Source organism: Acinetobacter sp. SAAs474 (genome assembly GCF_032823475.1).
Classification (GTDB): Bacteria; Pseudomonadota; Gammaproteobacteria; order Pseudomonadales; family Moraxellaceae; genus Acinetobacter.
On sequence record NZ_CP127915.1, the window covers coordinates 288,358 to 346,028 of the forward strand.

At 38.3% G+C, this 57,671-nt stretch carries 44 protein-coding genes and 2 pseudogenes (2 of these 46 only partly in view); 17 read left to right on the plus strand and 29 right to left on the minus strand.

Features of this window, described 5'->3' with window-relative positions; translation table 11 throughout:
* Positions 1-1,118, minus strand: partial view of a sensor histidine kinase efflux regulator BaeS gene (gene baeS, locus QSG86_RS02385; RefSeq protein ID WP_410487508.1) — the 5' portion only. The gene continues 487 nt to the left of window position 1, outside the view; the window shows 1,118 of its 1,605 coding nt (coding positions 1-1,118); its start codon is at positions 1,116-1,118; its stop codon lies beyond the left edge, outside the window.
* Positions 1,119-1,312: 194 nt separating this feature from the next.
* Between baeS and QSG86_RS02390 the strand changes: the two genes are divergently transcribed.
* Positions 1,313-1,915 carry a hypothetical protein gene (locus tag QSG86_RS02390; RefSeq protein ID WP_317030041.1) on the plus strand — a complete coding sequence of 201 codons (603 nt, stop codon included), beginning with the start codon at positions 1,313-1,315 and terminating at the stop codon, positions 1,913-1,915.
* Positions 1,916-2,323: 408 nt separating this feature from the next.
* Here QSG86_RS02390 and QSG86_RS02395 read toward each other — a convergent pair whose 3' ends face one another.
* From QSG86_RS02395 to QSG86_RS02405, 3 genes and pseudogenes are all read right to left on the minus strand, one after another.
* Positions 2,324-2,962, minus strand: coding sequence for an IS6 family transposase (locus QSG86_RS02395; protein ID WP_317030042.1), 639 nt, complete (start codon positions 2,960-2,962; stop codon positions 2,324-2,326).
* Between the two features lie 82 nt (positions 2,963-3,044).
* Positions 3,045-3,260: a DDE-type integrase/transposase/recombinase gene (locus QSG86_RS02400; protein ID WP_317032641.1), complete on the minus strand. Its 216-nt coding sequence runs from the start codon at positions 3,258-3,260 to the stop codon at positions 3,045-3,047.
* A pseudogene (locus tag QSG86_RS02405) lies at positions 3,252-3,734 on the minus strand (integrase); the annotation flags it as partial. The pseudogene QSG86_RS02405 and the gene QSG86_RS02400, both read right to left, overlap by 9 nt.
* A gap of 231 nt (positions 3,735-3,965) precedes the next feature.
* On the opposite strand from QSG86_RS02405, the gene dusA reads away from it, so the two are divergent.
* On the plus strand, positions 3,966-4,991 hold the full coding sequence (gene dusA / locus QSG86_RS02410; protein WP_410487438.1) for a tRNA dihydrouridine(20/20a) synthase DusA: 1,026 nt from the start codon (positions 3,966-3,968) through the stop codon (positions 4,989-4,991).
* 79 nt (positions 4,992-5,070) lie between these two features.
* On the opposite strand, the gene QSG86_RS02415 is transcribed toward dusA, so the two are convergent.
* From QSG86_RS02415 to QSG86_RS02460, 10 genes are all read right to left on the minus strand, one after another.
* Positions 5,071-5,844 (minus strand): tRNA threonylcarbamoyladenosine dehydratase, encoded by a 774-nt coding sequence (locus tag QSG86_RS02415; RefSeq protein WP_317030043.1) that lies wholly within the window; start codon positions 5,842-5,844, stop codon positions 5,071-5,073.
* Positions 5,845-5,985: 141 nt separating this feature from the next.
* Positions 5,986-6,810 (minus strand): TatD family hydrolase, encoded by an 825-nt coding sequence (locus QSG86_RS02420; RefSeq protein WP_317030044.1) that lies wholly within the window; start codon positions 6,808-6,810, stop codon positions 5,986-5,988.
* A 2-nt stretch (positions 6,811-6,812) separates the two neighbouring features.
* Positions 6,813-7,757 (minus strand): RsiV family protein, encoded by a 945-nt coding sequence (locus QSG86_RS02425; RefSeq protein ID WP_317030045.1) that lies wholly within the window; start codon positions 7,755-7,757, stop codon positions 6,813-6,815.
* Between the two features lie 174 nt (positions 7,758-7,931).
* Positions 7,932-9,524, minus strand: a complete 1,593-nt coding sequence (locus tag QSG86_RS02430; protein ID WP_317032643.1) for a peptide chain release factor 3 — start codon at positions 9,522-9,524, stop codon at positions 7,932-7,934.
* Positions 9,525-10,110: 586 nt separating this feature from the next.
* The gene (gene prpC / locus QSG86_RS02435) at positions 10,111-11,244 is read right to left on the minus strand and encodes a 2-methylcitrate synthase (protein ID WP_317030046.1); all 1,134 of its coding nucleotides are present in this window, start codon (positions 11,242-11,244) and stop codon (positions 10,111-10,113) included.
* A 4-nt stretch (positions 11,245-11,248) separates the two neighbouring features.
* On the minus strand, positions 11,249-12,133 hold the full coding sequence (prpB, locus tag QSG86_RS02440; protein ID WP_317030047.1) for a methylisocitrate lyase: 885 nt from the start codon (positions 12,131-12,133) through the stop codon (positions 11,249-11,251).
* 42 nt (positions 12,134-12,175) lie between these two features.
* Entirely contained in the window at positions 12,176-13,816 is a 1,641-nt protein-coding gene (locus tag QSG86_RS02445) for a long-chain fatty acid--CoA ligase (RefSeq protein ID WP_317030048.1), read from the minus strand.
* Between the two features lie 148 nt (positions 13,817-13,964).
* Positions 13,965-14,990 carry an AraC family transcriptional regulator gene (locus tag QSG86_RS02450; protein ID WP_317032644.1) on the minus strand — a complete coding sequence of 342 codons (1,026 nt, stop codon included), beginning with the start codon at positions 14,988-14,990 and terminating at the stop codon, positions 13,965-13,967.
* Between the two features lie 245 nt (positions 14,991-15,235).
* Entirely contained in the window at positions 15,236-17,071 is a 1,836-nt protein-coding gene (locus tag QSG86_RS02455; protein ID WP_317030049.1) for a DUF1302 domain-containing protein, read from the minus strand.
* 113 nt (positions 17,072-17,184) lie between these two features.
* Positions 17,185-17,778 (minus strand): RBBP9/YdeN family alpha/beta hydrolase, encoded by a 594-nt coding sequence (locus QSG86_RS02460; RefSeq protein ID WP_317032645.1) that lies wholly within the window; start codon positions 17,776-17,778, stop codon positions 17,185-17,187.
* A gap of 305 nt (positions 17,779-18,083) precedes the next feature.
* On the opposite strand from QSG86_RS02460, the gene QSG86_RS02465 reads away from it, so the two are divergent.
* A complete protein-coding gene (locus QSG86_RS02465; protein ID WP_317030050.1) occupies positions 18,084-19,106 on the plus strand; it encodes an AraC family transcriptional regulator in 1,023 nt (340 codons plus the stop codon).
* Between the two features lie 178 nt (positions 19,107-19,284).
* On the opposite strand, the gene QSG86_RS02470 is transcribed toward QSG86_RS02465, so the two are convergent.
* From QSG86_RS02470 to QSG86_RS02505, 8 genes are all read right to left on the minus strand, one after another.
* Entirely contained in the window at positions 19,285-20,301 is a 1,017-nt protein-coding gene (locus QSG86_RS02470; protein ID WP_317032646.1) for a YeiH family protein, read from the minus strand.
* Between the two features lie 14 nt (positions 20,302-20,315).
* Positions 20,316-20,639: a Rieske (2Fe-2S) protein gene (locus QSG86_RS02475; RefSeq protein WP_317030051.1), complete on the minus strand. Its 324-nt coding sequence runs from the start codon at positions 20,637-20,639 to the stop codon at positions 20,316-20,318.
* Positions 20,636-21,292, minus strand: coding sequence for a DsbA family protein (locus tag QSG86_RS02480; protein WP_317030052.1), 657 nt, complete (start codon positions 21,290-21,292; stop codon positions 20,636-20,638). The genes QSG86_RS02475 and QSG86_RS02480 overlap by 4 nt, the downstream gene beginning before the upstream one ends.
* Entirely contained in the window at positions 21,289-22,623 is a 1,335-nt protein-coding gene (locus QSG86_RS02485) for an MFS transporter (protein ID WP_317030053.1), read from the minus strand. The genes QSG86_RS02480 and QSG86_RS02485 overlap by 4 nt, the downstream gene beginning before the upstream one ends.
* Before the next feature lie 250 nt (positions 22,624-22,873).
* Positions 22,874-23,923, minus strand: a complete 1,050-nt coding sequence (locus QSG86_RS02490; protein ID WP_317030054.1) for a 3-keto-5-aminohexanoate cleavage protein — start codon at positions 23,921-23,923, stop codon at positions 22,874-22,876.
* 119 nt (positions 23,924-24,042) lie between these two features.
* Positions 24,043-24,891, minus strand: coding sequence for a TauD/TfdA dioxygenase family protein (locus QSG86_RS02495; RefSeq protein WP_317030055.1), 849 nt, complete (start codon positions 24,889-24,891; stop codon positions 24,043-24,045).
* A gap of 30 nt (positions 24,892-24,921) precedes the next feature.
* Complete coding sequence (locus tag QSG86_RS02500; RefSeq protein ID WP_317030056.1) at positions 24,922-25,908, minus strand: quinone oxidoreductase; 987 nt, start codon at positions 25,906-25,908, stop codon at positions 24,922-24,924.
* Between the two features lie 343 nt (positions 25,909-26,251).
* The gene (locus tag QSG86_RS02505) at positions 26,252-28,462 is read right to left on the minus strand and encodes a carboxy terminal-processing peptidase (RefSeq protein WP_317030057.1); all 2,211 of its coding nucleotides are present in this window, start codon (positions 28,460-28,462) and stop codon (positions 26,252-26,254) included.
* A gap of 194 nt (positions 28,463-28,656) precedes the next feature.
* Here QSG86_RS02505 and nagZ point away from each other — a divergent pair, with 194 nt between their 5' ends.
* The 4 genes from nagZ to pta all read left to right on the plus strand — a co-directional run bounded on the left by nagZ (position 28,657) and on the right by pta (position 35,230).
* Positions 28,657-29,679 (plus strand): beta-N-acetylhexosaminidase, encoded by a 1,023-nt coding sequence (gene nagZ, locus QSG86_RS02510; protein ID WP_317030058.1) that lies wholly within the window; start codon positions 28,657-28,659, stop codon positions 29,677-29,679.
* 232 nt (positions 29,680-29,911) lie between these two features.
* The gene (locus QSG86_RS02515; RefSeq protein ID WP_317030059.1) at positions 29,912-31,180 is read left to right on the plus strand and encodes a glutamate-5-semialdehyde dehydrogenase; all 1,269 of its coding nucleotides are present in this window, start codon (positions 29,912-29,914) and stop codon (positions 31,178-31,180) included.
* 636 nt (positions 31,181-31,816) lie between these two features.
* Complete coding sequence (locus QSG86_RS02520; RefSeq protein ID WP_317030060.1) at positions 31,817-33,034, plus strand: acetate kinase; 1,218 nt, start codon at positions 31,817-31,819, stop codon at positions 33,032-33,034.
* Positions 33,035-33,094: 60 nt separating this feature from the next.
* Positions 33,095-35,230, plus strand: coding sequence for a phosphate acetyltransferase (gene pta / locus QSG86_RS02525; RefSeq protein ID WP_317030061.1), 2,136 nt, complete (start codon positions 33,095-33,097; stop codon positions 35,228-35,230).
* Between the two features lie 209 nt (positions 35,231-35,439).
* Here pta and QSG86_RS02530 read toward each other — a convergent pair whose 3' ends face one another.
* Positions 35,440-36,381 (minus strand): bifunctional helix-turn-helix transcriptional regulator/GNAT family N-acetyltransferase, encoded by a 942-nt coding sequence (locus QSG86_RS02530; RefSeq protein ID WP_317030062.1) that lies wholly within the window; start codon positions 36,379-36,381, stop codon positions 35,440-35,442.
* 255 nt (positions 36,382-36,636) lie between these two features.
* On the opposite strand from QSG86_RS02530, the gene QSG86_RS02535 reads away from it, so the two are divergent.
* Both QSG86_RS02535 and QSG86_RS02540 read left to right on the plus strand, forming a co-directional pair.
* A complete protein-coding gene (locus QSG86_RS02535) occupies positions 36,637-38,160 on the plus strand; it encodes a fumarate hydratase (RefSeq protein ID WP_317030063.1) in 1,524 nt (507 codons plus the stop codon).
* 70 nt (positions 38,161-38,230) lie between these two features.
* On the plus strand, positions 38,231-38,761 hold the full coding sequence (locus QSG86_RS02540) for a DUF2059 domain-containing protein (protein WP_317030064.1): 531 nt from the start codon (positions 38,231-38,233) through the stop codon (positions 38,759-38,761).
* A gap of 101 nt (positions 38,762-38,862) precedes the next feature.
* On the opposite strand, the gene clpX is transcribed toward QSG86_RS02540, so the two are convergent.
* The 3 genes from clpX to tig all read right to left on the minus strand — a co-directional run bounded on the left by clpX (position 38,863) and on the right by tig (position 42,335).
* The gene (clpX, locus tag QSG86_RS02545) at positions 38,863-40,173 is read right to left on the minus strand and encodes an ATP-dependent protease ATP-binding subunit ClpX (RefSeq protein WP_317030065.1); all 1,311 of its coding nucleotides are present in this window, start codon (positions 40,171-40,173) and stop codon (positions 38,863-38,865) included.
* Positions 40,174-40,195: 22 nt separating this feature from the next.
* On the minus strand, positions 40,196-40,807 hold the full coding sequence (clpP, locus tag QSG86_RS02550) for an ATP-dependent Clp endopeptidase proteolytic subunit ClpP (RefSeq protein WP_317030066.1): 612 nt from the start codon (positions 40,805-40,807) through the stop codon (positions 40,196-40,198).
* Positions 40,808-41,003: 196 nt separating this feature from the next.
* Entirely contained in the window at positions 41,004-42,335 is a 1,332-nt protein-coding gene (tig, locus tag QSG86_RS02555) for a trigger factor (RefSeq protein ID WP_317030067.1), read from the minus strand.
* 241 nt (positions 42,336-42,576) lie between these two features.
* Here tig and QSG86_RS02560 point away from each other — a divergent pair, with 241 nt between their 5' ends.
* The 8 genes from QSG86_RS02560 to QSG86_RS02595 all read left to right on the plus strand — a co-directional run bounded on the left by QSG86_RS02560 (position 42,577) and on the right by QSG86_RS02595 (position 53,990).
* Positions 42,577-44,775 (plus strand): TonB-dependent receptor domain-containing protein, encoded by a 2,199-nt coding sequence (locus tag QSG86_RS02560; protein WP_317030068.1) that lies wholly within the window; start codon positions 42,577-42,579, stop codon positions 44,773-44,775.
* Positions 44,776-45,251: 476 nt separating this feature from the next.
* The gene (locus tag QSG86_RS02565; protein ID WP_317030069.1) at positions 45,252-47,528 is read left to right on the plus strand and encodes a TonB-dependent receptor; all 2,277 of its coding nucleotides are present in this window, start codon (positions 45,252-45,254) and stop codon (positions 47,526-47,528) included.
* Positions 47,529-47,677: 149 nt separating this feature from the next.
* A complete protein-coding gene (locus tag QSG86_RS02570) occupies positions 47,678-48,361 on the plus strand; it encodes a Fe2+-dependent dioxygenase (protein ID WP_317030070.1) in 684 nt (227 codons plus the stop codon).
* The gene (locus tag QSG86_RS02575) at positions 48,358-49,482 is read left to right on the plus strand and encodes an alpha-hydroxy acid oxidase (protein WP_317030071.1); all 1,125 of its coding nucleotides are present in this window, start codon (positions 48,358-48,360) and stop codon (positions 49,480-49,482) included. The genes QSG86_RS02570 and QSG86_RS02575 overlap by 4 nt, the downstream gene beginning before the upstream one ends.
* Positions 49,483-49,856: 374 nt before the next feature.
* Positions 49,857-51,554: a 2-isopropylmalate synthase gene (gene leuA / locus QSG86_RS02580; RefSeq protein ID WP_317030072.1), complete on the plus strand. Its 1,698-nt coding sequence runs from the start codon at positions 49,857-49,859 to the stop codon at positions 51,552-51,554.
* 98 nt (positions 51,555-51,652) lie between these two features.
* Positions 51,653-52,813, plus strand: coding sequence for a homoserine O-succinyltransferase MetX (locus QSG86_RS02585; protein ID WP_317030073.1), 1,161 nt, complete (start codon positions 51,653-51,655; stop codon positions 52,811-52,813).
* Positions 52,813-53,406 (plus strand): methionine biosynthesis protein MetW, encoded by a 594-nt coding sequence (gene metW / locus QSG86_RS02590; protein WP_317030074.1) that lies wholly within the window; start codon positions 52,813-52,815, stop codon positions 53,404-53,406. Before QSG86_RS02585 ends, metW begins: the two co-directional genes overlap by 1 nt.
* Entirely contained in the window at positions 53,403-53,990 is a 588-nt protein-coding gene (locus QSG86_RS02595) for a tetratricopeptide repeat protein (RefSeq protein WP_317030075.1), read from the plus strand. Before metW ends, QSG86_RS02595 begins: the two co-directional genes overlap by 4 nt.
* Positions 53,991-54,085: 95 nt before the next feature.
* Here QSG86_RS02595 and pgaD read toward each other — a convergent pair whose 3' ends face one another.
* The 3 genes and pseudogenes from pgaD to pgaB form a co-directional block, all read right to left on the minus strand.
* Positions 54,086-54,514 (minus strand): poly-beta-1,6-N-acetyl-D-glucosamine biosynthesis protein PgaD, encoded by a 429-nt coding sequence (gene pgaD, locus QSG86_RS02600; RefSeq protein WP_317030076.1) that lies wholly within the window; start codon positions 54,512-54,514, stop codon positions 54,086-54,088.
* Complete coding sequence (gene pgaC / locus QSG86_RS02605; protein ID WP_317030077.1) at positions 54,504-55,796, minus strand: poly-beta-1,6-N-acetyl-D-glucosamine synthase; 1,293 nt, start codon at positions 55,794-55,796, stop codon at positions 54,504-54,506. Before pgaC ends, pgaD begins: the two co-directional genes overlap by 11 nt.
* 13 nt (positions 55,797-55,809) lie before the next feature.
* Positions 55,810-57,671: pseudogene (gene pgaB, locus QSG86_RS02610) on the minus strand (poly-beta-1,6-N-acetyl-D-glucosamine N-deacetylase PgaB); it runs 130 nt beyond the window's last position.

Genomic DNA, 57,671 nt, shown 5'->3' on the forward strand with positions numbered 1-57,671 from the left:
TTCAATTGCATTGCTTCAGCTTGTGCCAAATCAGCTAGATCTTGGGTTAATTTTTTTAAACTGGTCACTTGACGCAACATCGCATCAAAATGCTCTGGAACAGGTTTACGTATACCATCCTGCATAGCCTCAATTTGGGCTTGTAATACGGCAAGTGGTGTTTTTAACTCGTGTGATGTATCCGCGACCCATTGACGACGAGAGGCTTCATGCTGATCTAAAATCACCGCCAATTGATTAAGTTCATTTGATAAATCACCTAATTCATCATTACGATTCACTTTAACCTGATAACTATAATTACCTTTAGTTAACTCACGAGTACCATTTAATAAACGTTGAATAGGTTGTTTAAAGTAAGTGGCTAATAATAAAGCCACAATTAAACTGGCTAAAATAGTCAGCCCATAAACCAAAATCAAATAACGCTTCTGATTACTAAAAAAATTAATACTCAATGCATCATCTTGATTTAAAACTGGTTTTAATCCTAAATACCCCACAACTTCGCCATTCACCTTAATCGGTCGATAAGACATTTGTTGTTGAGAAGGCTCTCCCACAATAAATTGATGATTGACATCATACAATGATAAACGTGAACTCAAACCCAAACGATCTGGAATGGCAAAATTCTGCTTTTTATTCAGTTCCTCTGCTGTGGGCTGGCCATTTTTTTTCTCTGTTCTAAATAAATTTTTATTGGAGCTTAAAGGAAATTTTAAACCTTCAAAAGGTTGATATTCAGAAGGTAAATTGCGACGAATCAGTTCTAATTCAACTTCATCAAGTACAGAACCATCATTGGCTTTCGTTAAATTTTGGACTCTTAAACCAGAATGTTCTTCAAAATAGCGCTGTTGCAAAGCAATATCATATTGTCGTCTAAGCCACCAATGTGACAATCGATCATAGTCATCAGGTGCTGCATCTCCCTCAATTTGCAAAATTTGAGCTTGAATTGCATTTCCCCAATCGTCATACACTGCATACACATCTGCTAAATTATTAATCAAATGATTTAGCTTTTGCATTTCAACATCAGCAACATACTGTGAAAAGTTTTTTTGCATCGCCCAATGTAAAACGCCCAAACTCATGGTGGTAATCATCAACATGGTCAGCAATACAGTCAAAAATAAGCGTAATGCAATGGGAATTCTAAAATTGCTCAAATCAACGCTCTACAGTTGTTCAACGATGGGGTCTATATTGTAACGAACATAGCCTTAAAAAACTCTCCATTGTTTCTTCATCATTATTATCTATTCTTTAAGCATAACAAATACATTTATTTATAGAGGCATATCTCATGCGTTTAACTCAAATTGCAGTGATCGGTGCAAGTCTTATCACGTTAACTGCACTTACAGCATGCCAGTCGACCAATACAACAGCAAATAGCCAACATCATAAGCGAATGCATCAAGATCAATATGGTGATAAGTTTGATAAAGAATCACGTGATCCTATGAAAAAAATGCATGGTATGCAACGCGAAGCCATGAAGCAAATGCGTACAGCATGTGATGCTAAAGCGCCAGGAACTGCATTACAAATCAAAATCAATGATCAAACCATTGAAGGTACATGTCAGATGAGATTCACAGCAGATCGTCAAGAAATGAAGAAAATGCTCGATCAATCTGGCCCTCGCCCTGCTTATATGATGAGAGGACATAATGCTGAACCACTCACTGATGCACAGCGCGCAGAATTAACCAAACAATTTGATCAACGCCTTGCACTACGCCAAGCAAAACAAAATGCCATTGCACAAGCATGCCAAGGTAAAGCCAATGGTACTGCAACACAAATCATCTTAGGTGAGCAAACCATTCAAGGTAAATGTGAAGTCCGTTTCCAACCTAAACCACCGACAATCAATCCACAAATGCCAGTTAAAGGCGCATAATTTTGAATATTTAAGCATGCGTTTTTAAGCAATTTAAAATGCCCTATTTGATCTGATCGCGATCAATCGATTGGCTATCATAGGGCATTCATAATGATCAATACCTATTTTAATGCTTTAAATAAATATTGATCGATATCTATAGCTTCTGTCACATTAAAGAATTGACATCGAAATAATGAAAGAAGCCCTGCCGTTATCTAAATTTTGGATGCAATATCCCTAGAGTATTTTGAAATTCTTTTGATCTGTTGAATTGCTTTTTTCGGATCATATGTATTCACTCAATCCCTAATCAAATAATCTGAGCAGATCTAAATGATTTAAATCCTAACATCAGTCGGACTCTTTTTTTGGTTTTGTCGCATTAAGGAATTCAAGTCAATTAGATGTAGCTAGCTGCTAGTTTTAGCTAACCAATTGATACAATGATCCTCTGGAATCGTTTGATCCCATAAAATTAAATTGTCCTTTTCTTATCATATGCATTAGCTCTATCCCAGATAAAATAATCTGAGCAGATCTGAATGATTTGAAACCCAGCATTGCCCTGACTCTTTTTTTTATAAATCGATGATCTTGTTCAATCCGATTATTCATATATTTATTTTGTCGAATTGTAATAGTCTTATACCGAGTAAACCCAGAATTAAAGCTTTCGATCGCTTTCTTATTTGCACTACTTTTATCGATCATCACTTTAATTGGACAGGCATGGTTGCTAATCGCATTTTTAAAAAACCTACGTGCAGCCTGCATATCCCGATATTTTGTCAGTAAGAAGTCTACGGTTTTTCCTGTTGAATCAATGGCTCGGTACAAGTAATACCACTTCCCTTTAATTTTGATATAGGTTTCATCAATATGCCAAAATTGATGTACTGGTTTTTTGTATTTAAGGGAAATTTTATTGAAAATGGGTGTAATTTTGAGAATCCAACGATGTACCGTTGAATGATCTACCTGAACTCCACGTTCTGCCATCATTTCTTCTAAATTACCTAAGCTGAGTGAATAAGCCAAATACCATCTTACACATTGAGCCATTACATCGGTTGGATAATGTAATCATTTAAATGCGTTGGCAATCGACATATTCAGCTCCTATAAAATTCAAATAATAGCTGATCTAACCCTTAATGCGACAAAACCAAATAATCTGAGCAGATCTGAATGATTTGAAACCCAGCATTGCCCTGATTCTTTTTTTTATAAATCGATGATCTTGTTCAATCCGATTATTCATATATTTATTTTGTCGAACTGTAATAGTCTTATACCGAGTAAACCCAGAATTAAAGCTTTCGATCGCTTTCTTATTGGCACTACTTTTAAATGCAATCAATTCATCCGTTGAAAGAAGTCGATCTCTTTTTTGACTAGAGGATATTTGGCGTGTTTTTCTTAACTGAGCCGTAGCCTTATCAAAACCATTTAAATCAATATCTATTTCCCACATAACAGCTGCATGTGAAAGCACACCACGGATATGTAAAAGCTCATGTTGTTGTGTGCTAGTCGCAATAGGCTCAAGTTTCAGATGAGGCACCCCCACCTTCCTTAAAGCAACATGTTCAGCCAAATGTACTGATTTTATTTTTGTGATAATATTGCGCGCAATTGGTAGCTTCTTAATTAAGAGCAGAGAATAGCGTTTCGTTCTTTCGTACTCGCTCCCTACTTCATCCAAATATTTATCTATGGCATCTGCTAAGATCAGATCAATCAGCTTTTTTATGCCAAGCAAAATATTCGGATTTTCTTGAATTTCGACTTCTCATTTCTAAATCCAGTTTTCAGCTAACCTCTTTAAGTAAAATATTTCTACTTTCTAAAGAAAATCGAAAAAACCTTTCTCATCATCCGAATCCTCATATCATGCTTTACTGAATTAAGGCGACCTCGCCTTGCTGAAATCTACACGCCAATAGATATCCCCCTATACAGGCTTAATGATGTAAAATTGGCCGTCAATATACATCCATACATCTATTTGGATAGACACAGATTTATGCAGATTGCGAAATATAGATTAAAGGTATGATTTTTAATGACGCTTAACACAACCATTGAAACCCCTCAATCTCCACGAATCAGTGTGGCCCCGATGATGGACTGGACCACCAAAGATTATCGTTTTTTTGCCCGTTTATTTAATCCCAATATTATTCTATATACGGAAATGGTCACCACTGGTGCAATTCTATTTGGCGATCAAAAACGTCATCTTGATTATAATCATGAAGAGCACCCCATCGTACTACAGCTCGGTGGCTCAAATCCAAAAGATCTGGCTATGTGTAGTAAAATGGCACAAGACTGGGGCTATAACGAAGTCAACCTTAATGTTGGCTGCCCAAGTGATCGGGTTCAAAATAATAAAATTGGTGCATGCCTGATGGCAGAGCCAGATCTGGTTGCCGAATGTATTGCAGCAATGCAAAATGCAGTAGATATTCCTGTGAGCATCAAGCATCGTATTGGTATTGATCAGATGGATTCCTATCAAGAGATGCTGGATTTTGTCGATACTGTAGCGAAAACAGGCTGTAAAAACTTTATTGTTCATGCACGTATTGCCTTGCTACAAGGATTATCTCCTAAAGAAAACCGTGAAGTCCCACCGCTACGCTATGCAGATGTGTATCGTTTAAAACAAGATCGCCCACATTTATGTATTGAAATCAATGGTGGTATTAAAAGTTTGGCTGAAACGCAAACACATTTAGCACATGTGGATGGTGTTATGATTGGCCGTGAAGCTTATCATAATCCCTATCTACTGGCTGAACTCGGACAGTTATGGCACATAGAAGCTCCCAATCGCTTTGAGATTATGGAGCAAATGTTGCCGTATATCGCCAAACGTATGCAAGAAGGTGCACCACTGTCTATTTTGACACGACATATTCTCGGGTTATTCCAGAATCTTCCGGGAGCGCGTAAATGGCGTCAAGCACTTAGTGGCGGTAATGCAAAAACTTTTGCCGATGTTGAAGCGGCCATACACAATATTAAAGAGGCGATGCAGCGTACTGAAGATTATCTTCGAGATCATCAAACACTCCATCCATAACCTATGGTATGGGTATCGATCATGATTCAAAATCAATGATGGATACCCAAACCATTATTAAAACCAGACAAAAATAAAGTTATGCTGGCCTGATACGGATTTGGTCTAGTTTTTTTAATACTTCAGCAACAGCAACCATGGCAAAACTAGAGGTCACGACTACGGCTGAACCATAACCACCACAACGTAAGCCAGCACTTGGACAAACATCCTGATGAGAAAATGGATTATCTATCGAATAAATACACGTGATGCCAAATTTTTCTTTTGGTTTTTTACAAATGCCCTTACTACGTAGCTGAGCACGTAATTTGGCCAACATAGGATCCTGTTCTGTTTTTGATAAATCTGCAACACGGATCTTGAGTGGATCCAGTTTTCCTCCTGCACCACCAGAAACAATTAACGGAATTTTATTAAAACGGCAATGCAGCATGAGTGCCAGTTTGGCTTTTACATCATCAATACAGTCAAGGACTAAATCTGGTGCAGATGCCAACAATAATTTAACGTTCTCAGCAGTCAGATAATCATCGATCAGATTAATCTTTAATCGTGGATTAATTAAACGGCAACGTTCTGCCATAACGGTGATTTTCTCATGTCCTAGCGTTGATGTCATAGCAGGTAATTGCCGGTTAATATTTGAAGCTGCAATCACATCCATATCAACCAATGTCAACTCACCAATCCCTGTACGTGCAAGTGCTTCAACAGCCCAAGAACCGACACCACCAATACCAATCACCATAACATGGCTACGTGTATAATATTGAAAAGCATCTTCTCCATAAATCTTAGCGACACCGGCAAAACGGCGTTCATATTCATCTTGTTGAAGAAGCTCAGTCATGATCACATCTGGTATTAAAAATCTTGTGACCATTTTATCAAATAAAAATTATCGATGGATAGTCATTTACTGGTCGTTCACAACAATATCCACCATACATTACAACACGCTGCTTTAATTGTATGATGATGTGATATTGTGTCAAGGTGGCACTTGTCTTAAGGCCTGCCATGAATTTTGCCATAATTGTGCCGCTAAAATTTCTGGATCTACAGCTAACGCATCTGCAAGCCCTAAGAGTACATAGGGCAAATTGGCTGGTGTATTACGTGTACGCTGCTGATCTGAACGCTGACAACATAGCGGTGTCATATCCGGACAATCCGTTTCTAAAACTATATGCTCCATACCAACAGCTTGAACCACTTGATGTAGCTTTTTTGCATTTGGATTGGTAATTTGCCCTGTTACACCTATTTTAAAACCCAATTTAATCAATGCTTTGGCTTCTTCAACACCACCACTAAACGCATGAGCAATGCCACCAAATTTAAATTGATGCTGTTTAAGTATGGCAATCACATCTGCATGTGATTTACGAATATGTAGCAAAATAGGCTGATTAAACTGTGCTGCCAAATCGATTTGTATAGAAAAAAAATTACATTGTTTTTGAAAAATTGAGTGCTGCCTATATGGCTTTAAAAAAGTATCTAAGCCTATTTCTCCCACTGCAATACAATCATGTTGCGTCAAAAATAGTTCTAAATCATATAAATGCTGTTGTTGATGCTGTTCAATATAAAATGGATGTAAACCAGGCGCTAAATAACTCTGAGGTGCATCGTTTAGTTGAGTTAGCCATTGATGTGTCTGCAATAAATTTTGAAACCGTGATTGTAAAAATCCAACTAAAATTAAATGCTCAACACCGACTGTTTTGGCTGCAATCGCAAGCTGTTCTCGATCATGATCAAAATCGGTTACATCAAAATGCGTATGCGTATCAAAAAGTCGGATAGCCATGATTATTTTATCTCAGATGATGGCACTGTAGAGGCTTCAGCTTCAACAAAATTTTGCGGAAAATATTGTGGCTTTAAAATTCCTTGTAGTGCCTGATATGGAATAATTAAACGAGGTAAACCAGCAACATATGGCCCAATTTGATATTCAGCATATTGTAAAATAAGGCCTTGTGAAGTTAGGTAATAATTATGGCTTAATTCAAACTTCCACATCTGCTCATATTCTTGTGGATCTTGCGCTAATTGCGAATCAACAATCCATGCTTTAAAGGCCTGATATGCTTTTTCTTTTAATGCAGGTAATTGATTCTTCTCAATAATGTCCTTTAATGTCACCAATTTTTTCTGTTTAAGACTAAAATTAAAATATTGCTGTGAAGATGAACCATGTGCACCACCTAAATATTCACTACCATTAAGTACAACGGTGACTAATTCACCATCCGAGCTCAAAATTTTAGGTTTAATCATTATACTGATGGTATGACTAGAATTTAGTGCTTTTAGCTCTTGATCATAGGTGATCATCGCATTACGAAAAGGAATTAATTGTTTTTCAAAACTTTGTTTTGGCGTCATGATGGTTTCTTGCTTTGCATCTGATGCTGCTGCTTCAACAGCAACATTGACATTCGATGCTGATGCCATCTCGCTATCGGGTAATATTTGTTGCAATAATTCAATAATATGTTGATCAATAATCTTATCTATAAAAGGCTGATTACTACTTAAACGTTCAATTGAAATATCAGGGCAGTTACTGCCTTTGCATGGCGGTAAATTTAACTCAAGTTTTTGTGTTTCTCCGATGAGCTGTAAATTTTGTTCTGGTTTTTTGCTTTGTTCTGCTTCTGTTTTTTTTGCATCTTGTTGTGGCTGACAAGCAGTGAACATCATCGCTGAAGCAAGTAAACTGGTGATCAATATTTTTTTATTGGTGAACATTGAATTACCTTTGTTATTTCGATTAGAGCATTAAAAAAGCCAACAGATGCTTTAAATAAAAGCATCTGTTTAAAGATCTGAGCTATTAATATATCGTGTCTGGATATCAATGTGAATGTAAATCAAATGTCTGCTTGTAAACGAGCCAACAAATGATACAGCATTGAATATCGATTAATGCTCACGCGTATTTCTAAAGATAATATCAGGATAACGTTCTTGCATAAGTTGTAAATTAACACGACTTGGCGCTAAATAGGTTAAGTGACCACCACCATCTACAGAAAGCTGATCATGGGCTTTCTTTTTAAATTCGTTAAATTTTTTATCATCCTCACATGATACCCAACGCACGGTATGAATATTTACTGGTTCATAAATACAATCCACTTTATATTCTTCTTTTAAGCGATAGGCCACCACTTCAAATTGTAGTACCCCTACAGCGCCAACGATCAAATCGTTACTATTTTGTGGCATAAAGACCTGAGTTGCACCCTCTTCAGAAAGTTCTTTTAGACCTTTTTGTAGCTGCTTCGATTTTAAAGGATCTTTTAAGCGTACACGACGAAACATTTCTGGTGCAAAATGAGGAATACCCGTAAAACTCAATTTTTCGCCTGAAGTAAAGGTATCACCAATTTGAATCGTGCCATGATTGTGTAGACCAATAATGTCACCTGGCCACGCCTCTTCTAAATGCTGACGATCACCCGCTAAAAATGTTAGCGCATCACTAATACGCACATCCTTATCTAGACGAACATGCTTCATTTTTAAGCCTTTTTCATATTTACCAGAGCAAATACGCATAAATGCGATACGGTCACGATGTTTAGGATCCATATTGGCTTGAATTTTAAATACAAAACCAGTAAAGCCTTCCTCAGTCGCTTGCACTACACGATCTTGGGTTGGATGAGCTTTCGGTGCTGGTGCATAACGACTAAAAGCATCCAATACATGATCAACACCAAAGTTACCCAAAGCCGTACCAAATAAAACTGGGGTTTGACGACCTGCCAGAAATTCTTCAGGATCTAAAGGTTCATTGGCCATTTGTACCAACTCTAAAGACTCTTCAAATGCCGCCCAAGCCAATTCACCTACTTTTTCACGTAAATCAGCATAATCGTATCCATCACGGACTTCGATCTCAGTAATGGTCGAACCAAAACCTGCTTTATAAACATAAAATTTTTCTTCAATTAAATTAAAGACACCTGCAAAATCACGTCCGGTTCCCAAGGGCCAAGTTAAAGGCACACATTTAATTTTAAGCACATTTTCAATTTCATCTAATAATTCTAAAGGCTCACGAATTTCGCGGTCCATTTTATTGACAAACGAAATAATGGGTGTATCACGCATACGACACACATCCATTAATTTAATGGTACGATCCTCCACCCCTTTAGCACCGTCGATAACCATTAAAGCCGAATCGACTGCGGTCAGCGTACGATAAGTATCTTCAGAGAAATCTTCATGCCCTGGCGTATCGAGTAAATTGATCATTTTATCTTTAAATGGAAATTGCATCACCGAGGTGGTAATCGAAATACCACGTTCTTTTTCCATTTCCATCCAGTCTGATGTTGCTGCACGATCTGATTTTCGACTTTTTACCATTCCAGCGACTTGAATGGCTTGACCCCATAACAATAGTTTTTCAGTCATGGTGGTCTTACCCGCATCGGGGTGGGAAATAATTGCAAAGGTTCTACGCGATGCAACTTCTTGAGCTAATTGATTTTTAAACATAATAGGGAATCTTTAGTCAATACACAGCCATCAACACAACTCAAAAATATGTCTTAAACTGGTGAAGTGATAAATTAAAAATTGGCGCAATTGTAGCAGATTTCGCACAATAATCATTAAATCCATTTTGCCCTTTCAACTGCAAGATTAGACAATCAGTGAATCGTATTTAATCCATGTTATTCCTGATGACTATAACTCAAGAGCATAAAAAATCGGCATCATTAACAGGCCAACAATTTAAAGACGATGATGATGCATTAAAATAGTATTAATTATATGGGCTGGGATTGTTGATCGAGGCAACGATAGTATTGATGACATCATCATATACCAATATATATGATCACTTTTCTGATATAAAGCATCATCATTTTCACCATATTGACGGCGATGGTATGGTGAGATTTACATCGTATATGACATCGCATTTAACCGATTAACATGCTCGATAAAATATATTAAATGAAAAATATTGCGCTGTTATTTGCACTGTAGACTAGCATCCATGATCGGATGAATGGTGATAAATCATCGATAGCCTAATATATGTGACATTAGGCTATTAGATGACTTAGATGGCGTTTAGTTAAGCAGCACGCTGGTCAATTGGCACAACTTTACGTAACTCATAGCCAGTATAATCTGCACTTGGACGAATAATACGGTTATCTGCACGTTGCTCCATCACATGCGCCGCCCAGCCTGTAACACGTGACATCACAAAAATCGGGGTAAATAGCTTGGTTGCGATTCCCATAAAATGATAGGCAGAGGCATGGAAAAAGTCGGCATTACAAAATAATTTTTTCTCACGCCACATCACTTCTTCACAGCGAACCGATACTGGATAAAGCGTTGTATCACCCACATCCTGTGCCAAACGCTCTGACCAAATTTTAATGATGCCATTACGGGGATCATTATCTTTATAAATCGCATGACCAAAGCCCATGATCTTTTCCTTACGCTCCAGTTTGGCCAGCATTTCACGCTCAGCTTCTTCTGGTGAGGTCCAGTTTTCAATCATTTCCATTGCAGCCTCGTTAGCACCACCATGCAATGGGCCACGTAATGAACCAATCGCACCGGTAATACATGAATGCATATCTGAAAGTGTGGATGCGCATACACGTGCCGTAAAGGTCGAGGCATTAAACTCATGCTCTGCATACAAAATCAATGAAACATTCATCACTTGTTCATGTAACTGATTTGGTTTTTCACCATGTAATAAATGTAAAAATTGTGCACCTATCGAATCATCATCGGTATTTTCATCGATACGAACACCGTCATGACTATAACGGTACCAATAACAAATGATCGCAGGCAGAGTCGCTAAAATACGGTCTGCTACATGCTGTTGCTCTGCAAAAGATTGCTCGGTTTCCAGATTCCCCAACATCGACACACCTGTACGCATCACATCCATCGGGTGTGAATCAGCAGGAATGCGTTCAAGGACTTCTTTTAATGCCGTTGGCAACTGACGTAAAGACTTTAATTTTGCTTTATATGCATCTAATTGTTGTTGATTTGGTAATTCACCGAAGAAAATTAAATATGCCACTTCTTCAAATTGACAATGTTCTGCAAGATCCTGTACATCATAACCACGGTAGGTTAAACCCGCACCACTCTTGCCCACTGTAGATAATGCTGTTTTGCCTGCGACTTGTCCACGCAATCCTGCGCCAGTCAGTACTTTTCCTTCAGCCATGTGATTATTGCTCCTGCTTAAATAGTTTATCCAAAGTATTTTCAAACGTGTGATAATCTAAAAATTCATACAACTCTTTGCGTGGTTGCATTTTATCGAGTACATGAATTTGTGTGCCGTCCTGACGAATCGCCTGCATGACTTCAAGTGCAGCTTTTTGCATTGCACGTGTTGCAGATAAAGGATAAAGCACCATGGCAATGCCCTGTGCTGCCAGCTCATCTACGCTATAGTATGGTGTATCACCAAATTCAGTCATATTGGCCAATACCGGTACACCCACAGCATCACAAACCGTTTTATACATACTAATATCGGTCATTGCTTCAGCAAAAATGGCATCAGCACCCGCTTCTACACATGCACATGCACGATCAATCACGGCTTGTAGCCCTTGCTGTTGTAGTGCATCTGTACGTGCCATAACCACAAAATTTGCATCGGTTTTAGCATCAACAGCGGCTTTGATACGATCAACCATTTCCTGTTGTGAAACAATTTCCTTATTGGGACGATGACCACAGCGTTTTTGTGCCACCTGATCTTCAATATGAACCGCAGCAGCTCCTGCTGCAATCATTTGCTTTACACTACGTGCAATATTAAAAGCACCACCCCAACCAGTATCAATATCCACCAGCAATGGAGTATCAACACGTTCGGTAATACGACGAACATCTTCAAGTACATTGTCCAGACTGGTCATTCCTAAATCAGGAAGGCCATAAGAATAATTGGCAACACCTGCACCAGAAATATAAATTGCGTTATAGCCCACTTGTTTGGCCATCATCGCAGCATAAGCATTCACCGTACCGATAATTTGTAATGGCTTTTCAATTTCAAGTGCCTGTCTAAATCTTAAACCTGCTGAGCTTTGTACTGTCATATTCATTTCCTTGAATGCATATTGAGATGACGAAAAATAAATTTAATATTGACGTTGTTCTGTCAACAAAACTGAACCATAAGTTTCTCTTAAATCTTTCTTTAATATTTTCCCTGTACCACCCAATGGAATGGTCTCCACAAAAATAACTTTGTCAGGAATTTGCCATTTGGCAATTTTATCAGTGTAATAGTTCAGTACATCTTGTTCAGATAACAAACTTTCCGCTGTTTTTTTAACAATTAAAACTGGGCGCTCATCCCATTTAGGATGGTTGGCAGCAATGACGGCAACCAAATCAATTTCCGGATGGGCAATGGCAATATTCTCTAGTGCTACCGATGAAATCCACTCGCCTCCCGATTTAATTAAATCTTTAGAACGATCATTAATAGTCATATAACCATCTGTATCTAAAGTCGCAATATCACCGGTATCAAACCAGCCATCTGTGGTTAAGACATCTTGAGTTTGATTAAAATAAGACTCGACAATCCAATGCCCTTTAATCTGTAAATGCCCTGCTGAACGACCATCACGCAATGTCTCTACGACACCATGCTCTTGTTCACAAATACGCAATTGCACACCAAAAGGTGGGCGACCTTGAGCAAAACGTAATTGAAATTGCTGCTCTGGACTGGACTGTAAGTGCTTTGATTTTAATTGATTCACTGCACCTAATGGACTGGTCTCTGTCATGCCCCAAGCATGAATCGTTTCACACTGAAAATCATCTTTAAACGCTTTCATCATAGAAGGTGGGCATGCTGAACCACCAACCACATTATATTTTAGACTACTCAACTTGCTGCCAACTTGATAAGCTGCTGTGAGTAATCCTTGCCAAATGGTGGGTACACCTAAAGCAGTCGTCACCTGATAACGATCAATTAAGTCAACCAGACTCATACCATCTAACATGGGTCCAGGTAAAACTAAACGACAACCCACCAATGCTGCAGAATACGGTGTTCCCCATGCATTGACATGAAACATCGGGACAACAGGCAATATGCAATCTTTGGCTGAAAAATTAAAACTATCTGGCAGACTTGTTGCATAACTGTGTAATACCGTAGAACGATGGCTATATAGCACCCCTTTAGGATGCCCTGTAGTACCGGAGGTATAACATAATGAACTGGCCTGTGTTTCATCTAGATCTGGCCAGATAAATACAGCACTGTGCTGTGCAATTAAATCATCGTAAAATAAAACTTCTGGTAATGCTGTGGCAATGCTTTCATCATATCCATCCAGACAAATCAAATACTCAACACTTGGAATTTGTTCTTTAATTGCCAGAATTAGCGTAATAAAGCTTTTATCAAAAATAATCACTTTATCTTTAGCATCATCAACAATATATGCCAGTTGTTCTGGGAATAGACGTGGATTAATGGTGTGACAAACCAATCCACTGCCTGAAATGCCATACCATGTTTCTAAATGACGATGATTATTCCATGCGATTGTTGCTACACGATCATGCATGTTTAAACCTAAAGCTGCCAATACATTGGCAAACCGTTTGGCATTTCTGGCAATGCTACCCCAATTGCTATGACACATTGTGCCATCTGTATTTTTTGAGATAATGGCTGTATCGCTATGATATGTAGATGCATGTTCAATTAAGCTACTGATTAGCAGTGGCTGAAACATCATATTTCCTGTCATGTTCAACATCCTTATTGATCCTATTCAAGACCTTTATATTTCTCTATCCATAAAAATATGGGGTATATATTGATTTTTAAATTACCGATTTTTTCGATATCCTTTTTGTCATTTGATTGATTTTTTTTGTCATTTCGTCACAGTTTGATTAATAAATTAAATTGATTTTACGCCAACGTCCCGGCGTGACACCAAACCATCGCTTAAAAGCTCGGGTAAAGTTGGCTTGATTTTCATAACCGACTTGACTTGCAATATCAATAATCATGAATTCCTTTTTTTTCAAAAGCTTAACTGCTAAATTTTTTCGTGTATATTCTAATAAATTTTCAAAAGTGGTTTGATACTGATTTAAATAACGATACAAAGTAAAACGATGCATTGAAAAATATTCTGCGACGCGCTCCATACTACACTGGCCTTGTGGTAATAAGGCTTCAATAATTTTACAAATCTGCCCCATCAGATCAATTTGATCATTCTCTTGTAGACTGCTCAAATGTTGACGCAAAAATTGATCTAAGGGTTGATCATGACCAATTCGTTTTTGATCTAACTGAATTTTCGGAAATAAAATTTCATGTTGCGCTTGACCAAACCAGACTGGACAACCAAAAAATTTCTCATAAATCAATGCATTTTTAGGTTTTGTATACGCAATACGAACTAAGCTAGGTCGCCATGTAGTTCCCATCAATAAACTCATAATAGAAGCCATGGCAGCCAAATATGCTGTTTGATACTGGTCCTTTGCAGGAATATCTTCATCAATCTGCATACAAATTCGAGCATATCCTTGCTCTTCTTTTAAATCGAGCTTTTGTCCTCGATACCACATTGTTCCATATTGAAATAAACTTTCCAGTGCATCGCGTATGGTGGCGGCATTTAACACTAAAAAGCGTAACGGTCCAATATTGGCAAGCTGTGCTTTTTGGCCAATCATAAGTCCTAAATGATCGCAGCCAGTAAGCTGTTGTACCACATCAAAGATCTGGCCTTGTATTTGTAAGGAAATAGGGAATAAATTATTATTTAAATCATTTAACTGAATAGCAAACCGATCAAAAATTTTTTGGGCATCGTAATGTTGCTCCTCTAAATAATCGACCAGCAAATTCAAAATACCAATTGGATTTGACTGTTGTTGTATTCGGCTATCCATCACCAACATATTCACCTCGAATCTCTCATATCACTTAAGGATGATGATTTATTTGTAATGGTCTACTCTGATTCATAATTTAAATAGACTTCCATAGTAAAAGGTTTTAATGAAGAGTAAACCCATAATTCTGTACTCTTGGTTTCTCAAATTTAGACTTATGTCGCAGTGAAAATTAAGCAAAAAACAGGCAGTCCCCCCCTTAGCGCCTGCTTTATTTAGCCAATATTTACATAACAAATAATGGTATTTATTTAAAAATTGGCTTTAAACGTCAAAGAAACAAAATCACGATCATCTAAAAGACTAAAAGTATTGTGGCCAAAGAAATTGGTATAGCCCAGTTCTGCTGTATATTTTTTATCATAAGTCATTGCTAATGAAGCAGTCACACCCATTTGTCCTTTTTGAAAGTTTTGACTATAACCATAAAGGTCATGGCGAAATAAAAGACTCGGACTCAAGACTGTTTTGGCCAGAATATCCTGATACAGCAAAGTAGCACGTAAACGATAACCAGCGGACCACGGAGTAAAAGTGCCATCTCGATTACAGAAACGTGAATTAAGTTGGTCAATTTCATCTTGAGATAAATGTGCAGTACCATTTGGGATACATTGATTGGCTCTGGTCACGGGGTCATATGCACCAGAACTCAGTTCAGTACGTCCAAAAGCCCCAATACGACCAAAACGATGATTGCCAATATGAGCAATATGATTTAAGCCAAATTCTGCTACCCATTGCAAACGCTGAGCAGCCAAAATATCGTTAAGACTATCACTGATACCAATTGAAAACTGTGTCACTGGTAAACGCACATACCCTTGTAAATACTCATTTAATTCTGCTGCAACTCCTGGAGGTTTCAAGGGACTGTTTTTATCTAAGACTTGTGCATAAACAATATCTGTGCCATTTAATTGTAAAGGTTGATTGGGTTTATGACTTAGTTCGGTAAAAATATGCTTGGTGGCTATTTTGCGACTTAGACTTAAACCATACATTTTAATATTTTCAGGATAAATTGAAAAATACGTTGCAGTTTGAAAATGAGCTGGACCTGGTGTTTGTACTGCAATACCATCAAAGTGTGCATTACGGCTATGATAATTGGCAAAGTAAAGTCCAATTTCAGTATCAGGCCATAAGGGCAGATTATGTTTTAACGAAAAACCATATTGTCCACTATTTTTGGCATACTGACTCTCTGTACGTGGAATAAACGTCTGATTTTTTAAGGCTGAATCACTGAGTTTATCCCCTGGTAAAATGGTCAGAATAATAGGGCCACAGTTCTCCGGTACAAAATCTGAAATTGCAAAAAATGTCCCGCAGCCATCCACGACGGAAGGTCTAAATTTAAATTGATAGAATCCTTCAAAGGTTAAATTTTCGGTTAATTTACTAGAAAAAGAAAACATTTCTACAGGAATAATACGCTCTTTAGGATCTCCTCCAGGACGATTAATTCCTGCAAAATCAAAAGAACTCACTGAATTTAGACCATTTTGGAAAAATAAGGATTTACCCCAATTTAAGGTATGTTTACCAAACGTTAAATGCGTTATATTGCCTTCAAATATAGGGATATCTTGCCAAAGATATGCATCCCATAAATCAATACCTTTAAATTTAGCCAGTTTTGGCCAATATCTATCATTAAATGCTGTTAAATCACCTTCACCTGTTTCATATGCATGGTCATACCAATATTTTACACTCAGCACCGCACCTTGTTGTTGACCATTTAAACGTAGTTCAGAGTATCCTTTAAATACTTGTGAAATCACATCATGACGATTAAAATTGACTCGTCCATCATCGCCATTGACATCGATACTACTTCCTATTTTATCGATCGAATAAGCATCAGGTCGATAGACCAATAAACTTGATGCATCTGCTGTACTCCAATTTACCCCTAAACTGAAACTGTTATTCGATTCTAAAGACCAATCTGAATTAAGTTGATATTTTTTTGCGATTGATGCTGAAGTACTGCTCATGGCACATGAAAACAGTGTAATGACTTGAATATACAAAACCAATTGCTGTTTTCTATTCAAAAATAGCGTATTATTTTCCATATCTTCTTCCTGTCGATATGATTAAATTATAATTAATACAATGTCTTAAGATTACTACTTCTCATATTGTGCTTAAAACAAAGGTGGTCCATTCCCTTCAATCTATCCAACGATCACGCTCGACTATCGTGGCTATTTACAGCTTGATCTAATTGTAAAATCAGTTTTTCAGCGAGAGGCCAATTGCCGAAACCTGCTGCTGGATTTAAATGTTGCACTGCACCAGCATCGAATACTGTACTGCCCCAATTGTTTGCCATAGCCGTCACCGCATTAAAATGAGCAAGCTCATCATTACGACTTGCCACAACGATACTTGGAAAGGCTAATGTTTGCGTTGGAAGTGGACTCCAACCCTGTTGCTGTAATTGTGCAGTACTTGGATAATGACTTGGCCAGCTTTGATTCAGGTCAGGAGGCGTCACCAATAAAGCACCAACAATATGATGTTGATACTGTGCCGCCCAATGTATGGTCATCAGTACCCCTGCACTATGTGCAACTAAAGTAACTGGACCAGAAATTTTTTCGAGTTGCTGTTGGATTCGTTGAATACGATGAATACAACTCAATTTATTCACTTCAGTCGGTGCGACCGTATAAACTTTATGGAGACGTGAAGCCAATAAGGTTTGCCAATGATCTTCAACATGATCACGTAAACCAGGAATAATCAGAACTGTGGCATTGGTATATATTTTTTCCATCACTGCATACCTGAAGCTAAATGCTTGCTCAATCGTTAATGACATATTTCATTTCCACAATAGAGATTCACTTCAATCAGGATTTGACTTAACACGACATTTTTTTTTCATTTAGTGACAAAAGTAAAACAAGGTGATTTTTGATATATTCATATTTTTTATATAAAAATTTTCTTATACATCACAATTTTAAGTCTATAAATTAACCTTCATATGATTAATAGACTTTTCGCTTCTCATGATTTTAGCTATAACTATGTACAAATCAGGATGGTTTAAAAAATAAGATCAATAAGGAGGATGGCATGGTTCCACTTGCCCACACCGCTGTGCTCAAAAACTACATTGATATTAGTCAACAATTTAATATCAATCCCTATCATTTATTATCTGATATTGGCCTTTATCCCGCACAACTAAACGACAGTAAGCAACGTATTTCAGTCGATAAAGCAATTTTATTATTAGAACAATCTGCCTTGAATAGCCAATGTGATGTATTTGGTTTATTGATGGCTGAACAACGTCAACTTGCTGATTTTGGTGAACTAAGTTTACTACTTAGTTATCAGCATACTTTACGAGATGCCTTATATACACTCATTCGTTATCGTAATATGATTAATAATGCTTTAGAAATGTATATTGAGGAAATTGATAATACTGTCATTATTCGCTTGGAAATTGTAGCAGATTCATCCAGCTATAGTCGTCAGGCTATCGAATTAGGTATTGGTATTATGCATCGTTTTTGCGCCACCGTATTGGCACAAAAATGGCGTCCTCTCGCTATTCATTTTACCCATGAGGCCGCCAAGGATTTAACTGTACATCAACGTATGTTCGGCTGTGCGCTAAAGTTTAATAGTGAATTTAATGGTATTGTATGTACAACAGCAGAGCTGAATAAATCAAATCCTCAAGCCGATTTGGCTATGGCAAATCATGCACAGCGATGCTTAGATATCGATTTATTACATAATCAACTGGAATCCTCATTATTATTTGAAATTCGTAAAAGCATTTATCTATTATTACCGATGGGACGTGCCACGATTGAGCAAGTTGCAATCACGCATGGTTTACATGTACGGACATTACAACGTCGTTTAGAAGTCATGCATACCAGTTTTAGTCACTTAATCAATGATGTCCGTCGCCATTTAGTTTTTCGCTATTTAAAAAATCCTGATTATGCTTTAGGGCAAGTATCAGATATTTTAGGCTATGCAACGCCAAGCTCGTTTACACGCTGGTTTATCAATCAATTTGGCTTATCTCCAACTGCATGGCGTATACAACATTATGCAGATTTAGCAACAGTATAAGTTTATCTCATCGTAATTCCTGCTACTGGATATGCATGATTAAATCTTGCATATTTTACGCAGTGCATCTATCCAGTCAGGACATTAAGATGGAGCTTATATGATAAGTATCATATTTTATATCGCGTAATACATCATGGGAATTTTGTTTGATCTATTAAGTGAGCTCAATCAATGATTAAAATAACCAATATAAAACCATAAGCACGAAAAGAATCAAAAAAATACTTTCGCCAATCATCAATAGAATCGGCTTGATCCCTACAGTCGCTAATTCTTTTAATTGAGTTTTCATTCCCAAGGCACTGATCGCCACCACCAAACACCAGCGTGAAAGCTCACTTAAATGACTTTGTATCAGCACCGGTACCCAACCAGTACTATTAATACATGCTAAGACTAAAAATCCAACTGCAAACCATGGTAATAATGGCGGACGATTTACCGTTCCAATCGTTTCAACACCTTGTAAACGTGTAATCATGGCTGCACAAATAATGACAGGCAATAACATTGCCACACGCATTAACTTGACGACGGTTGCAATATCACCTGTTTCAGGAGACATACTGTATCCAGCACCAACCACTTGTGCGACATCATGAATAGTGGCACCTAAAAAAATACCAGCATGAACAGGCGATAATGCTAACCAATCTGCAATCATTGGATAAACAATCATTGCCACCGTAGATAAGGTAGAAACGCCTATAACAGTAAATAAAGTTGCCTTTTCTTTTTGCGGATGATTTGGCAAGGCTGCCGATAATGCTAACGCAGCAGATGCACCACAAATTGCAGTTGCCCCCCCAGTTAACATACCAAATAAGCGTTGAAATCCAATCATTTTTGCAACAATCATCGAGGTACTAATGGTCATGACAATTAAAAGCAGTACCAAAACAAAAGGTTTCCAACCTAAAGCTGTCATCTGTTCTAAGGTAATACGCATCCCCAATAAAGCAATACCCAGACGCATAATACTACGTGCAGTAAACTCAATACCTGCTTTACATTGACCCTCTACTGCTAAAAAGCTTAAGGCCATACCCAATAATAAAGCCAATAACATCACAGGAACATCATAATGTTCAGCCAAAAAGGTTGCTGCAACAGCAACCACAATACTAACGAAAATACCAGGCGTTAATTCACTGATTTTATGTCGTAAAGCATTTATCCGATCCTTTTGCATTTGAGCTAAATGCTTCATACGACATCCTCAGCATCCAAGACAATAACGATTTGCTCACCTTGTTGTATTACTGGATATGTTTTCAATTTACATTGGCTAGACTTCAACATATATCCTGTCTTTAAATCAAAATTTAAACCATGTGCAGGGCATTGCAGGATATGCTCTTTCAATCTGGCACAATATAAAGAAGCACCCTGATGTGGACAGCGATCATCTATTGCAAAGAACTGATGGTTGACATTGAACAGGACGAGAGACTGTCCAGCAATGATTAAAAAATGACGTTTTCCTGGTGTAGGAATTTTTTCTTTTGGTATGGTAAATTTATCACTCATTTTTCCATTCCTTGATATTGATGCCCTAATGCACTCAGTATGGTTTGATATATAACCTTTGCTGGTTGTGCACCATAGAGAAACTCAGCACCATCATTAAAAATAAAATAAGGGACACCTTGACTGGATATATTCTTTTCAAAGCGATTGTTTTTTATAGACTGAGCTAAAAACTCGATATCTTGATAGCCACAATCAAGCGCTATTTTCTGTAAAACTGTGCTATCACTAATATCTGCTCCATGTTGAAAATAGGCAGAAAAAATTCCCTCTAATAATTGCTCATGCTGCTCCATATTGCCTAGCTTGCTACAAGCATTAAAAAATTGATGGATTATCGCGGTATTGGGCATACGTGAAATATGCTCATAATTTAATTTGATGTGTACTGTTTCAGCGATTTGGCATACTTGCTGTTGGCGTTGTTTTAATGCAGTTAAATCAGGAAATCGATTTAAATAAAAACTATAAAAATCCATGCCCTCAGGTGCTAGCTCTGCTAATAATTGTACGCCTTGCCACTGAATATAGAGCTGTATCTTTGGATGACGTTGTTGTAACTGCTGAATTGCACGCATTAATTGACGCTTTGCAATCCAACACCATGGGCAGATAAAATCAAAAAATATTTTAATATGAACTTGATGATTCATACATTTTCACCTGAGTTTAATGTATGTGGCTGTTGTTGATCAGATAACTGCTGATTAAAACGTTTTACATCATGTACATAGTGCCGTTTAGCATAGAAAAAAATGGCTGCTGCAAAGATGCTGACCAGTGGTACAAATTGAAAAGCTTGATGTAAACCAATGACATCAGAAACCTTACCAACCACCAAAGGTCCTAAAGCAAGACCCAATAAATTATTGGCTAAGGTTAAGGTTGCAAATGCAGTACTATGTACCGTGTTATGGGTTAAATTTGCCACCATGGCACTCGATGGCCCATTAGTTCCAATGGCAATAAACATTCCCAATGCAATAACCATAAGTTGTGCGAAACCCACAGGCATAGCAAATGCAATCAATAAAATGACACAACCCAGTAGACAGTAGATAATGGCTAAAGTAACTTTACGCTCTGGACAATTTCGACCTAAACGATCACATAACATGCCACATAAAATAGTTCCCACTGCACTGGTTAAAATAATCATCGCAGCAACTATACCGGCCTGATCCGTATTCATGGCATAAAAACGGTTTAAATAACTAGGAAGCCAAACAATAATTGTACCGCCTACAAAAAGTTGCAAGCCACTGGCAAAATAGGTTGCAACTACAGATTTACTTGAATAAATACTTCTTAATGCGCTGGCTGTTGCTGACTGTTTTACATTAACTTTAATAACTTTTGCTTGAGAACCAATTTTTCTTTCTTTGACAATCATGGGATACAGGAGCGCTAAGATCAAACCAAAAATAGCCATGCCAGCAAATGCCCAACGCCAACCAAAATACTCGGCCAACACGCCACCAAGTGCCATCCCCAAAAAAGAACCAAAAATACCACCTGCCATAAAAGCACTGGCCAAAGTTGCACGCATATGTCGTGGAAAAACCGCAACTACCACAGCAATTCCTACGCTACCATATGCAGCTTCACCAACACCAACCAGAAAACGGGCCAGCAACATGTGTCCATAGCTTTGTGCAAGTGCACACCCCAAAGTCGCTAAACTCCAGAGCACTGCCATCAACGTTAAACTTTTAATTTTGCCAAAACGGTCTGCTAAAATAGATAAAGGTAACGTGAGTAAACCCACCATTAAAGCCACAATACCACTGAGTAAACCCAACTGAGCATCGCTTAAAAACCATTCATTTTTAATTAAGGGGAAAACCGCATTTAATACCTGACGTGACATATAATCTGATATTAATAAACCGAATGTTAAGGCAAACACAATCCAAGCATAACGGCGTGGAATACCGATAGATGTGTCTATACCTGCTGTAACAGAATACTGCTGAGTACCCATACCACCTCCGTGTACAATTCATTATTATTTTATTTTGATCATGCAGATTGATTGATCAGTCATCAGGGATTGCGATACTGTATATTTTGAGAGAATAAGCGACTGAAAAGATGAAGTTATTCACCCATCAGTCCCCAATAGAAAATATCGCAGCGTCGCAAAGAATTAGCCTGTGTATCACCATGTCATTGTTTACATGATTAGGCCATGATGCCTGTCAAAGTTCCTTTTAACTTGGCCAACACGCCTATTAACGTTGCGGTACGCCTTTTTGACCGACTTTACGATTAGGTGCCATACCATTGGCCAATAAGGTAGCGTCAATGCTATCGTACTGCACACCAATTCGATAAATTTTACGTGCCTCTTGCCCATTCGCGACTTCACGTCCTAATTCATGTGCAATACGAACAGTTTGGCGAATTTGTTCTACTGATGAAAAACGTCTGCCTTGATGATCAATAATCGTATCTTCATTTCCTACACGAGCATGTAAGCCCATTGCCATCGCAATCGTATTCAAAGGTAAGACATTTTTTAATAATGATTCTGAAGTTAGAGTACAACCATCAGGTACACGGTGCACAAAATTAAAAAAGTTAAATGGATTTGGCCCATCAAAACCACCACCAATACCAATCCAAGTCAAATTTAATGGACCTCGATATAAACCTTTACGTACCATTCTCTCTAAGGTTTCCAGACCATGTATACCCGTTAATTGAAAGTGAGGTTGAATACCATTTTGCATCAAACGTTTTAAATGTTCAGTTAACCATTCAGGGCCAGCAGGCACAGTCATCTCTGCATAAGCTGCTTGAATTTCTGGATGTGCCAATGAGGTTCCTTGTAAATATTCTGGATATAACAACTCCATGATATTCATTTGTGTAGTATTGACCGCAACAGTGACTTGATCTGGTTTTGGTTCTAATTCTGCTAACTTATGTCGAGTATCATCACTTAACCATAAAGCAGCTTCTCCCTCACTTTCAGGGGCAAATGAAATAGATCCACCCACCTGGATAATCATGTCTGGGACAGCAGCACGGACTCCAGCAATTAACTCATTAAATTTAGAAAGACGCTTAGAGCCTTTGCCATCTAATTCACGTACATGTAAATGTAAAACAGAAGCACCAGCTTCATAACAGTCCACTGCTTTTTGAATCTGTTCTTCCATGGTGACGGGAATATCTTCTGGAAAATCTTCAGGCATCCATTCGGGACCATAAGGTGCAACCGTAATCACTACTTTATCCATATTTTCTGGGTGCAAAGAATCATCAAAGAATTGCATATGCATCTCCTATGCTTTGTTATAATTCATAAAAAAATAAGTATTTCAATTCATAATCATCAAGGTGCTATTGTGCCTTGTACGATATAAATGGCATTGTGGATGAATAAAAGAGCTGCTTAATATGTTGCACTACCAATAATGCCTGCACGTTCCATTTTGCGATGACAGGCTGGATAGTCCATGACTGCATAATGTTGTGTACTGCGATTATCCCAAATGGCAATGCTATTCGGCTTCCAGCGCCAACGAACTTGATATTCAGGAATATAAGCTTGAGTAATCAAATAGCGTAATAATTCCGATGCACCAGGATTGGCATCCTGTCCAAAACGAACATTATCTTTGGTATGGAAATTACTAAAGTGTGTGGTAAATGCATTTACATATAATATTTTCTCACCTGTTTCAGGATGAGTACGTACTACAGGATGCTCTGCATCTGGAAATTGCGCTTTTAATGCCAAACGTTTTTCAATCGGCATCGTGGCACCAAAACTTGCTTCAATACTATGATAAGCACGTAATCCAGCAATTTGATCTTTAATATGTTGCGGCAAATTTTCATAAGCCAACACCATATTACTCCACATCGTATCACCACCGACTGGAGGACATTCAATACAACGTAACACACAACCTAATGGCGGTATTTTTCGCCAACTGGCATCGCTATGCCATGCATTTTCGTAACGATCAACTGGACTATCGGGACTTTTATAAATTTGTACCAACCCGCTATGTTCGGGATGACTTCCTACAGCCGGATGATCTTCTAAGGTGCCAAAACGTTCAGCAAATGCAACATGTTGTGCACGACTAATCTGTTGATCACGTAAAAATAAAACCCGATATTGCAAAAGATACTGACGTATTTCGGCAAACAAATCATCGTCAGCAATTGCATCTGCGAGATTAATATCACTTAATTCTGCGCCAATATGACAACTTAATGGTTCAACTTGCATAAGAAATCCTTTCAAATTACAAATTTTTATTTAGATCACAAAAATCGATGATCCCGTGGTTTTACGAGTTTCCAAATCATGATGTGCCTGCACAGCATCCTGTAATTGATAGCGCTGATGAATTTCAATCTTGATGCGACCATGTCGAACATGATCAAATAATTCATTAATGAGTTGTTGTTTTTCAACGGGGTCAGCAATATAGTCAGCCAAAGCAGGACGAGTCAAATATAACGAACCTTTCATGGCCAACATCACGGGATTAAACTCAGGAATTGGACCCGATGCTGTACCTAAACACACCATTAATCCACGTCGCTGCAATGAATCTAAAGAAGAGATAAAGGTATTTTTACCGACACTATCAAATACAACATTGACCCCAACACCTCCCGTCAACTCACGTACACGTAATGCAACATCTTCATCACTATAATTAATGACATGATCACAACCATGTGCACGTGCAACCGCTGCTTTTTCAGCTGAAGATGTAGTACCAATAACATTGAGTCCGAGTAGCTTTGCCCATTGCGAAACAATCAAACCCACACCACCCGCTGCGGCATGTAATAAAATCGTATCACCAGCTTTAAAATCATAAATACGACGCATGAGATATGCCGCAGTTAAACCACGCATGGTCATTGCCGCAGCCACTTCACAGGAAATTTCATCAGGTAATTTGATCAATACATTGGCATCAATGAGTCGTGCTGTACTGTATGCCCCCAAAGTATCTAAAAAACCGGTATAGGTCACTCGATCACCGATCTTTACATGCTCTACGCCCTCACCTACCGCCTCGACAATCCCAGCTGCTTCAGTTCCAATACCATTTGGATAAGTAATTGGGTAAGTACCATTGCGAAAATAAGTATCTGCATAATTTAAACCGACAGCGACATGACGTAAACGCACTTGTCCGACACCTGGTTCACCAACATAAATTTCTTCATACTGCATCACTTCTGGTTTACCAGTTTGGTAAAATTTTATTGCTTGATTGGTCTGCATTGTTTTCTATCCCTATCATTAGATTCAATATCCATCAGCACTTATACAAAACTACACCAATCAGGAAATGAGTCACTTTTCTTAAAGTGACACCTATTTATCTTTATATGACAAAGAAATAGGCTGCTATAAAACTTAACAAGATTAAATTCTAATTCTCTTAAAAAAATAGGCCGATGCAAGAATAATGGTTACTAACCATCTTCTTACATCAGCCTATATACACTGTGTAATATCGTCAGTTTACTCAATGCCTATATTTCGGATCAGTGTAAACCTTATCTGTATCAGATCCTTATGATTACAATATCTCCAATATCAATCACTGTATCAAATAAGTCATTCAATTTTTAGGTGTTACATGTGTCGATTTATCTTTTTGTAATTGAGCATAGTCAAATAAAACATTAGCAGCTTCTGTAACAAAGGTCTCCTCTTCAGGCAGTGCTGGACGCTGTGATGCTTTCATTTTAGCTCTAGATTCAGCGAGGGCATCTAAAGAGGCTTGATAACTTTCCCAATTGGCATAAGGTGCTAGACCTGTCGCTTGACGACGTAAATTCTCGGCATCTAATGTTTTTTGTTCCAAGGCCTTCAGTTCAGCTTTACGTTGAGTGATATCCAAGACCGTGGTTTTTTTCGCTTCAGCTTCCTTCATAATATCAGTACGTTTTTGCAGATATTTAAACTGTGGATCGTTGCTCACACGTTGCTGAGATTGTGCATTGAGTTTAGGCAGATAAGGTTGAATGACACCTTCTCGCTTAAAAGGTGCTGTTGGAATAGTATCCCATTTTAAAGCATTTTTTGACTTACGCTCACCAAAGCTCTCATTATAGATATCGACTAACTTAATATCGGGTACAACACCTTTATTTTGCGTACTGCCACCGGTAATACGATAAAATTTACGCTGGGTAAGCGTTGCTTGACCATGCGCCAAGTTATCGAGTTGAACTTGCGCAGTACCTTTACCCGTGGTTGTACTCCCAATCACAATACCGCGTTCATAATCTTGAATTGCTGCGGAGTAAATTTCACTGGCAGAGGCCGAAGCTAAATTAACCAATACCGCTAATGGTCCTGCATAGGTTTGATTATTATCATTATTATCTTCAAATACAGTGACATTACCATTACCATCTCGAATCTGTACAACAGGTCCAGATTTGATCACCTGTCCGATCATTTTGGATACTTCTTCCAATGAGCCACCAGGATTGTTGCGCAAATCAATGATAATGCCATCAACATGTTCTGCAGATAACTGTTTTAATGCATTATTCGTATCTTCAGCTACCGAACGATATTCAGTACCTTCTCGACGCGCACGATAATTTAAGTAAAACGATGGTATTTCAATCACACCATACTTATAGGTATGACCATTACGCTGAATATCAACTGTACGTGAACGTACGCCAGCATCTTCTTCTTGAATAATGTCACGTGTTAAGGTTACATTGCGTGCCTGACTCATCGGTGCACCCGCACCCAATAACCGTAAAGTCACTTTAGTGCCTCGTTTACCACGAATCAAACCCACGATTTCATTACTGGACCAGCCAATAACATCCACCATTTTATCGCCATCTTGTGCAACCCCAATAATGCGATCACCAGATTTAATCATACCTGATTTACTGGCTGGCCCACCCTCTACAATCGTTTCAATTTTGGTGTAATCTTCATTACCACGTTCTGGACGAATCGATACCCCAATACCTTCTAACTGTAAGGTCGTTTGGCGATTCAGTTCCATTGCATCTACAGGCGGAAAATAGTTACTGTGTGGATCATAGGTTAATGTCATCGCATTCAGTATTTTATCTAACACATCATCGCTTTTTAGACGATTAATACGTTCCAATTGTCGCATATAGCGCTTGGTCAGTGTTTGTACTGGTGTTAAATCTTCTGGTCCTGCTAAATTTTGCCCATTAGCAAGTGATGGATTATCTTTTAATGCCTGCTGCTTGGCCTGTTCTTCTTCTTTGTTAATTGTTAGGTTGATTAATTGAGAAACCAGCATTTTATTCCAGTACGCATGCTGTTCAGCCTCTGTCGTAAAATAAGGGGCTTTTTCTCGATCTGTTTGAATCGTCACATTAGGCTGATTTAAGTTTTGTGGTTTTTTTAATTCTGCCAACATATATTCATAAAACTGTTTTAAACGCTTACGATATTGCTCATGAATCTGATAGGGTGCCGATAAGTTACCCGCTTTTAATGCAGCACCCAAGGTTGAACCATACTGTTTTTGATAATTTGCGACTTCTGGTGCAAGGAATAACGTATGTTCAGGATCTAAACTATCTAGATAAAAATCTAGAATACGCTTTGAGGTATCGGCATCTAGACGCTGATTTAAATAATGTTGTCGATCAACTAAAGTTGCCAATTGACGTGAAACAAGAGCTTGTTCTTGTGTTGGAATAATAGTCTTATTTTCTGCGACTATATCAGTGGCGGCAATAGCCTCATTAATTGCATGAGTAAAAAATAAGCCACCCGTAGCAATTGCAACAGCGCAAGCGATTGTTTGAAGTTTCATAGATAATTCTGTATTCCTTGGTATTTGACCAATTTTCATGTTGTTATTTGCAATGAATGATAACATTTTCAAAGCGAAAACAACCGCATTGGATGAATCGTATTAGTTTTATCATATTCTATGCTGACAAAATGTAGCAAATGATTGCAAAATATAGTTATTGTTTTAATTAAAATTTAAATTTGGATACATATATGATTGGCGCACTCATGCTCGATATCGCGGGTACAACGCTTACACAAGAAGATATTCAACTATTACAAGCGCCTCAAGTTGGAGGCGTCATTTTATTTGCACGTAATATTGAGTCTCCAGCTCAAGTACGTCAACTTACAGACCATATACGTCAAATTCGTCCAGAAATTTTAATTGCTGTTGATCAAGAAGGTGGACGTGTTCAGCGTTTAAAACAAGGTTTTACCTTATTGCCTGCAATGGGAAGATTTGGTGAACTATATCAAACGGAACCACTAAAAGCACTTGATTTAGCAGAGCAATGTGGCTGGTTGATGGCCACAGAAGTTCTGGCTGTAGGAATTGATTTTAGCTTTGCACCTGTATTGGACCTTAATCATATTAGTGATGTGATTGGTGATCGAAGCTTTGCCACTACAATTGATGCCATCATTCCATTGGCCAATGCCTTTTTAACAGGCATGAAAGCTGCAGGAATGGCCACAACAGGTAAACATTTTCCAGGTCATGGCTCAGTAAAGGCAGATTCACATATTGCGGCGGCCATTGATTCTCGTCCTTTGACAGAAATTCAAGCCCAAGATATGCAAACCTTTATTCAATTACAACCGCAATTAGATGCCTTAATGCCTGCACATGTCATTTATGACCAAGTTGATGCACATCCAGCAGGTTTTTCAAAATTCTGGTTACAAAAAATACTCCGCCAAGAATTAAAATTTGATGGTGTCTTATTTTCAGATGATTTAAGTATGCAGGCAGCAGGCATTGCTGGTGATGCAGGCGCACGTATTTTAGCAGCACTCAATGCTGGCTGTGATATGGGCTTAGTATGTAATGATCGAGAAGCTCAGCTGCTTGCACTCAATGCGATTGAAAACCAACCTCACCCCAACCAGCAACGCCTAGAACGTATGCGTGGCAAAATTCCTCATCTAGATATTGGCGATTGTTTAGATTTAGGTGAAAAATGGCAACATGTCCGTGACATCATCAGTGCCTTTAGAGCGTCCCAAGCCTAAATATCTATAGATCACACTGTCTGCTTTATCGATGGTAACAGCAGGCAGTTTGATCGATTAGAAGATAATGCTCCATAGCAAATATCTAATTCAACCATTTAGAAACCTAATTCAGTTGATCTATCGCGTTACTTCATGCTGTTGTTTTTGACTTTTTTAAAATTTGAGGCTTCATTGTCTATGCATAGACTGTTAATATCCTTGATGAACATTTCTAAGTGATCAAACCGCGATGCAAGAATCTATTCAACAATATATGCAAACGGTAGGACAACAAGCACGCCAAGCAGCAAGTGTTTTGGCTAGTGCTTCTACCCAAACTAAAAACAATGCCTTATCTGCAATTTATTCGGCATTAAAAGCCAATGAAAATGCAATTTTAGCGGCAAATCAAATTGATATGGACAAGGCACATCTCAATCAACTCGATAGTGCTTTACTTGATCGCTTAGAACTCAACCCCAAACGCTTCCAAGCCATGCTAGATGGTTTACAAGATGTTATTGCTCTTACTGATCCAATTGGAGAGATTACTGATTTAGCCTATCGCCCATCTGGAATCCAACTGGGTAAAATGCGTGTCCCGCTTGGTGTCATTGGTATGATTTATGAATCACGCCCAAATGTTACTCTTGAAGCAGCATCATTAGCGATTAAATCAGGTAATGCCATTATTTTACGTGGTGGTTCAGAGGCATTAGCATCAAACCAAGCCATTGCACAAGCAATACAACAGGGCTTAAAACATGCAGCACTACCTGAGACAGTGGTACAAGTGATTAATACCACCGACCGCGCCGCAGTCGGACAATTAATCACACTTTCTGACTATGTCGATGTGATTATTCCGCGTGGTGGTAAAGGACTGATCGAACGTATTACACAAGATGCACGTATTCCTGTGATTAAACATCTCGATGGCAATTGTCATGTTTTTGTTGAAGCACAAGCTGATTTAAACAAAGCATTAGCGATTGCACTCAATGCCAAAACCCATCGTTATGGTGTATGTAATGCAATGGAAACATTGCTGGTTGATCAAGAAATTGCTCAGATTTTTCTACCGCAAGTAGCCGCTTTATATGCAGAAAAACAAGTTGAACTGCGTGGCTGTCCAGTAACACAAGCCATTTTAGTGGATCAATCCGTTAAAGCGGCAACAGAACAAGACTGGTATGAAGAATATTTAGGACCAACTCTCGCGATTAAAGTGGTTGCAGGCATAGATGAAGCAATTGCGCATATCAATCAATACGGCTCACATCATACCGATGCCATCATCACCGAAAACTTTAATCTGGCGCGTCAATTTTTAGCACGTATCGATTCTAGTTCAGTGATGATTAATGCATCAACCCGTTTTGCTGATGGCTTTGAATATGGTTTAGGTGCCGAAATTGGTATTTCGACCGATAAAATTCATGCACGTGGTCCAGTGGGTCTGGAAGGACTTACATCACAAAAATGGATTGTATTTGGTGATGGACAAATTCGTCAATAATGTGATAACCGATCACAGCAGAACCACACGGATCCAGTGATTCTGCTCCATATCTATTTTGCAATTCAGTAATATCAGATATTTTTAAGTTCGACTATGCTGTGGTATGCAACAGTATGGTCTATTTGCAGCATATATTTTAATTGCATCATCATGCTGCTGGCATACTTTAGCCACCTCAAAGCCTATCACCATCCACAAAATATCATCTTTATTTTAGGTTCACTTAAACAATCATTAAATAAGATGGCAGTTAAAAAAATAATTTCATATATCAAATTATTGTTATACATGTATTTTTAGATATAAATTCTCATTTTAAACGTCATACCAGTTTTTAATTCTCATAAATTGTTATAAAAATAATATAGATTTTAAATTTAATTTATTATATTGATATAGAACAAATACAGCAATTGGCCTGACTGACTGCAACATTTAATTAATAAATGAAAACTATCAACTGATAAATTTTAATTATTATCGTCATTTTAGTCGATTGTGCTTAAGTCTAATCTCCTAAAGTCTATCTAGGAGGATAAAAAATCTCATGATAAAACATATACTATGATCAAGATGATAAATATTTGATCAACATCAGGGAACCTATTTCAATTAAAATTCGGGTAAAACGACGTGTCTACATCAATCTTAGTTATTAACTGCGGTTCATCATCCATTAAATATGCTCTTGTATCGGATCGACGTGAAGACCGCATTTTTGGCCTAGCAGAAAACTTAGGTTCTCCTGAAGCACGCATTAAAGGAGTTAGTGTCGGGGGTGAACCTTTAGAATTAGCCATTCCAAATGCTGATCATGAAAAAGCATTAGAAACTATTCTAGAACGCCTATCACACTATAATCCTCAAGCGATTGGGCATCGTGTTGTCCATGGTGGGACTCTAACTAAAGCAGAATTATTAACACCAGAAATTATTGAACGTATTCGTGAAGCAACACCACTTGCGCCACTGCATAATCCGGCACATTTAGTGGGAATTGATGCCACAATGCGCCTATTTCCTGAGTTACCTCAAGTTGCGGTATTTGATACAGCATTCCATCAAACCATGCCTGCACATGCATATCGCTATGCAGTACCAAAATTTCTCTATACTGAACATAATGTCCGCCGTTATGGCTTCCATGGCACTAGCCACGCTTATGTTTCAGACCGTGGTTCTGAAGTTGCAGGCAGTTTCCGTCAAGGTGGATGGTTAACGGCCCATCTCGGTAATGGTAGTTCAACCTGTGCGATTTGGAATGGTCAAAGTATTGATACTTCTATGGGTCTAACGCCACTTGAAGGTGTTGTCATGGGAACTCGTAGTGGTGATGTTGATCCAAGTATTCATAGTTTCCTCGCATCAAATCTTGGTTGGGATATTTATAAAATTGATAAAATGCTCAATAGCCAAAGTGGTTTGTTAGGTCTCTCTGATCTATCCAACGATATGCGTACATTGATTGAAGCATCTGAACAAGGCAATGAAGATGCAGCACTTGCAATTGAAGTATTCTGTTATCGTTTAGCAAAATCTTTGGCTGCTTTAAGCTGTGGCTTACCACGTATCGACGGTTTATTCTTTACTGGTGGAATTGGTGAAAACTCTGCCTATATCCGTGAGAAAACTATTTCTTACCTCCCTCATTTTGGCTTTAATTTAAGTCAAGAAAAGAATAATCAACTCAAACGTGGTACCGAAGGTCAAATTGATAATGGGACTGGACCACAAATTTGGGTTATTCCAACCGATGAAGAAGGCCGTATTGCAAAAGAAACAGAGCATGTAGTTGCAACAGAGGTTGCAGCGACTGTAAAAAAGCTTGAAGCTGAAGCTGTGCTTGTTTAAAACAAGCATTGCTTTTTAACATCAACCTTGGCCATTTTGAACATTATTTAGATTTTATTTATGAAAACAATTTTATTAGTTCCTACCGGTGAAGGTGTCGGTTTAACTTCAGCATGTTTAGGCTTAATTTATGCTTTAGAATGCCAAGGTGTTAAGGCTGGATTTCTCAAACCTTTTTCACAAGAAGCACATCATACTGATTTAGACCGTACCACAGTTTTATATTCTCATCTGTTCCAGAATCAAACCGTTGAACCTATTGCTTATGAAACGGTTATTCGTCAACTTAACGATGGTCAGTTAGATGAGCTATTAGAAGATGCTGTGGCAAAACATCGACAAATTGCCAAATCGCATGACTTAATCATCGTGGGTGGCGTGGTACCAAATAGTCAGGATTCATTTGCATCAGAATTAAATGCTGCTTTGGCCAAAGCATTAAATGCTAAAGTCATTATTGTTAGTAATGCAGATATTAAACAACCTTTTGCTACAGCAGACAAAGTTGAAAATCAATTACGTCAATATCAACGTGAACGTATTGCTGGCGTATTATTTATGCGCACCAAGGGTTTATCAGAAGAAGCTGCTCAGATCCCTGTAACCCTTGATCCTAGCTTACGTTTAACGGATCATATCGATCAGTTCAGACAACAAATTCAAAAAACACATGCGCATATTGGCTCTATGCAATTACCTATTTTAGGTTTAGTGCCTTTTAGTAATACATTAAGTGTGCCACGTGTATCCGATCTAGCGGCACAAATTCAAGCCGATTGGATTAATTCAGGTGAAGCGCATCTTCGTCGCGTACTGCACAGTAGTTTAATCGCATCTAATATTGAATACGAAGTCGATAAGTTTGTTGCTGGTGAACTGATTATTAGCGGTTCTGATCGAATTGATGTGTTATTGGCTGCGAGCTTGGCCAATAGTCATGGTACACCTTTAGCTGGTTTAGTCTTAACCGAACATCATCAGCCGAACCATAAAATTCTTGAATTTTGTCAGCCTGCTTTAAAAAATGGCTTACCAATTCTCTATACACCACTCAGTACCTTTGAAACAGCAAAACGATTAGCCAATTTTGGCAACGAAATTCCAATGGATGATACTGAACGTGCTGAACAAGTTACACGTTTTGTCTCTAGCCATATTGACCCTGAATGGTTAACACAGCAATTACTGTATGGTCACTATCAGGTTCGTTTATCACCTTCTGCATTTAGACACGAACTGGTTCAAAAATCAATTGCAGCAAAAAAACGTATTGTACTACCAGAGGGTGATGAACCTCGTACCGTACAAGCAGCAGCAATTTGTCAATCACGTGGTATTGCACATTGTATTTTATTGGCAAAACCTGATGCTGTATTTGAAGTGGCTAAAGCACGTGGTATTGAACTGCCAAGCGATCTTGAAATCATCGATCCAGATGTTATTCGTGGTCAATATGTTGAGCCAATGGTTGAGCTTCGCAAAGGTAAATTAAACGCATCACAAGCGTTAGAGCAACTGCAAGACAGTGTGGTTTTAGGTACCATGATGCTGGCTTTAGATCAAGTCGATGGTTTGGTTTCCGGTGCTGTACATACCACAGCGAATACTGTGCGTCCAGCATTCCAACTCATTAAGACAGCACCCGAATATTCTCTGGTTTCATCAATTTTCTTTATGTTGCTACCTGATGAAGTCTATGTCTATGGTGACTGTGCCATTAATCCAACACCAGATGCAGCCCAACTGGCGGAAATTGCTATCCAATCTGCCGATTCAGCAAAAGCATTCGGTATAGAACCACGTATTGCCATGATTTCATATTCAACGGGTACCTCTGGAGCGGGTGCAGATGTTGAAAAAGTGGCTGAAGCAACTCGTATTGCCCAAGAACGTCGTCCAGATTTATTGATTGATGGACCATTACAATATGATGCAGCTTCAGTAGAAAGTGTTGGACGTTCAAAAGCACCAAATTCTCAAGTTGCAGGTCGTGCCAATGTATTTATTTTCCCTGATTTAAATACAGGTAATACCACCTATAAAGCAGTACAACGTGCAGCAAATGTGATTAGTGTTGGACCAATGTTGCAAGGTCTGAATAAACCAGTCAATGATCTTTCTCGTGGTGCTTTGGTGGACGATATTGTCTTTACTATTGCATTAACCGCAATTCAGGCAGAACAGCAAGCAAATTAAGTTTTTCAGCACCACTCAATTCTAGAATTGAGTGGTATTTTTTTCATCATTGATCCGCTATTCTTTATCACAGCAGTATCCAGCAACGACAATAAAACATTCTAATCAATAAAAAAACAACCAGATCATATGATATCAAATCAATTCAATATCCACAGTACACCTATCCTGATTACACTTTATGCATCTGCAATCTAAGTAGCATGTGTCTAATACATTTTTTTTAAATCTTTCAGCATACAAATACCGCAGCTATTATGCCCTGTATTTCCGATACGCTGATCGAGTAGTTTAAAGCCATATGCCTGATATAAACCAAGTGCAGCACTTAATTCATGTAAGGTTTCTAAATAGCAGTAGTGATATCCCCATGCACTCGCCTGATCAAGTGCAAATTGTATTAAACGACGTCCTATTCCTAAACCCGTGATATCACGATCAATATAAAGCTTTTGTAATTCAACATAAGCAGAAGAAGCACCTTGCAAGGGCGCCAAACCCACCCCACCCTTAACCTGTCCTTGTACTTCGATGACCCAATAGCCTGCCCGAGGGATTGCATAGATTTCACTTAAACATTCAAGGCCAGGATCATTTAAACTTACCCCCTCTAAATGATCAATTTGATGATCACGAAAACTCTGACGAATGACTTCAGCAATTGCGAGATTATCTTGTGCTTGAATAGGTCGAATCTGTATTGCCATTTCTCGATGTTGACGTGCATATTTTAAAGCTTTTGCCAATTGTATAGCGGTATCTTTAAATTGATCACGCTGCATCGGTGAACAAAATGCCAACGCATCTAAAGTAAATTGATTCGCATCTCGATGAAGATTACTTAATATGGCCTGACCATGTGCTGTTAGACTAAATTTAACCGTTCTGGCATCATCCAGAGACACTTGACGTTGAATAAGATCTGCATACTGTAAAGATTTTAAGGTCCGACTCATACTTGATTTTTCGACACATAATTTTTGTGCTAACGTCGTCACCCCCAAACCCTCTGGTGCCAAATCTAATTCAATAAGAATATGACTCTGTAAGGGTGATAAATCATGACCACAAGTGGTTCGATTTAACATGCCAAGCTCTCGTACCATCTCTCTTAATGTTGCTCGAAATAATTCAACCTCTTCTAGTTGCATTCTGTTACCTCAATGATGATTGCATATTTAGTTAACATTGTTAACCAAAAACTCGCATAAATCTATACCACGCTAAATAACTTTAGTTTAAATTAATCATCACATTAGAAAATTTCATCTTTAAAATTATTTAAATCATTTGACCAACTGATTTGATTAAACTTTTCGGCAAAGTGTGGTTAAAACACCCACAAAAGTAGCTTTTTATCTTATAATTTAGCCCGCTAGCTAACAGCCCGCTCAAGAGATTTTGATATGACAACTATTATCAAGCAAGATGACTTGATCACATCAGTAAAAGATGCGCTTCAGTTCATTTCATACTATCACCCACAAGACTTCATCCAAGCCATGAGTCGTGCGTATGACCGTGAAGAAAACAAAGCGGCAAAAGATGCCATTGCACAAATTCTCATCAACTCTCGTATGTGTGCAGAAGGCCATCGTCCAATCTGCCAAGATACAGGGATTGTTAACGTATTTGTTGAAATCGGGATGGATGTTAAATTTGATTTAACCATGAGTCTTGACGATGCAATTAATGAAGGTGTTCGTCAAGGCTATTTAGAAAATAGCAATGTGTTACGTGCATCTGTACTTGCTGATCCTGCATTTGGTCGTAAAAACACCAAAGATAATACGCCTGCTGTAATTTATCATAAACTTGTGCCAGGCAATAAAGTCGATATTACCGTTGCAGCCAAAGGTGGCGGTTCAGAAAACAAATCTAAATTAGCCATGCTTAATCCATCTGACTCTATTGTCGACTGGGTACTTAAAACTGTGCCAACCATGGGTGCTGGCTGGTGTCCACCAGGTATGCTGGGAATTGGGATCGGTGGTACTGCCGAAAAAGCCATGATGCTTGCTAAAGAAGCGCTCATGGAAGAACTCAATATGGACGAATTATTACGCCGTGGTCCACAAAATAAACTCGAAGAACTACGTATTGAAATCTTTGAAAAAGTGAATGCTTTAGGGATTGGTGCACAAGGTTTAGGTGGTTTAACAACCGTTCTTGATATTAAAATTAAAGACTATCCATGCCATGCTGCAGGTAAACCTGTCGGCATGATTCCAAACTGTGCCGCAACTCGTCATGCTCACTTCCAATTAGATGGTTCTGGTGTTGCGCATATTCAAGCACCTAAACTTGAAGACTATCCAAGCGTGACTTGGGATTCATCTTCTTCTAAACGTGTCGATCTCGATAATATCACACAAGAAGAAATGAACTCATGGAAACCAGGCGATACTTTATTACTGAATGGTACTATTTATACTGGTCGTGATGCTGCACATAAACGCATGGTTGACATGCTCAATAAAGGTGAACAACTTCCTGTAGATTTAAAAGGGAAGTTTATTTATTACGTTGGCCCTGTCGATCCAGTCGGTGATGAAGTGGTTGGTCCTGCTGGTCCAACAACAGCAACACGTATGGATAAATTTACACGTCAAGTCCTTGAAGCAACTGGCTTATATGGCATGATTGGTAAAGCAGACCGTGGTCCTGCTGCTGTTGAAGCAATTAAAGACAATAAAGCCACTTACTTAATGGCTGTTGGTGGTGCTGCATATTTGGTATCCAAAGCAATCCGTGAAGCAGAAGTTGTTGCTTTTGCTGATTTAGGAATGGAAGCCATCTATAAATTTGTCGTAAAAGATATGCCTGTTTCTGTAGCTGTAGATGTCAATGGCACATCAATCCATGCGATTGCACCTAAAATCTGGCAAGCAAAAATTGGGAAAATTCCTGTAGTAGATGCTGCAAAATAACAACATTATGCTTACATTAAACTTAAAAAGCACTCTATGATTAGGGTGCTTTTTTATTGGAATATAACGCATGAATTTTATAAAAAAATTTGGGATATCAACACTACTACTATCTCCAATGATGCTATATGCAGCAGCACCGACTCAGCAACAGATTACTCAGTTGATGGACATTACCCATGTTGATCAAATCAGTCAAAAAACAATTCAGCAATTACGACCGGTATTTCAACAACAAGCCGATGGAATCGTAAAAAACTATGTTAAAAAAACAGAACTCAATCATCAAGAACAACAGATTGCCAATGAGATCGCTGAAAAACTCTATCAAAACGCCATACGTTCCATGGACTGGAAAAAACTACAGCCTATTTTAGAAACGGTTTATCGTGAAGTTTTTGATGCAAAAGAGATTCAGGCACAAATCAATTTTTACTCAACCCCTGAAGGTCAATCGATTCTGCAAAAATCACCTTTATTGGCACAAAAAACGCTTGAACTGATGAATACCCAGCTCATGCAATCCATGCAAAGCTCTGAAGCAGAATTTGCCGAAATTAATCAAAAGTTAGCAGCGCTCAAACCTATTCAATCAAAATAATCGACTCATCATAAAAAATGCGCAAAAAGCATTGGCTTTTTACGCATTTTCTTAAACATCATTGATGCTATTGCAGCAGCATAGTAACAGTGAATATAGGTTTAAGCAGTTTTTGAATCCAGTACTTTAAGATCAACTTTATCTACTTGAGGCTGCTCAGCTTTCACTTGGCGCTGTGGTTGAAACTCTGGTTTAGCATTTGCGTTAATCACCGCTTCAGTGACCACAACTGTACCAACATCTGTACGACTTGGTAAATCATACATGGTTTCAAGCAGAGCATTTTCCAAGATTGAACGTAAACCACGTGCGCCAGTATTGCGCTCTAATGCTTTTTTTGCAACCGCACGTAACGCAGTATCTTCAAAGATCAAGTCAACATTTTCCATATCAAATAGATATTCATATTGACGTGTTAAAGCATTTTTAGGCTCAGTCAAAATCTGCATTAATGCAGATTCATCCAACTCTTCTAAAGTTGCAATGACGGGTAAACGACCAATAAATTCTGGAATTAAACCAAACTTAACCAAATCAGTCGCTTCTACTTGACTAAATAATTCAGACAGTTTTTTACTCTCATCCTTATTACGAACATCTGCAGTAAAACCGATACCACCTTTCTCTTGACGTTGCTGAACAATTTTCTCTAAACCAGAAAATGCCCCACCACAAATAAATAAGATATTCGAAGTATCAATTTGAATAAACTCTTGCTGAGGATGCTTACGTCCACCTTGTGGTGGAATAGAAGCCACAGTACCTTCAATCATTTTAAGTAATGCTTGTTGAACGCCTTCACCAGAAACATCACGTGTAATAGAAGGATTCTCTGATTTCCGTGTGATTTTATCAATCTCATCAATATAGATAATGCCTTTTTGTGCTTTATCTACATCATAATCTGCTTTTTGCAATAGTTTCTGTACAATATTTTCAACATCTTCACCCACATAACCTGCTTCGGTTAATGTGGTTGCATCTGCCATTGCAAAAGGTACATCAAGTAAACGTGCCAAGGTTTGTGCCAATAACGTTTTACCTGAGCCCGTTGGCCCAACCAATAAAATATTGCTTTTGGCAATTTCAATGGCATCATCGTTTTTATGACCATCATGGCTGACTTTTAAGCGCTTATAATGGTTATATACTGCAACTGATAATGTTTTCTTTGCAACATCCTGACCAATCACATATTGATCGAGTGCAGCACGGATTTCATGTGGTTTCGGTAAAGGTTTACTTGCCCATTCACCAGCGTCCACTTGCTGGCTGGTTTGCACTAAATCTAAGCATACGTCCACACATTCATTGCAGATATATGCGTCCTCACCTGCAATCAGTTTCCCGACTTCAGACTGCGTTTTACCGCAAAATGAACAATGCTTTTGTCCTTGAGGATGTTCGGACATATTGACTCCAATACTAATGTTTTTAAATGGATGGACGTTTAGTTAATACTTCATCGACTAAACCATAATCTTTTGCTTGTTGAGCCGTCATAAAATTATCACGATCAGTGTCTTTGGCAACTTGTTCGTAATCCTGACCACTATGTTCTGCCATGAGTCGATTTAAACGTTCTTTAATAAATAAAATTTCACGTGCATGAATTTCAATATCAGAAGCTTGACCACGGAAACCACCTAAAGGTTGATGAATCATAACTCTTGCATTTTCAAGACAATAGCGTTTACCTTTTGCACCAGCATTTAATAAAAATGCACCCATCGATGCTGCTTGCCCCATACAGTAGGTCACAACATCAGGTTTAATAAACTGCATAGTATCGTAAATTGCCATACCCGCTGTTACGGATCCACCCGGAGAATTAATATATAAATGAATATCTTTTTCTGGATTTTCAGCTTCTAGAAATAATAACTGTGCCACAATTAAATTGGCCATATTATCTTCTACTTCACCAGTAAGAAAGATCACGCGCTCGCGTAAAAGGCGTGAATAAATATCAAAAGAACGTTCACCACGAGAAGATTGCTCTACAACGACTGGTACTAAAGCGTTTTCAATTGTTGGAACATACATAGGTTTATTTATTCCTAAAATTTATTGTGCGTTAACTCATGAGCACAATATGAGGGATAATGATTAAAATTGCAAAAGATTCCCACATAAATCAGCGATATTTTTATATATGCTTTGTGAACCAGAACGCGATAAACTGGCGTATCAAAGAATAAAAATGGCGCTTAAAAGCGCCATTTTTTAGACCAACTGCACATTAGCCTTGCTGACGTGCTTGTTGCTCTTTAAGCAATTCTTCATAACTAACTGTTTTATCAGTAACTTTTGCAGAATCCAAGATAAAATCAACCACTTGATCTTCAAGTACAACAGCTTCAATTTGAGCACGTTGTTGCTTATCATTTTTAAAGTATTCAATCACTTCTGTTGGATCTTCATATGAAGATGCCATATCTTCAATATATGCCTCAACACGTGCTTGATCTGCTTCAAGTTTAGCATCTGCTAAAATACGGCTAACCAATACACCGAGTTTAACAGATTTTTCAGCTTGCTCTTTAAACAATTCATCTGGCAACATGCTTGAATCAAATGCTTTTGCACCTTGAGCACCAAACTGCTGTGTAAACTGTTGAATCATTTGTTGGCGTTGACGATCAACTTCTTGTGCTACCATTGCAGCAGGAAGTTCAACTTCATTTGCTGCAACCAATGCATCAAAAGTCGCACCTTTAATTTGGTTACGTAAACCATTTTTCACTTCACGTTCCATATTCTTGCGAACGTCAGCTTTAAGTTTATCAATACCATCTTCTTCAGTTAAACCAAATACTGCTAGGAATTCAGCATCAACTTCTGGAAGTTTTTGTTTTTCAACTAATTTAACATTAATGGTAAATTGTGCAGTTTTACCTGCAAGGTTTTCAGCTTGATAGTCTTCAGGGAAAGTTACTTCAATCACTTTCTCTTCGCCTTTCTTCATGCCAACGATGCCATCTTCAAAACCTGGAATCATACGGCCTGAACCTAATACCAGTTTAAAGTCTTCTGCAGCACCACCTTCAAATTTTTCGCCATCAATTGAACCTTCAAAATCAAAAGTGACTTGCATGTCTTTTTTTGCCATGCCTTTTGTTTCAGTCCAAGACGCACGTTGTTTTTGTAGATTTTCAATCATTTGATCGACATCTTTATCTGTCACTTCAGATGTTTTACGTTCTACATCCAAACCTTCAAATTTTACGTCTACTTCAGGATAAACTTCGACTGTTGCTTCATATACTAAAGCATCATCTTTCATTTCAGTTTTTTCAATGTTTGGCATACCAACAGCATTGATTTTTTCTTGCTGAATCGCTTCAAAAACTGTGTCACGGATAATGTCATTGACCACTTCTTGGTAAATTCCAGCACCATATTCACGACGTACAACGTCTACTGGCACTTTACCTGGACGGAAGCCGTTAATCTTCACAGTTTTGGCAGTGCGTTTCAAGCGAGCTTCAAATTGCTCGTTAATACGGCTCGTCGGTACAGAAACATTTAAACGACGGGCTACGCCCGAAACCGCTTCAGAAGTTACTTGCATGGCTTCCTCGATATAATTAATCATTACAGTTTTATAAAAAGTGCCACATTATATGACAACATTGCAAGATATACAAAAAATACCCACCAATTCTGAGTGATTAATTGCAATCTCTATACGCTTTTAATCATCGTCAAGAAAAAGAATACAAAATGAAGATTATGTTTTATTTTATTGCAAATGATAAGTTTTATCATTAACATTATATTTCATTCAATCTCGTCCTTTTTGGAATTCTATAATGAGTCGTTTTAACCTTCACCCGTTGACCATTGCACTATTAGGTTCAATAACAACAACTGTATTTGCAGCAGAGAAAACTGCAACCACAGAAAATAGTACAGCACACCAACTTTCCACGATTGTGGTCTCTGCAAGTGGTTTTGAACAATCATTAAAAGATGCACCTGCTTCAATCAGTGTCATTACACAAGAAGATATTGAAAGAAAAAATGCAACTTCAATTGCAGATTTATTGGTTGATATACCCGGTGTAGATGTACGCAATGGTGTAGGAAAAACGTCAGGATTGAATGTCAGCATTCGAGGTATGAGTGCATCGGATACCCTTATTTTAATTGATGGCCGTCGTCAAACAACCTCAACAGATGTAACACCAAATGGTTTTGGTGAAGCAGCGACAGGATTTATTCCTCCGCTTTCAGCAATTGAACGTATTGAAGTGATTCGTGGCCCAATGTCGACCTTATATGGTTCTGATGCCATGGGTGGGGTGATTAATATCATCACCAAAAAAGTCAGTGATCAATGGAGTGGTAATGTTACTGTCAGTGGTAATGCGATGGAGCATAGTTCTGAAGCAGACTCATGGAAAACCAGCTTCTTACTTAATGGCCCCTTAATTCATGACCAATTAGGTTTACAATTACGTGGCAGTTATTATGATCGTGGCCGTTCAGACCGTATTGAAGGTTCAACAGGCCGTGATCCTCGTCCAACAACAGCACATAATTATGATATTGGTGGTAAATTAACTTACAAACTCAATGATCAAAATGCGCTTTGGCTAGATAGCTTCCATTCCAGTCAAAATTATAAAAATGAAGATAATCGCTTAGGAACATTAGATACCGCAGCTAAAGCATCTGGTTATAAGGATAAACTTGAGTTTAATCGTAACCAGTATGCCATTGGACATGATGGTGATTATGATTTTGGTACTTGGCGTACCTATATTAGCCAGACTGAAACCGAAACCAAAGGCCGTACCATTCCCAATCGAACCTTTCCAAACAATGCTTATGCTGGAGATGATCGTACTTTAAAAAATACGGATTTGGTTGCCGATACACACCTTATTATGCCGATTCAGGATCATAAATTAACTCTGGGAACTGAGTATAAAAAAGCCAAAATTAGGGATGATATTGCAGGCATAGATGCTGAATTTTCCAAACATTCTTATTCATTCTATGCAGAAGATGAATGGAATATTATCAATAATGTTTTATTCACCTTTGGCGGTCGTTATGAGGAACATTCTGGTTTTGGTGGGCACTTTAGTCCACGCGCTTATTTAGTTTGGAATGCCAGTAATGAACTGACGTTAAAAGGTGGTGTTAGTACAGGCTATAAAGCACCATCAGCAAAAGCATTGTATGATGGAATTATTAGTGTCGGTAATCAAGGTGCCAGCTTTGGTATTGGTTCACCTGATTTAAAACCAGAAGAATCAACGAATTACGAAATAGGTTTTAACTATAATAACGGTAACCTAGATTTAACAACTACAGCTTTTCTCAATAAAATTAAAAACTTAATTACAACTGGTCCAGCTTTACTCAATTGTGCTTATGAGGCTGCACCAAACCGACCAGGATGTGTTAATTATGGCTCACAAATTACAGTACAAGATACTTTTTCACAAAGTATCAATGCAAAAAGAGCGGAAACCCGAGGTGTAGAAGTCAGTGCCAAATATAGCATTATTCCTGAATGGGATATTAAGGCGGCATATACCTATATGAAAACAAAAATTACTGAAGGTCCTGAACAAGGAGAACACTTTACTAATGTACCACGTAACGCTTTTAATCTAACCTCAACATGGCATATTCAAGATGCACTAGATGTCTGGTTACAGTATGAATATAAATCTGATCGTACACGTTTTTCGACTATTCCAACTGCCCCAAGTACTGGACTAGGATCAAGTGATTATGAAGAATATAAATTACTTGGTGATAAATTAGCAGGCTATAGTTTATTTAATTTAGGTGCAAGTTATATTGTAACAGATCAATTACGTCTGAATATGGCAGTTAACAACCTGTTAGATAAAGACTTCACTGAAGGACAAAACTATCTTTACAATGGTGGTGAAGCAACAGCTTATAAATATCTTGATATTGGCTCTAGTATTTCAGGAACTTATATTCCAGGTCGTAACTATTGGTTATCTGTCTCCTATGACTTTTAATTCCATTTAATTGATCTTCTATTTTCTCTGTCATGCCCCTACCCTAAAGGGGCATGACTGTATTTAAAAGTCTATTACTCACTCATTGTCCTCATATCTTACAAAGTCAACCTATTCAATATTTATTTGCTTAACTTAAACCGTACAACCACGAGTTTTGATGATTCTCAACGCGCTATAGAAGATAAACTGATTAATTTAAAATGATTAATCAGTATTAGATATGAATGAATAATGAATAAATCATCTTATTTATGTAGCGATTTAAATTCTCAATATAAAAGTTAATTATAATCGATATTAATATTTAAATATTAAAAACAATTACTTATATTTAAAATAATACATTATATCATTCACACATTCAGTACAAAAATTAATTTTTATCGTCAAATCCAATCATTATTGGTTGGAATAAAAAATAAGAATCATTATTATTCGCAATCAATTTCTCCTCTATTTCATGTGGATTTAAAATGAGTTTCATAAAAACACGTAAAAAAATCGTGTCTTCTGCGATTGCCTCATCATTCAGCATTATGGCAGGGAATGCCATAGCACAAGAGCCACAAGTTGCTCAACTCAAAACTATTCATACTGAAGCAGTCGTTGAACAAAATTTAAAAGTCGATACATCAGCAAATGATAAATATCTGACTTCTCTTTTAGATGCACCTAAATCTGTGGCCGTGATTTCACAACAGTTTATTGAAGATACACAAGTCACAACCTTAAGTGACGCTTTACGTTTAGTACCCGGAATTACCTTAGGTGCAGGTGAAGGCGGTAACCCAAATGGAGATCGTCCATTTATCCGTGGTTATAGTGCTGAAAGCTCAATTTATGTTGATGGTATACGTAATGCGACTTCGCAAAACCGTGATATGTTCGCCATCGAACAAGTTGAAATTACCAAAGGTTCAGGTTCATCTTTAGGTGGTGCAGGATCTGTTGGCGGTAGCATTAACCTGATCACCAAAGAAGCAAAGAAAGGCAGTTTCATTCAAGGCTCTGTTGAAGGTGGTACCGATAATTATCAACGTATTACCCTTGATGGTAACAAAGATTTTGGTAATGGCATTGCTGCACGTGTTGCTCTACTCGGTCATAAAAATGAAAAACCGGGTCAAGATAATGGTGCAGAATATAAACGTTTTGGGATTGCACCCAGCATTAGCTTTGGGCTAGATACGCCAACCCGTGCTACCTTAAGCTATTATTATCTAAAATCGAATGATACACCTGATTCAGGTGTACCCTATTGGACCGATGGTAAAGCAGCAGGTACTCCTTTAGATGTAAAACAAGGAGTTTACTATGGTTGGAAAGATCGAGATTTCCAAAAACAGGAAAACCATATTGGTACCATTAAAGTTGAACATGATCTTAATGAAGACTTAACCATTGCCAATATTGCCACCTATAGCAAATCTAAAAATGACTTTATTTGGACTCAACCCGATGATTCTAAAGCTAATATTGCTAATGGTAGTGTAGCACGTCGTGCCAATACACGTATTACTAGTACTGAAAGTTATAGTGATCAACTGAGTTTACGTGGTAAGTTTAATACTGGCATATTACAACACCGTTTTAATACAGGGGTAGAATATAGCCACCAAAAATCAGATAAAGGTAGCTATACAATCTATGATTTAAATGGTTCTACAACAACACTGCCAAATGGCAAACTGAATGATGTTGCAAACGGTTCTCTTGATCTTAGTGGTAATGGTGCTTGTGCAGGACTTATTGGAGCAGCATCAAACTATTGGTGTACCTCAGCATATAATCCAAACCCATCGGATCCATTTTTAGGTTCAATTTCAGCCAATAAAGCTGTTACCACCACCACTGCAAAAACAACATCATTATATTTCTTAGATAATATTGAAATTAATCCACAGTGGTTACTCGATTTAGGTGTACGTTGGGATAAGTTTGATACCGAGCTTAAAACCAATGCAACAGGTGTAAAACTCACTAACAACACTGATTTTTGGAGCTGGAATGCAGGGCTTACCTATAAACCTGCAGAAAATGGTGCGATTTATATCAGTTACGCTACCTCTGCGAATCCTGTAGGTATTGATGCTGGTGACGGTTCTGAACTGTCAGTTAATGCCAATAACCAAGATCTTGATCCTGAAAAAGCACGTACTTATGAATTGGGTACCAAATGGGATTTATTAAATGACCGTCTAAATGTCACTGCATCGATTTTCCGTACTGAAAAGCAAAATACCCGTATTCAACTTGATCCAAACACCTATACCAATGGCGGTAAAAGTAAAGTGGATGGTTTTGAACTGGGTATTAACGGTAATATTACCGAAAAATGGGCAGTGTCTGCAGGCTATACCTATTTAGACAGTAAAGCGACTAAAAATGGCTTTAGTTGTCGCAATAACAAGTGTACCGATCAATCTGGCTATAATGGTAATCAATTACCAAACGTACCAAAAAATTCAGCAACGCTTTGGACGACCTATCAAGTCTTACCACAGTTAATGATTGGTGGTGGTGCTGTAGCAATGGATAAAGTCTATGGTGATCTTGCCAATGAAAAATGGGTACCAGGCTATGTACGCTACGATCTAGTTGCACGCTATAATGTCAATGAAAACGTTAATTTACAGCTTAATGTTAATAATGTGACAGATAAACGTTACTTTACTAAAGCCTATGCATCTCACTATGCAACAGAAGCTGATGGCCGTAATGCAGTATTGTCGTTAAACTTTAAATACTAAAGTATTGCCGATGATGGATGTTACAGCATGATTTAGATGTAATTTTCATCATTAAATTTGCTACGTTATTGTCAATAGCCTCTATCCTAGAGGCTATTTTTATATCACTATTCAGAAAATAGCTATATAGCGTTTAAAAAGGTATTGTTGTGATTCATCATATTCCCAATATTTTAAGTAAGGAACAGGTGGCCTATTTTCGTGAAGAGATGGCTAAAATCGACTGGATTGATGGTAAACAGACCACAGGCTCACTCTCAGCCAATGTTAAACAAAACCGACAGCTTCCAGCCAATCATCCACTCAGCCAACATTTGGGACAAATTGTTTTAGCTGCAGTTAAACAAAATAGTTTATTTATGTCAGCGGCCTTGCCTTTGGAGATATTAGCACCCTACTTTAATCGTTATGAATCGGGTGAAACTTTTGGCTTTCATATTGATAATGCCATTCGTTGGCCACAAGATGCACAGCGCCCCATTCGTACCGATCTGTCCTGTACCCTGTTTTTAACTGAACCAGAAGACTATGACGGAGGTGAATTGGTCATCGAAGATACGTATGGTTACCATGAGGTTAAACTACCTGCAGGCGATTTAATTTTATATCCGTCTACCAGTATCCATGAAGTGAGTCCGGTCACCTCTGGCTGTCGTATTGGAAGCTTTTTTTGGCTACAAAGCATGATTCGTGATGATGCTGATCGTTATACCTTATTTAACTTGGACCAAAGCATTCAAAAGCTGCGTTTGGAATTAGGTGATCAACATGCTGAAGTGGTTCAACTCAGTAGTCTTTATCATAATCTGATTCGTAAATGGGCAGAGCTATGAGTCAAACAATGCCATCCTACCGAACAGCACTACCACAAGCAGCACTGACTGAAATTCCTGCCTATTTACAAACGGTACATGATTATGAGATTGAGGCAGAGAAACATTTATCCAGCATGGTATGGGCCTATTTACAAGGTGGTGCCATGGATGAAGTCAGTGTCAAAGATAATTTGACACAGTTCCAAAAAATTCAATTACAGCCACGTATATTAAGAGATTTAACCCAAGGCAATACACACTGTGAAATTTTTGGACAAAAATATCCACATCCCATCTTTTTGGCACCAATTGGTCATCAACAACAATTTCATCCAGAGGCTGAAGCCGCTTCTGCGCTGGCTGCAGAGGTTTTAGGTAGTAATCTCATTTTAAGTACCTTTAGCAATACCGATATGCGTCAGTTAAAAGCACAGAATCCCTATAAATGGTTTCAATTATATTGGCAAGGTGAACGAGAAAAATCGCTTGCTTTAGTGAAAATGGCAGAAGCACATCAATATAAAGCGATTGTGATCACAGTGGACTCACCCCATAGTGGCATTCGGGATCGTGAACGGGCACATTTTTTTCATTTACCTCAAGATATGCAACACCCCCATACCCCCACGCATATCCCCTTACCTCAACTCGATAGCAAAGATCATCCCGTTTTTGCCGGTTTAATGCGTATTGCACCAACTTGGTCAGATATTGCATGGCTAAGCCAACAAACCCAGTTACCGATTGTATTAAAAGGTATTAGCCATCCCCAAGATGCGTTATTGGCAATCCAGCATGGTGTACAAGGTCTCATTATCTCCAATCATGGTGGTCGAGTTTTAGATACCAGCATTGCACCACTCATCGCATTACAACGCATTAAACACGTTGTACCACAAGATTTTCCTTTACTCTATGATGGCGGAATTCGTCGAGGATCAGATGTCTTTAAAGCAATTGCTTGTGGTGCATCAGCCGTACTGATTGGTCGACCTTATATTTATGGTCTTGCTACAGCAGGTGCATTGGGTGTGGCACATGTCATTAAAATTTTAAAGGAAGAATTTGAGATCACCATGGCATTAATGGGAACAGCCACCATCAATGAGATCAATTCAGACTATATTTACCAACCTTAAGCTTATTGATGGAAAAATATTTCATCTATCAACTAAATAAAGTGAATTTAGAGATTTTTTCCCGATTGTATTCAGTTAAACTTTATCTTAATCCATTTGCAAGATCACGACAAAATATTCAAGCCAGTTCACCATACTGTATTTTTGGTCAGGCTGTATCTTGTTGAGATAATATGAGCATGGACGAGCAGATTTCTCATTGATCAGATATCAATCGTCCCAAAAGTAAATATAAATGTATAAGATTTTGCTACTTTGTACGCCATTGATCAAAAATGATCCTTGTAAATTAATCCAATAGACACAATCTATATTAATGGTAGGTTGCCTTTATCAAAGACGCGAGCAACCGATCCTCTATAAGGAGTTATCTCATGATGTTGGCTGATCCAAGCAAAAAATACCGCCGTATGTATCAACGTGTCGATTTACCAGATCGTCAATGGCCCAATAACGAAATTACAAAAGCACCTATTTGGATGAGTACCGATCTTCGTGATGGTAACCAAGCAATTTTTGAACCGATGAATATTGAACAAAAATTTAAAATGTTTCAAATGTTGGTCAAAATTGGCTTTAAACACATTGAAATTGGCTTCCCCTCTGCATCACAAATTGATTTTGACTTTACTCGCCTTTTAATTGAAGGCAATCATATTCCAGATGACGTTTATATTGAAGTATTGGTACAAGCGCGTGATCATTTAATTCAACGTACATTTGAGTCTTTAGTCGGCGCAAAACGTGCTATTGTGCATATTTATAATGCCAATTCACCGACATTCCGCCAAAAAGTATTAAATACCGATATTGCAGGTGCAAAACAATTAGCCGTTAATGCTGCACAAAAAGTCAAAGAATATGCAGCACATTATCCAGAAACTGAATGGGTGTTCCAATATAGTCCGGAGTGTTTTACAGCCACAGAATTAACTGTTGCTAAAGATGTCTGTGATGCTGTTACTGAAGTATGGGAAGCCTCTGCTGACAATAAGGTGATCTTAAACTTGCCCGCAACAGTTGAAGTGTCTGGTCCACATATCTATGCAGACCAAATCGAATGGATGCACCGTAATTTAGCACGTCGTGATGGTGTCATTATTTCAGTCCATTGTCATAATGACCGTGGCTGTGGTATTGCTGCATCAGAACTTGCCATTATGGCGGGTGCTGACCGTGTTGAAGGCTGTGTTTTTGGTAATGGTGAACGTACGGGTAATGTGGACGTTGCTGCAATTGCCTTAAACATGTATACCCAAGGCGTTGCGCCAGAATTGGATTTTTCCAATATTAATGAAATCATTGCAACGGTTGAGGAATGTACTGGCTTACCTGTACATCCACGCCATCCTTATGCGGGTGATTTAGTGTTTACTGCATTCTCTGGCTCACATCAAGATGCAATTAAAAAAGGTTTTGAGTTCCAAAAAAATGAAGAGATTTGGGACATGCCTTATTTGCCAATTGATCCTAAAGATTTAGGCCGTGATTATGATGCTGTCATTCGTGTTAACTCACAATCAGGCAAAGGCGGTATTGCATACTTACTTGAGTCAAATTACAACGTTTCATTGCCACGTCGCTTGCAAATTGAATTCTCTCAAGTCGTGCAACAGCATACAGATAAAGAAGGGACTGAAATTTCAGCACCACAAATCTGGCAGCTATTTAAAGATACCTATGTTGCCACTAAAGATGCGCATTATGCTGCAAAAAATTACAAGTTAACCGATGAAAATGGTAAACAAGTTATTGCGCTTGAAATTGAAGTTCAAGGTGAAACTCAACAGTTACGTGGTGAAGGAAATGGACCAATTTCGGCTATTCTTAATGCCTTACAACTACCAATTGACGTCTTGAACTATGAAGAACGCAGTATTGGTTCTGGTGCACATGCCAAAGCCTTAGCGTTAATTGAACTTCAAGTTCAAGGTACTGGTAAATCTGCTTTTGGTGCAGGGATTCACGACAATATTGTGACCTCTTCAATTGAGGCCATTATTGCCTGTACCAACCGTCTCATTGAACAAGGCGTATTAAGCACAGACCAAGTGATTGCAGCAGCGATATAACTGAACAATTATTTATCACATTAAAAGCACTTTAGAAAGGATACCCTAGATGGTATCCTTTTATCATTGATATTCAAAATTTAAGGCGAATCACCATCGTGTCTTTTCCAGCAGATTCTGTCGGCCTTGTGAGCCCACAAAAGTTCATTTTTGAAGAACCATTAGCCCTTGAATGTGATCGAATTCTGCCACGTTTTGAACTCATGGTAGAAAGCTATGGTGAACTGAATGCAGATCGATCTAATGCCATTTTAATTTGTCACGCCTTATCAGGACATCATCATGCTGCCGGATATCACCATTCTGATGATAAAAAACCCGGTTGGTGGGATGCTTGTATTGGTCCTGGTAAAGCCATCGATACGACAAAGTTTTTTGTGGTTGCCATTAATAATATTGGTGGATGTCATGGCTCTACAGGTCCTACTTCTCCAAATCCTGAAAATGAAAATCGACCTTATGGTCCAGATTTTCCATTGGTGACGGTACGTGACTGGGTCAAAACTCAAGCTTTACTCTCTGATCGCTTGGGAATTGATGTCTGGTATGCCGTAATTGGTGGCTCACTGGGTGGCATGCAAGCCTTACAATGGTCTGTTGACTATCCTAATCGCTTAAAAAAATGTGTCATTATTGCCAGTGCTCCTAAATTATCTGCACAAAATATTGCCTTTAATGAGGTCGCGCGCCAATCCATTTTATCTGATCCAGATTTTCATCATGGCCGTTATTTAGAACAAGACAGCTATCCTAAACGTGGTTTGATTTTGGCACGTATGGTGGGTCATATCACCTATTTATCTGAAGAAGCCATGAAACAAAAATTTGGCCGTGATCTTCGCTCAGGTAAGTTTATGTATGGCTTTGATGTGGAATTTCAGGTCGAAAGTTATTTACGCTATCAAGGTGAACAGTTCAGTCGTAATTTCGATGCCAATACTTACTTAATTATGACCAAAGCATTAGATTATTTTGATCCTGCCCGAGAATATCAACAATCACTAGTCCATGCCATGGCCAATACCCAATGCCAGTTTTTAGTTATTTCATTTACAACCGATTGGCGTTTTAGTCCACAGCGCTCACAAGAAATTGTAGAGGCTCTGATTACGAATCATAAACCGGTCAGTTATCTCGATATTGATGCCGAACAGGGTCACGATTCATTTCTTTTCCCAATCCCATTATATGTTAAATCATTGCGTGCATTTTTAGGGGGTGAACAACATCTTCAATCGACACCAAAGGAGCTTGTGTAATGCGTATTGATCATCAGCTTGCAGAAAAATGGATTAAACCGAATTCTAATGTTTTGGACTTAGGTTGTGGTGATGGTGAACTGTTGGCACATATGAGTCAAAAACATCATATTCGCGCATATGGATTAGAAATTGATCAAGAAAAGATTGCAATTGCGATCAGTAGAGGGTTAAATATTATCCAACAGGATTTAAATCTTGGTTTAAGCCGTTTTGCTGATCAGTCCTTTGACTATGTTGTTATGGCACAGGCCTTGCAAGCGGTTGATGCACCCGACGTCTTATTACGCGATATGGTACGTGTTGGAAAACAGGCAATTATTACCTTTCCTAACTTTGCACACTGGAAGAACCGTTCTTTCTTGGCAATTAAAGGGATGATGCCGGTATCTAATGCACTACCCTATATGTGGTATAATACGCCTAATATTCATTTATGTACCTTCCGTGATTTTGAGGCACTTTGTGCTGAAAATAATATTCGGATCATTAATCGACTTGCCGTAAATGGGAATCAACAAGACAGTTTACTGAGTAAATATATTCCGAACCTGTTTGGTGAAGTCGCGATTTATCGAGTGAGCGCACTATGAAAAAATTATTACTCAGCACATCATTATTTTTTGGTTTAATCGGAATTAGCCACGCAGACTATGTTCCCAATAAACCATCGATTGCGAGTCAAGCAGCACAATATGCTGTTATGGACATTAACAGTCTCATTAAAGCAGCAAAATCGGGTCAAGCTGGCGCACAGTTTTATTTAGGAACAAAATACCAGCAAGGCAAAGATGTTCAGAAAGATGATCGCCAAGCATTTGCTTGGTATAAAGCAGCTGCAGATCAAGGTTTATCCTCTGCCCAACTCAATGTAGGACGAATGCTGGCTGAAGGCATTGGTACGCGTAAAGATGAAACATTGGCACGTAAATATTTTGAAAAAGCTGCAAGTCATGGTGATAATCGTGCCAGCTTTAATCTTGCCGTGATGGAAGAGAAGAATAAAAATTTTGTTGGGGCTTATCAATGGTATGAGCTTTCAACACGTGATGGTATGCTGGACAATAAAGTGATTAGCTTGTCTGAAGGCAAGAAAACAGCACTGGCTGCAAACCTCACACAAGATCAAATTCGTCAAGCACGTGATCGTGCAGACAGTTGGATTCAAGCACAATAAAATATAACATTCAGTAGGACGATCATGGTCACAACTGGTATTTAAATGGTAAAGGCGTTGATTAATCAGCGCCTTTATTTTGGATCTATCATGAACTATACGTGTTCAGATGGCTCAATCTGAGTTATTTTTCCATGTTCATCATAATGTATTACACTAATTTTTTGTTGGCGACCGTGTTCAATCAGCGCTATAGGTAAATGAAAATGATTGCTATAATCGCTCACACATTTGGCTGAAGTCTTTGTAATTGTGATGGCTGGCATAAAATTGCTCCAGAATAATAACGCGATGCTACAAGCCACTAAAGCGGTTAAACCGTGTCCGATGCCAATACTTAATCCATCAAAAATATGCTGTATGACATGATGTTTTTGTAGTGCAATTAGTCCTGTTACAATAATGACAGGCCGCCACAATAATAGCCAAACTGCCCACATTAATGCTGTGGATGTACCTGATGCATAACGCTGATGCCAAGGAAGTTGACGACGTAAATCGATAATTAAACCACTATTTTTCATGTGTATGATTCTCAGCAAGCTGTTTAATACGAATACCCCGGTCAGGACTGATCCAACGCGCACGTTGTCCAGTACCGCGATGTAGTACCTTAGGAAATGCAACAATCGTGGCACTAATCGTAATTAACCAAAATACAAATGGATACCAAATCATCCAAAAATAATTTTTGGCCAATGCTGGTTCATAACGACTATCCATCCACTTACTGAGGGCAAACTGTAGTAAACACGTAGCGCCTAAAAGCATACCCTTACCGTAAGGTAAAAATGGTGAACCGATCCCACTCAACATAGGTAATGGAATCAGCCAATGAATCAGCCAAATCACACTCAATAAAAGCATTAAATATGACCAGAACAATGTCAGAATTAATTCCATCATCAATGGCCATAAAAAATTTAAGCGTGGTTTGATTAAGACATCTATATTTTTTAACAATACTTGGGCACCACCCATCGCCCAACGTAAGCGCTGTTTCCATAACCCTTGCAATGTTTCAGGCATTAAAATCCATACCAAAGCATTCGGTTCGAAATGAATATTCCAACCAGCACGTTGTAATTTCCATGTAATATCAATATCTTCAGTTAACATATCTGGCGACCAATACCCTACTTCATGTACTGCACTTTTACGAAATGCTGTAATCACACCAGATACCGTGAATAAACGGCCAAAACTACGCTGTGCTCGTTTAATCATACCGACAATCGACGAAAACTCGCCCACCTGAATACGGCCAATTAATGTAGAACGTGTACGGATACGTGGATTTCCAGTCACAGCAGCAACACTATCATCTGCAAGAAAATGACGAATCATCCAACAAGCAACATAGGGATCCAGTAATGCATCACCATCGATACCAATTAAATACTCTGCATCAGTAAGTAAACTACCAGCTTGTAACGCCATCGCCTTACCCTGATTCTGTTTTAAATGTACTACTCTTAATTTGTCATGTTGTGCTGCAAGATGGTTTAAAACCTCGGCAGTATGATCAGAACTGCCATCATTAATGGCAATCACCTCAAAGTTTGGATATTGCAAATTAAGTGCATGACTAATGGTTTCTTCTGCATTTTCCCCTTCATTAAAACAAGGGACTAAAACTGCGACTTTCGGATATGCGGATAAAGCCGGTGGCTGTTGATACGGCGGCTCCTGACGTTCCTTCCAATAAAAGATTAATGCACCAATCATCCATAAGTAGGACATGAATAATGGATAATAAAAGACAAAGTGAAGCATAGCATGCCAAGATTGCTGAAGCGCTAACATAGGTAATTCCTCTCTAAGGAATAAGTTTGCTTGATTTCAAATCAAAGGCTTTGCGTAAAACTTTTGCATCGGGATGATCTTGAATAGGATCATCAGGATAATAAGCAACATGCATTGCACCTTGTTGATAAAGGGACTGAATGGTGGTCGCCATTTCTGCTGAAGGAATTTTTTGATTATTGCGCCAGTTAACAGACTGCAGCTCAAACACGGTTTTTTTCATACCATCTGGAAAAGTTTTTACACGATTCACAATGTCTTGATAAAATTGATCATGATCAGGCGCCTGCTCCATATGCGGCATAGCCATAATCGCTGTAAAGTCATAACGATTTAGTGATTGTTCAAGTGATTGTGAATACCAGTTTTCGGCATAAGGCTGTAAAGCGACTTGTGCGTATAGATTACGTGAAGTCAATAAAAATGGCTGATACTGACGAACATCAGCGGCCAACTCCATGGCAAAGTCATCAATCACTTTGGTTTTAAATGCTGTCCATTTCTGAAGTTCAGCATCATCATGACGAATCTGTGCTAAATCATCCGGTAAGCCAATTGCACGATAAGCTTGCATGGCTTCTGGACTGGCATCCTCATAATCAGATAAGGTCGTATCATCATGAAATAACAGCCCATTAAAGGGTACGGATTTCGCCAAATCATGGTAAATTCCAGCAATGGTTTGACGTGCATCAGATGAGAAAGGACTTAAACGATGATAGCCCATATCTAAATGTTCACTTCCCTTCGTTTGCTCTGTAACGACAATATCGTGAGATACTGGATTAGTTTTGGGTAATTCCCAAGCCAATAATGGCATCCAAGCATAGATTCGGCTGACTTGAGTACGAGTCTGAATTTGCCATGCTACACGATTAAATAAATCTGCACGCATTGGCAAATAACGATTAGGGAAATACACCATATCAGCAGAACCATTGGCATCCGGATCAGAAAATGCTTGTAAATAGACAGTATTTACATTCATGGTGCGAATCCGATCCAGTAAATGATCCAAATTACGTTCTTGCTATACAGGATCTGGATCATAAATATAATCAAGATCAATATGCATGATTTTTTGTGGACGATTACGATCGCCTAAATTTTGCTGACGATTGTCAATTTCTTGCGCTAAATCCTCTGTAGTCATCCCCCCTTCAATTAAAATACGATTTAACTGCCCTAAAGGACGATCCAGATGATTTGCACCATCATCCAAACTGAGTGCGATTGGCATACCCAACTGTTTTGCAATATTGACCGTATACATATTGTATCGACCATAAGGCCAGACCATTACTCTCGGTGATCGAATCCCATGTTCAACCAATAACTGATTGTTGCGTTTTAAATCAGTCTGTATACGCTGCTGGTAATCTGCATCATTTTCATAACTGTTGCTTTGCGGATCATATTGTCGTGTGACTGCTGCAGGTTCGGAATTGCCCTGTGGATTACCCACAATACCGCGATGTAAATTATAGCTATGACTAGCAATCTCAACCAGACCACTACGTTGCATCTCTTGTAGTTGTTGCCATGATAATAAATCATCTCGTGCAATCATCTCACCTGCAAAATCAACTTTTTGATCTTGTGCAGGCGCCAACCAAGAGCCAACGACAGCTAAAACTACAGGAATTTTTTGGGCTTTAATGATGGGATAAACATTTTGATAAAACGATGCATAACCATCATCAACCGTTAACAACACCGGTTTGCTGGGTAACTGAGCTTGGCCTTGATGTGCCTTTAATAACTGATCAACGCCAATAAAGTGATAACCATGTTGCTTTAACCAATCCAAATGTTGTTGAAACTGTTGGGTAGTCACGGCATAGTCAGGAATTAATGCATTATTATGATTAGTAA

What these genes read in the sequence shown, in the direction of transcription:
- QSG86_RS02390 (WP_317030041.1), top strand. Translation starts at nt 1,313, where the DNA reads ATGCGTTTAACTCAAATTGCAGTGATCGGTGCAAGTCTTATCACGTTA.
- QSG86_RS02395 (WP_317030042.1), bottom strand. Translation starts at nt 2,962, where the DNA reads ATGGCTCAATGTGTAAGATGGTATTTGGCTTATTCACTCAGCTTAGGT.
- dusA (WP_410487438.1), top strand. Translation starts at nt 3,966, where the DNA reads ATGACGCTTAACACAACCATTGAAACCCCTCAATCTCCACGAATCAGT.
- QSG86_RS02415 (WP_317030043.1), bottom strand. Translation starts at nt 5,844, where the DNA reads ATGACTGAGCTTCTTCAACAAGATGAATATGAACGCCGTTTTGCCGGT.
- QSG86_RS02420 (WP_317030044.1), bottom strand. Translation starts at nt 6,810, where the DNA reads ATGGCTATCCGACTTTTTGATACGCATACGCATTTTGATGTAACCGAT.
- QSG86_RS02425 (WP_317030045.1), bottom strand. Translation starts at nt 7,757, where the DNA reads ATGTTCACCAATAAAAAAATATTGATCACCAGTTTACTTGCTTCAGCG.
- prpC (WP_317030046.1), bottom strand. Translation starts at nt 11,244, where the DNA reads ATGGCTGAAGGAAAAGTACTGACTGGCGCAGGATTGCGTGGACAAGTC.
- prpB (WP_317030047.1), bottom strand. Translation starts at nt 12,133, where the DNA reads ATGACAGTACAAAGCTCAGCAGGTTTAAGATTTAGACAGGCACTTGAA.
- QSG86_RS02445 (WP_317030048.1), bottom strand. Translation starts at nt 13,816, where the DNA reads ATGACAGGAAATATGATGTTTCAGCCACTGCTAATCAGTAGCTTAATT.
- QSG86_RS02450 (WP_317032644.1), bottom strand. Translation starts at nt 14,990, where the DNA reads ATGTTGGTGATGGATAGCCGAATACAACAACAGTCAAATCCAATTGGT.
- QSG86_RS02455 (WP_317030049.1), bottom strand. Translation starts at nt 17,071, where the DNA reads ATGGAAAATAATACGCTATTTTTGAATAGAAAACAGCAATTGGTTTTG.
- QSG86_RS02460 (WP_317032645.1), bottom strand. Translation starts at nt 17,778, where the DNA reads ATGGAAAAAATATATACCAATGCCACAGTTCTGATTATTCCTGGTTTA.
- QSG86_RS02465 (WP_317030050.1), top strand. Translation starts at nt 18,084, where the DNA reads ATGGTTCCACTTGCCCACACCGCTGTGCTCAAAAACTACATTGATATT.
- QSG86_RS02470 (WP_317032646.1), bottom strand. Translation starts at nt 20,301, where the DNA reads ATGCAAAAGGATCGGATAAATGCTTTACGACATAAAATCAGTGAATTA.
- QSG86_RS02475 (WP_317030051.1), bottom strand. Translation starts at nt 20,639, where the DNA reads ATGAGTGATAAATTTACCATACCAAAAGAAAAAATTCCTACACCAGGA.
- QSG86_RS02480 (WP_317030052.1), bottom strand. Translation starts at nt 21,292, where the DNA reads ATGAATCATCAAGTTCATATTAAAATATTTTTTGATTTTATCTGCCCA.
- QSG86_RS02485 (WP_317030053.1), bottom strand. Translation starts at nt 22,623, where the DNA reads ATGGGTACTCAGCAGTATTCTGTTACAGCAGGTATAGACACATCTATC.
- QSG86_RS02490 (WP_317030054.1), bottom strand. Translation starts at nt 23,923, where the DNA reads ATGCAATTCTTTGATGATTCTTTGCACCCAGAAAATATGGATAAAGTA.
- QSG86_RS02495 (WP_317030055.1), bottom strand. Translation starts at nt 24,891, where the DNA reads ATGCAAGTTGAACCATTAAGTTGTCATATTGGCGCAGAATTAAGTGAT.
- QSG86_RS02500 (WP_317030056.1), bottom strand. Translation starts at nt 25,908, where the DNA reads ATGCAGACCAATCAAGCAATAAAATTTTACCAAACTGGTAAACCAGAA.
- QSG86_RS02505 (WP_317030057.1), bottom strand. Translation starts at nt 28,462, where the DNA reads ATGAAACTTCAAACAATCGCTTGCGCTGTTGCAATTGCTACGGGTGGC.
- nagZ (WP_317030058.1), top strand. Translation starts at nt 28,657, where the DNA reads ATGATTGGCGCACTCATGCTCGATATCGCGGGTACAACGCTTACACAA.
- QSG86_RS02515 (WP_317030059.1), top strand. Translation starts at nt 29,912, where the DNA reads ATGCAAGAATCTATTCAACAATATATGCAAACGGTAGGACAACAAGCA.
- pta (WP_317030061.1), top strand. Translation starts at nt 33,095, where the DNA reads ATGAAAACAATTTTATTAGTTCCTACCGGTGAAGGTGTCGGTTTAACT.
- QSG86_RS02530 (WP_317030062.1), bottom strand. Translation starts at nt 36,381, where the DNA reads ATGCAACTAGAAGAGGTTGAATTATTTCGAGCAACATTAAGAGAGATG.
- QSG86_RS02535 (WP_317030063.1), top strand. Translation starts at nt 36,637, where the DNA reads ATGACAACTATTATCAAGCAAGATGACTTGATCACATCAGTAAAAGAT.
- QSG86_RS02540 (WP_317030064.1), top strand. Translation starts at nt 38,231, where the DNA reads ATGAATTTTATAAAAAAATTTGGGATATCAACACTACTACTATCTCCA.
- clpX (WP_317030065.1), bottom strand. Translation starts at nt 40,173, where the DNA reads ATGTCCGAACATCCTCAAGGACAAAAGCATTGTTCATTTTGCGGTAAA.
- clpP (WP_317030066.1), bottom strand. Translation starts at nt 40,807, where the DNA reads ATGTATGTTCCAACAATTGAAAACGCTTTAGTACCAGTCGTTGTAGAG.
- tig (WP_317030067.1), bottom strand. Translation starts at nt 42,335, where the DNA reads ATGCAAGTAACTTCTGAAGCGGTTTCGGGCGTAGCCCGTCGTTTAAAT.
- QSG86_RS02560 (WP_317030068.1), top strand. Translation starts at nt 42,577, where the DNA reads ATGAGTCGTTTTAACCTTCACCCGTTGACCATTGCACTATTAGGTTCA.
- QSG86_RS02565 (WP_317030069.1), top strand. Translation starts at nt 45,252, where the DNA reads ATGAGTTTCATAAAAACACGTAAAAAAATCGTGTCTTCTGCGATTGCC.
- QSG86_RS02575 (WP_317030071.1), top strand. Translation starts at nt 48,358, where the DNA reads ATGAGTCAAACAATGCCATCCTACCGAACAGCACTACCACAAGCAGCA.
- leuA (WP_317030072.1), top strand. Translation starts at nt 49,857, where the DNA reads ATGATGTTGGCTGATCCAAGCAAAAAATACCGCCGTATGTATCAACGT.
- metW (WP_317030074.1), top strand. Translation starts at nt 52,813, where the DNA reads ATGCGTATTGATCATCAGCTTGCAGAAAAATGGATTAAACCGAATTCT.
- QSG86_RS02595 (WP_317030075.1), top strand. Translation starts at nt 53,403, where the DNA reads ATGAAAAAATTATTACTCAGCACATCATTATTTTTTGGTTTAATCGGA.
- pgaD (WP_317030076.1), bottom strand. Translation starts at nt 54,514, where the DNA reads ATGAAAAATAGTGGTTTAATTATCGATTTACGTCGTCAACTTCCTTGG.
- pgaC (WP_317030077.1), bottom strand. Translation starts at nt 55,796, where the DNA reads ATGTTAGCGCTTCAGCAATCTTGGCATGCTATGCTTCACTTTGTCTTT.